This window comes from Ollibium composti (genome assembly GCF_004801285.1).
In the GTDB taxonomy this organism is placed as follows: domain Bacteria; phylum Pseudomonadota; class Alphaproteobacteria; order Rhizobiales; family Rhizobiaceae; genus Mesorhizobium; species Mesorhizobium composti.
On record NZ_SSNY01000017.1, the window covers coordinates 1 to 55817 of the forward strand.

Genomic DNA, 55817 nt, shown 5'->3' on the forward strand with positions numbered 1-55817 from the left:
GCACAGGCCGCAACGAGCAAGAAGGAGAAAGCCGCCCCTTGACCAAAACCTAAGACCCAAACCATACATGAAGGCGGGTCACTTCTCGGCGAAAATCCCGGGTCAGCTCTCAGCGGAAATCAACAGCCTCGTCTTATGGTTACGCTCCTTACCCCGCCAGCGGCTTTGCTTGCGTTTCTCGGCCTGAGGTCCAACGAAGCGGGTTATTGCATCGATAGCAGGTGCAAGAACTCCATTCATACGCTCCAGGGTCTCATGGGGAATGCCGCATTCCTGTCCGATTTCCGACCAGTCCGGCCGACTACCGCACTTCGGAGGTGACTGGCGGTCGGCGATCAGAGAATGGAGATATACCCGAAGTCGTTCGAGTTCCCGGGGAGGAAGCGTTTCGGCGACTCGCTGGCGGAGAAACTGATCGATCATGCGGGGAAACGATGCCCGCCTGGCACTCTTGGTCATTGTTATCTCGTTTGGAAACAACGACCCTGTGCCGCTGCCGGCCAGCATCCCTAGCCGGCAATGACCTTGGCGTCACCGGCTAAAATGGAGGGCGGAGGTGCCTGTGGAAAAGCTGCCCCCGAAAGGCCGCTCTCAACGCCTGGCCTGCGGCCAGGGTCCGGGGCGCTTTGCATAAACGGTAACCGCTAGCCGATCAGCGTCCTGCCACCTAGTCGCTGTCGGGGACGGCTACAGCGCTGTTGAGGGCGCGCCGCCCCCGACAGCTTCACACCCGGCACTGGCTGCGCGATATCTAGACGACAGATTCGTGTGGGGGCGAAAAGGCTTCGACACCAAGGCCATCCGCACGCTTGTCCGGCTGCGCAAACAGGACCAGGCCGAGCGGCAGGAAGAGGAGTCGATCCTCGATCTCTACAAGGCCGCGCTCGGCATGGCGTGACCGCAAGGGGTGCCCTTGCCTCGCCCTTCTGTCGATCAGGCGGCCGGCTCGAATTTCAGCGCGACACCGTTGACGCAGTAGCGGAGGCCTGTCGGCGGCGGGCCGTCCGGGAAGACGTGGCCGAGATGGCTGCCGCAGGTGGCGCAGTGGACTTCGGTGCGCACCATGCCGTGGCTGCGGTCCACCGTCGTCTCGACCGAACCCGGAACCGGGTCGTTGAAGCTTGGCCAACCGGTGCCGCTTTCGAATTTCAGCGTGGCTTCGAAAAGCGCGCTGTCGCATCCGGCGCAATGGAAGGCGCCCGGGCGGTGTTCGTGCAGCAGCGCGCAGCTTCCGGGCCGCTCGGTGCCGTGGCCGCGCATGACGGCGTACTGTTCCGGCGTCAGCAGGGCGCGCCATTCGGCGTCGGTGCGGGTGACCGGGTAGGTGTGGGTGTCCATGCTTGTCTCCTGCCTTTGCGGCTTGTTGTTGGTGTCATCCTGGAATTCGCCTCAACATAGGCATTTGTTACGGCTTTGCCCAGCGGCGAGAGCCTCAATGCCTGCGCGACAATTCCTTCGTCGCCGCTTCCAGCCCGGCCAGCGTCAGCGCATACATGCGGCCGGCGAAGAGTTCGCGCACCATGCCGATCGAATGCGTGTAGTCCCAGTGTTTTTCCGGCGTCGGGTTGAGCCAGACGGCATGCGGCCACTGGGCGAGCACGCGGCCGAGCCAGGCTGCCCCCGCCTCCTTGTTCCAGTGCTCGACCGAGCCGCCCGGCGTGGCGATCTCGTAGGGGCTCATCGAGGCGTCGCCGACGAAGACGACCTTGTAGTCCGGCCCGTATTTATGCAGCACGTCGAAGGTCGGCAGCGTCTCGGAACGGCGGCGGCGATTGTCCTTCCACACGCCTTCGTAGAGGCAATTGTGGAAATAGAAATATTCCATGTGCCGGAATTCGGCGCGGGCGGCGGAAAACAGTTCCTCGACGGCCCTGATGTGGTCGTCCATCGAGCCGCCGACGTCGAAGAACATCAGGAGCTTCACCGCGTTGCGCCGTTCCGGCCGCATCCTGACGTCGAGATAGCCGTGCTCGGCGGTGGCGTGGATGGTGCCGGGCAGGTCGAATTCCTCCTCCGCGCCCTCGCGCACCCAGCGGCGCAGGCGTTTCAGCGCCACCTTGATGTTGCGCGTGCCGAGCTCGACCGTATCGTCGAAATTCCTGAACTCGCGCTTGTCCCACACCTTCACCGCGCGGCGATGGCGGCTTTCGTGCTGGCTGATGCGCACGCCTTCGGGATTGTAGCCATAGGCGCCGAAGGGCGAGGTGCCGGCTGTGCCGATCCATTTCGAGCCACCCTGGTGGCGACCCTTCTGCTCCTCCAGGCGCTCTCTCAGCGTTTCCATCAGTTTGTCGAAGCCGCCGAGGGCCTCGACCAGTTTCTTCTCCTCGTCGGTCAGGTGTTTTTCGGCGAGCTTGCGTAGCCAGTCTTCCGGCAGGTTGGCGACATCGACGCCGGCTTCGCCCGACAGCGCCTCCAACCCCTTGAAGACATGCGAAAAAACCTGGTCGAAGCGGTCGATATGGCGCTCGTCCTTCACCAGCGCCGAGCGGGCGAGGTAGTAGAAGCCCTCGACGTCGTAGTCGACCAGCCCGGCCTCCAGCCCTTCCAGCAGCGACAGATATTCCCGGAGCGAGACGGGGATTTTCGCCGCTTTCAGTTCGAGGAAGAAGGGAAGGAACATTTTTCTCCTACAACAGATCGTATTCGATAAACCCGGTCCGCCGCGCCACGTAGTCGTAGAGCTTTCGCGCCGTGGCGTTGGTTTCGTGCGTCATCCAGTAGACGTTGGCGACGCCGATCTTCGCCGCCGCCTGCTTCACTGCCTCGATGAGGGCCGCGCCGACGCCCTTGCCGCGCGCGTCGGGGTCGGCGAACAGGTCCTGCAAATAGCAGTTGTTCACCAGCGACCAGCAGGAGCGGTGGTAGAGATAATGCGTCAGGCCGACGGCCTTGCCGTCGAGTAGCGCAATGAATCCTTTCGGTTCGAACTCACCGGCCGTGAACAGGCGCTTCCAGGTGGTCCGATAGACTTCCTCGGGAACCGTCGTCTTGTAGAATTTGAGATAGGCCGTCCACAGCCGGCGCCAGTCGGCGTGGTCGGATTCCTGCAGCGGACGAACGATGATGGCGGACATGGTTTTCCTCCCGATTGGCGACCTATTCTAGCGGCCGCGGTCGCAGGCGGCGATAGGACAGGGCAGGCTTTTCCGCTGCCACGCTGCCTTTCGGCCCTGGCCTTTGTCAAAGAGCTGACCTCTTATGCTTGAGGTCGGGAAGCGGGCGCGGGGGCCGTGCCTGCTAAGTTAAATAGTGGCGCGGCTTCCCGCGCCCGCCGGTGTCTTGCCTCCCCGAGGGTCGCTGCCGCCTTTCGGGCGGCCCGCTGGCTCGGTCGAGGCCCGGACTTGGGGGTTCATCGCCCAGCCGCCTACCGTAGACGACCAGCCCGGCGCCGTCTCCTGCCACACGCCCGGTTCGCGACCCGCGTTCCCGCACAGGAGATGACGGGCAGTATAGAGCGGGCGGAAAGGACGGGGATAGATTTCGGGAAGATTTTTCGCGGAAGGAGGCGCGGCATGGGCGTCGCCCTCTCCCCGTTTACAGTAGGGCTATCGCCTATGGCGCTCCCCCTCTCCGTCGCGCCCTGCGGGCGCGCCACCTCTCCCCCCGTTTCGGGTGGAGAGGATAGGCCGGCCGCAACTTGGTGCCCATCCTCTCCCCTCACGAAGTGGGGGAGAGGTGGCTTGCGAAGCAAGACGGAGAGGGGGAGCGCCATAGGCGATAGCCCTGCCACAAGGGGGAGGGAGACGCTGATGCCGCCGTTTTGTCTAAAACCAGCAAGGTTGGCAGGCTGTAGCAACACCGCAAGTCCCTCCCCCTTGCGGGGAGGGGACAGGGGTCTGCATCGATTGAAATGAGGAAAAATCCATATGCGATAGCCTACCGGTAACGCGAAGAGGGAAGGCGGCGCGATCACCCCTGCCTTCTCGCCATGAAGGCCAGACGTTCGAACAGGTGCACGTCCTGCTCGTTCTTGAGCAGCGCGCCATGCAGTTTGGGCAGCGCGTTCTTCGGGTCTCCGCGCAGATCGGCGGGATCGACGTCGTCGGCGACCAGAAGGCGGATCCAGTCGAGCGCTTCGGAGGTCGACGGCTTCTTCTTGAGGCCCGGCACCTCGCGGATCTCGTAGAATTGGGTCAGCGCGGCGCGCACGAGGTTCTGCTTGATGCCGGGATAGTGCACGTCGACGATTTTTTGCAGCGTCTCCATGTCCGGGAAGCGGATGTAGTGGAAGAAGCAGCGGCGCAGGAAGGCGTCCGGCAGTTCCTTCTCATTGTTGGAGGTGATGATGACGATGGGGCGATTGGCGGCGCGGATCGTCTCGCCCGTCTCGTAGACGAAGAACTCCATGCGGTCGAGTTCCTGCAACAGGTCGTTGGGAAACTCGATGTCGGCCTTGTCGATCTCGTCGATCAGGAGCACGACCTTCCTGTCGGCGGCGAAGGCGTCCCACAATTTGCCGCGCTTGATGTAGTTGCCGATGTCGTTGAAACGCTCGTCGCCCAACTGGCTGTCGCGCAGGCGCGAGACGGCATCGTATTCGTAGAGGCCCTGCTGGGCGCGGGTGGTGGATTTCACGTTCCATTCGATCAGGTCGAGGCCGAGCGCTTGCGCCACCTGCCTCGCCAGTTCGGTCTTGCCGGTGCCGGGCTCCCCCTTGACCAGCAGCGGCCGCTCCAGCGCGATCGCGGCATTGACCGCCACCATCAGGTCCTTGTCGGCGACATAGGCGGCCGTGCCTTCGAAACGCATGGACTGGCTCCCGGTTGGATGTGTCCGGTCTAGAAGCAGACGGCGGCGGATGCAACCGGGACAAGACCCCTCTCCGTCACCGCTGCGCGGCGCCACCTCCCCCCAGAGGGGGGAGGAACTGCTGTTGCGTTGCCGGCGCTTTTCCAGCTTGGGTTCCTCGCCCCTTTTGGGGAGAGGTGGCGCCGCGCAGCGGCGACGGAGAGGGAAATTCCACGGCGCTGTGCCTTCCCGCTGGCGAACGCCTTCGCCACGCTCTATATTGGACCTCGACGGTCTGCGCCTCGCGGCAGGAGAGACATTTCCCCGGGGCCTTATTGATCCCTAGGGAGCTGTCCCTGGCCAGGCCCGTGGGCTTGGACATATGGCGCCCACCTACTTTGTAGGTTCCCGGGATCGACTTCTCCACCGGTTGCGTGGATCGTCACTTTTCCAAAGCAACAATCCATATCCATAACCTGTCAGGCGTGCCGCGCGGCGTTTTCCTGTTCGTGCCGCAGCGTGGCGATGAAGCGTTTTGTCCGCTCGCGCTGCGGGTTGCCGAACACCTCGGCGGCCGGGCCTTTTTCGACGACGGTGCCCGCTTCGAGGAAGATCACCTCGTCGGCGACCTTGGAGGCGAGGCGCAAATCGTGCGTCGCCATCACCATGGTGGTGCCTTCCTCGGCCAGCCGGTCGAGCACGTCGACCACTTCCTGAGCGAGTTCGGGATCGAGCGCCGAGGTCGGCTCGTCGCACAGAAGCACGCGTGGCGACGGCGCCAGCGCGCGCGCGATCGCCACGCGCTGCTGCTGGCCGCCCGACAGCGTCGCCGGCCAGGCGTCGGCCTTGGCCGCCATGCCGACCTTCTCCAGCAGTTCCATCGCCCGTTCGCGCGCCTTGGCTTCCGGCCATTTCAGCACGACCGTCATGCCCTCCATGACGTTCTCGATCGCGGTGCGGTGCGGGAAAAGCTGAAAATTCTGGAACACCATGCCGGTCTGGCGGCGCAGGCGCTGGATGTCGCCGGTGGCGACGCGCCGGCCGGTGCCGAAGGCGAGTTCTTCCTCGCCGATCTTGACCATGCCGGCATTGGGCAGTTCTAGAAGGTTGATGCAGCGCAGCAGCGTGCTCTTCCCGCCGCCCGAAGGGCCGACGAGCGCGGTGACGCTGCGCTCGGCCATGGTGACGGAAACGTCCTTCAGGACGACGTTGTCGCCGAATCGCTTTTCGATATCCTTCAGCTCGATCATGCGCGCGCCTCCAGGAAGCCGCCGTAGCGGTTGAGCCGTTCCTCCAGCCTGACCTGCAGCGCCGACAGCACCGAACTCATGGCGAGATAGAGGAGAGCGGCTTCGATGTAGAGGATGAGCGGTTCATAGGTTGTGGCGACGATGCGCTGGGCGGCCTGGAACATCTCCGGCACGGTGATGGCGGCCGCCAGCGAGGTGTCCTTGACCAGCGAAATGAAGGTGTTGGAGAGCGGCGGCACGGCGGTGCGGGCGGCCTGCGGCAGGATGGTGCGGCGCATCGCCTGGCTCCAGCTCATGCCGATGGAATAGGCCGCCTCCCACTGGCCACGCGGCACCGAGGCGATGACGGCGCGGATGATCTCGGACGAATAGGCGCCGATGTTCAAGGTGAAGCCGATGAGGGCTGCGGTGAAGGCGTCGAGCAGGATGCCGGCGGAAGGCAGGCCGTAGAAGATCAGGAAAAGCTGCACCAGAAGCGGCGTGCCGCGAAAAATCCAGACATAGAAGCGCGCGACGGCTACCAGTGGCTTCGGGCCGAACAGGCGCGCCAGCGCGGTCAGCAGACCGACGGCGAGCCCGAGGACGAAGGACAGAAGCGTCAGCGGCGCGGTGAAGAGCAGCGCTGCCCATAGAAGCTTGGGCAGCGAATCCAGCATCAGTTGCAGCCAGTCTGGCACTCTTTTTACTCCTCGGCCGCGGGTTCGAGCGCGGCTCTCGATGAGGCCTTGCCTCGAACATTCGCTTTGCCCCTCATCCCCCTGCCGGGACCTTCTCCCCGTAAACGGGGAGAAGGAGATTGGCCGCACGGTCGCCGCTTCTGTCCTCGCCCCGTTTACGGGGAGAGGATGCCGGCAGGCAGGTGAGGGGCAGCGCCCAGCGCTCGATACTTACGACGGCCGATATCACAAGAAAAGCGGCGCCCGGGAAACCGCGCGCCGCATGAACTTTATGGGTCGCCGTACCCCTACTGGGAAACGTCCTGGCCGAAATAGGTGTCGGCGATCTTCTTGTAGGTGCCGTCGGCCTTGATGTCGGCCAGCGCCTTGTTGATGGCGGCGACCAGTTCGGCGTCGCCCTTGCGCATGATGATGCCGGAATAGTCGGCGTTCTCTTCCTGCGCGGCGATCTTCACGGCGGCGTCGGGCTTGTGCTTCTTGAAATCGTAGAAGGACAGGCTGTCGTTGATGGTGGCGTCGGCGCGGCCGGTGAGCACCAGCTGGATCGACTGGTCGAAGCCGTCGGTGCCGACCAGTTCGGCGCCGTTCTTCTCGGCCAGCTTGCCGAAGTTGGAGGTCAGCGACTGCGCCGACTTCTTGCCCTTCAGGTCGGCGAAGCCCTTGATGTCGGCATTGTCGGCCTTGACGATCAGCACCGCCTTGGAGGCGATGTAGGGATCGGAGAAGTCGTACTTCTTCTTGCGTTCCTCGGTGATGCCGACCTGGTTGATGACGGCGTCGTAGCGGTCGGCGTCGAGGCCGGCGATCAGGCCATCCCACTTGCCCTCCTGGAACTTCGCCTCGACGCCAAGGCGCTTGGCGACCTCGCGGCCGATCTCGACGTCGAAGCCGACCAGCTTGTTGTCGGCGTCGTGATAGGTGAAGGGGGCGTAGGTGCCTTCGGTGCCGATGCGGAATTCGCCGGACTTCTTGATCTTGTCGAAGTCGGCGCCGGCCTGGGCGGCGGCAACCGCGGCCAGCGACAGCGCGCCGGCGGCAAGCAGGGTGATGAGCCTTTTCATGGTCTTGAAGTCCCGTTTTTCGACCGACGTTTGCCGGTGCTGGTGAGGTGCTGCAATCTCGCAGAAGCGTGGTGCAGGCTTAAGGAATCAATTTTCAATTCAACGCGCTTTCTGAAATCTGATACCATTGATTTGCCTGTTTGTGGACTATTTGCGCGCGCCCATCCCCGCCGCCACGGCAACACAAGACACGGCGCGGGCGGAACAAATACCGGGTCTTCCGCGTTGTGACGCGTTCTAGGGCGCTGTGGCTTGTCTTCAAGGCCGGCGCGACGGGTTTTGCGGGAGCGCGGATGATGATGCAGGACCGTGCCGGACGCACGTTCATTCGTGCGGCGATGCAGGCACCCTATCTCGGCCGGGCCGAGGAGCACGAACTGGCGCTGCGCTGGAAGGAGAAGGCCGACCGCCAGGCGATGCATCGCATTGCGTTGGCGCACATGCGCCTCGTCGTCGCCATGGCGGCGAAGTTCCGCCATTTCGGCCTGCCCATCGGCGACCTCGTGCAGGAGGGCCATGTCGGCCTGCTGGAGGCCGCCGCCCGCTTCGAACCGGAGCGCGAGGTGCGCTTTTCCACCTATGCGACGTGGTGGATCCGCGCCGCCATGCAGGACTATATCCTGCGCAACTGGTCGATCGTGCGCGGCGGCACGTCGTCGGCGCAAAAGGCGCTTTTCTTCAATCTGCGCAGGCTGAGGGCGCGGCTCGCCAGCGGGGCCGGGCCGCTGACCAGCGAGGCGCTCTACCGGCATGTGTCGATCAAGCTCGGCGTGCCGGAAGCCGACGTGGCGCGGATGGATTCCAGGCTGTCGGCCCCCGATTCTTCGCTCAACGTGCCGCTGGCGGAGGAGGGCAGCGAGGAGAGGCAGGATTTCCTCGTCGACGAAGAGCCCTTGCCCGACGAGATCGCCGGCGAGGCGATCGATGTCGAGCGGCGTTCGATCTGGCTGCATGCCGCCCTTTCCTCGCTCAACGAACGCGAACTCCACATCATCGAGCGCCGCCGGCTCACCGACGAGGGCGCGACGCTGGAGGAATTGGGCACGGCGCTCGGCATCTCCAAGGAGCGCGTGCGCCAGATCGAGGCGCGCGCCATGGAAAAGCTCAAGGCGGCGCTGGTCGAGCAGAATCCGGAGTTCCTGAAGGCAGCGTGAGTGCGTCCTTCGAGGCTCGCCTTTTTGGCTTCGCGTACAATCTTCATCGTTGGCGAGGGCTCGCACCTCAGGATGACTGCCGGTGCCCGCTTCCTTCGTTGGCCCTGCAACCGGCTTGCCTCATCCTGAGGTGCGAGCCGCACGACCTGCGGATTCCGGGAAAATCAGAATGGGGCGAGCCTCGAAAGACGCCCCTATCTGTCGGTGACGATCTTCACCTTGTCGCCGGCCGAGACGTTGCCGGCGGGGCCGATGGCGTTCAGCACCTTGAACAGGTCTAGCTTGCGGTCGACGCCGGTCATCTGCGCGGCCAGCGTGCCCATCGTCTGGCCGGCCCGGACGGCGACGACGCGGATGCGCAGCGGCTTCAGCGCCGCCTTCTCCTGTGCGCTGAGGAGGCGGAAGGTGCCGCTGACGGAGCGCGCCACCGGATCGAGCGTGGTGCTGGCGGCGGGCGCGGCGGTGAGCAGCCGGTAGACCTGGCCGCCGGCGCGGATGACGGCGATGTCGAAGCGCCAGCCGTCGGCGCTGGCCTTGGCCACCACCGCCTCGTTGCCGTTGATGGTCTCGGGATGCACGCTGGCGTCGTCCAGACCGGCCACCCAGCCGCTGCGGACATAATCGGTCAGCGCGCGATTCTGGTCGAGCGAAACGCCGTCGAAACGGATCGCCATGTTGCCGGGACCGGTGGCGGTCACGGCGCTCGCCGAATTGTCGATGATGAAGCCGTCCGGTACCGAGAAGGCAACGCCGAGCTTCGGGTGCAGGAAGGTGTTGCCGCGCACATAGCCTTCCTCGGGCGTGTCGCCGTAGAGGATGCCGTCGATGCCGGCGAGATAGGAATCGCGGTCGCGGGTGCCGACGCCCGGCGGGCCGAAAGCGCGGGCGTGGCGCTGCGCCAGCTCGATGCGCTGCGGCGTGTTCGGATGCGTGGCGAGGAAATCCAGGCTGGGGTCGGTGGCGCCGCTGACCGAGCGGAAATCGGTATAGGCCGACATCGATTGCAGGAAGCGGCTCGCCGCATAGGGATCGTAGCCGGCCTCGCCGACCGACTTGATGCCGATGGCATCCGCCTCCAGCTCCTGGTTGCGCGAGAACTGCGCCAGCTTGAGCTTGTTGCGGATCAGGGCGGCGCGCGCCGTCGGGCTGTCGCCCAGCACGTCGGAGACGACCTTGGTGGCGAGGCCTTCCTCGGCTTCCAGCTTCTGCCGCGCCAACCCGTGGTTGGCGGTGACGTGGCCCATCTCGTGGGCGATGACGGCGGCAAGCTCGGCCGAATCGTTGGCCAGCGCCAAGAGGCCGCGGGTAATGTAGAGATAACCGCCCGGCAACGCGAAGGCGTTGACGTTGGGTGAATTCAGGATGGTGATGCGATAGGTCTGCGTCGGGTTGGCCGACACCGTGGTCAGGCTGCCGACCACCTTGGCAACCATGCGCTCCAGCTTCGGGTCGGAATACTCGCCGCCATAGGTGGCGAGGATGCGCGGGTGCTGCGCCCTGGCGAGTTCCGCCAGCTTGCTGTTGGCGGTGACGTTGTCGACCGTGACCGGCCTGTCGGACGGCTGGAAGCCGGATTCCTCCACCCGGTCCGGCATGATCGACTGGCAGGCGGCCAGCACGGCCGCCAGCGAGGCGAGCGCGACGGCACGCGCCAGCCGCTTCAGGCGGCCCGCGGTCTGGGTCGGGAGCGTATCGAGGCCGGTCGGCAGGTCGGCTTCCTTTCCGGTTCGTTTCGGCAAATCAGGCAGCCGGGCCCGTCTTGCGTATCGCAGTTCGGAGGCGGGCTCCAGCCCGTTCCTTAGCCGGACCGGCGCTTCGCCGCCGCTTCGCCGTCCTTGGCCCTCAATTATGTCGGCTTGCGGGCAACATCGCGTGATCGGCCGTCTTGCGTGCCGATATAGCGCTGGAACGCCTCGGGTCCAGTGCCGGCGAAGAAATCGCGCGCCGGCCCCGTTGCCGCGATCGCGCCGTCCTCGAGGAAGACGACGTGATCGGCAATGCGTTCGGCATCCTGCGGCTGGTGGGTGACGAACAGCACCGTCATGCCCTTTTCGCCGTGCAGGTCGGCGACGAGGTCGAGCATGTCGGCGCGCAGCGCCGGACCAAGCGACGCGAAAGGCTCGTCGAGCAGCAGCACCGGACGGTCGCGCACCAGGACGCGCGCCAGCGCGACGCGCTGGCGTTCGCCGCCGGATAGTTCGCGCGGCAGGCGCTTCTGTTTGCCGGCAAGCCCCGTGCGTTCGAGCGCGGCCGAGATCGCCGCACGGTCGTCCGCCGTCAGTTTCAGCGAAGGCGAGCGGCCGAGTCCGACATTCCGCTCGACGCTGAGATGGGAAAACAGGTTGTTCTCCTGGAAAACCATGGAGACCGGCCGGGCGGCCGGCGGTGCCTTCGAGACATCGACGCCGTCGATCAGCACGCGGCCCGATTGCGGCGCCTCGAAGCCGGCGACGAGGTTGAGCAAAGTGGACTTTCCCGAGCCGCTCGGCCCCATCACGGCGGTGATCGCGCCGGCGGGAAAGGCGGCGTCGAAGCGGAAGGTCGCTTCGCCGTAGCTGAAGGCGACATCGTCCAACTGCACGGCAGCGCTTTTGTGCCCGTTCGCGCTCATGCTGTCCGTTCCTTTCCGAGCCGGTCGGCGGCAAACACCAGAAGCAGGCATACCAGTCCGAGGATGAGCGCCAGGCCGGCGGCATCCGCCGTGCGATAGCTGCCCATGCGGGCAAGCAGGAGATAGGGCAGGGTCTGCATGGAATCCGAACCGAACAGGGCGATGACGCCGAGGTCGCCGAGCGACAGCGCCATGGCGAAGGCGAAGGCGGTGGCGAGCGGGCGCCGCAGGACCGGCCAGTCGATGAGGCGGAAGCGGTTCCAGCCGGCGATGCCGAGCTGGGCGGCGAGCCGCTCGTGCCGCTCGCTGGCGGCGTCATAGGCTGGCCGCACGGCGCGGATGGCGAACGGCATGGCCATCACCGCGTTCACCGCCGCGACCATGACGGGCGCCGCGCCGAAGACGGAGCCGAGATGGCGCAGCGCCAGGAACCAGCCGGCGCCGATGACGATGGGAGGCACAACAAGGACAAAACCGGCGCCGGTGTCGGTGAAGAATTCCAGCATCGAACGGGGGCCGTTGCGGCGGGCAAGCGCCAGCGCGCGGCGTGCCATGGCAAGCGCCAGCGACAGCACCGCCGCGAGCACGGCGGAGACGAAGGCGAGCAGGATGCTGGTCAGCGCCGCCTTCTGCACCGAGGCTTCGCCGACCAGCCGTGCGAGGTCGGCCTGCAGGCCGGCGGCGACCGTCGCCAGCATCGGCCCGGCGACGAAGGCGAGTGCTGCGACGATCAGCGCGGCGTCGAAAGCGGTCCCCGCCACGGACGGCGTCGTATAGCGGCGCGGCGCGACGCTGAGGCTCGATTCGCCGGTCATGTCGGCACCGAGCCGGGCAAGCAGGGTCACGACCACCGCCGTCAGCGCGATCTGGAGAGCCGTCAGCGCCACCGCCCGCGCGGGATCGAAATCGAAGCGCAGCGCCTGGTAGATGGCGACCTCCAGCGTCGAGGCGGCGGGGCCACCGCCCAGCGTCAAAACGATGGTGAAGGAGGTGATGCACAGCATGAACACCAGCCCGGCGATGCCGGGCAGGGCCTGCCGCAGCGCCGGTCCTTCGATCAGCCGGAAGGTGGCGGCCGGTCCCATGCCGAGCTGGCTGGCCAGCCGCCACTGGTCGGTGGGGACGGCCTGCAGGGCTTCGAGGAACAGTCGCGTGGCCAGCGGCAGGTTGAAGAAGACATGGGCGACGAGGATGCCGGACAGGCCGTAGATGCCCGGCCAGTCGCTGCCGGTGGCCGACGACAGGATGCCGGCGAAATAGCCGGCGCGGCCGTAGAGCGCCAGCACGCCGAGGGCTGCCACCAGCGCGGGCAGGGCCAGCGGCACGGCGAAAAGCTGGAGGATGAGCGTGCGGCCGAAAAAGCGCGGATGGCGGGACAGCGCGCGCGCAACGAACAGTGCCGGCAGCACCGACAGAAGCGTGGAGAGCGCGGCCTGCCAGAGGGTGAAGCGGGCGACGCGCAGGAGATAGGGATCGAAGGCCGAGACGGCGCCGGAGAGGTCACCGGCGCCTGCGGCGAGCAGGCCGACAAGCGCGCCACCGATGAGGGTGGCGATGAAGGCGAGGGCGAGGACGCCGAGGGTGATGCGGGAGTCGTTTCGGCGAAAACTGTGCATCGTTGTGCTGCCCCTCACCCTTACCCTCTCCCCGTAAACGGGGAGAGGGGGACGCCGACGCTGCAACTGCGCGCCTCTCCCCGTTTACGGGGAGAGGATGCCGGCAGGCAGGTGAGGGGCGGCACTTTCATTCCGCTGCTCGCTTCACTTGCTCATCACGGAAAGCCATTCATCCACCCAAGCCTTGCGGTTCTTGGCGACTTCCTCGGGGGTGAACATCAATGTCTTTGCCGGCTTCACCAGCTTGTCGAAGGCTGGATCGAGCGGCTTGTCGGTCTTGCCTGCGGGATACATCCAGTTGGTCTCCGGAACAGCGTCCTGGAAGCCGGGGCCGGTCATGAAGGTTAGGAATTTCTGCAACAGCGGGTTCTTGGCGCCGTTGGCGGTGATGCCGGCGACCTCGATCTGGAGATAATGGCCTTCCGAAAAGCTCGCCGCCTGATAGCGGTCGGTCTTCTCGGCAATCATGTGGTAGGCCGGCGAGGTGGTGTAGGACAGCACCATCGGCGCCTCGCCCTTGGTGAACAGGCCGTAGGACTCGCTCCAGCCGGGCGTCACGGTAAGCACGCGGTTCTTCAGCTTCGCCCAGGCGCTTGCTGCCTGATCGCCGTAGACCGATTTCACCCACAGGAGCAGGCCGAGGCCGGGCGTGGAGGTGCGCGGGTCCTGGATGGCAATCTTCTGGTTCGGGTCGCCTTCGACCAGCTCCTTCAGGCTCGCCGGCGGGGTCTTCAGCTTTTCGGTGTCGTAGACGACGGCGAAATAGCCGTAGTCGTAGGGCACGAAGGTGTCGTCGCTCCAGCCGCCCGGAACGGTGACGCCGGAGACTTCGCCGTGCGGGGCAAACAGGCCGGTTTCCTTGGCCTCGGCGGTCAGGTTGGTGTCGAGGCCGAGCACGATGTCGGCCTTGGTGGAGGCGCCTTCCAGCTTGAGCCGGTTGAGCAGCGCCACACCGTCCGCCACCGAGACGAAATCGACCTCGCAGGCGCATTCGGCTTCGAAGTTCTTCTTCACCACCGGGCCGGGGCCCCATTCGGAAGTGAAGCTTTCATAGGTGTAGACGGTGAGTTTTTCCGCGGCCGCCGCGGGGGCGGCAAAAGCGGCAACAGCCGCCACGGACAACAGGAGAGAAAACAGCCTGCGCATCGGCGCCTCCTTCATGGTTTCAGGGGAATGGCGCCTGGCTAGAGCGTCTAATCCCTCCGCCGGTACAAACCGGATCAGGTTCAGCGGGTTGGCGAGAAGCCTCTCAGCCGGATCGCAAGGACCGGCACCCCGTTAGAGCGGGATGAGACATAGGGCGGACGCACGGCGGAGGCAAGCGAAAGGTTTTGCGGAGGCACAACCGTCGAGGCGTGGATTCCCGACCCTCGCCGCTCCCTTCGGTCACTCACGAGGTCGGGAATGACGACTGTGTTTGGTGCCGCGGCTAATCTCCTACGTTGGCGATTAACGGAAGCAGTCAAAGAAGCCCGTCATTCCCAACCTCGTGAGGGAGCGGAGCGACCGGCGAGTGTCGGGAATCCATGCCTCGACCGCAGCGCCAGGCAAGCCACGGCAAGACGAAAGCGAGGAACAGGGGATTGCCGTCACCGCGCTTCCGTTTCGGCGAACGCCCTGCTATGGCGCTGGCCCGATGAGCACTTTCACCATCCTTCTCGGCGGCGAGTTGAAGCGCACGCCGCGGCTTGAGCGGCAGATCGCCGGCAGCCGCATCATCGCCGCCGACGCGGGCATCGGCCATGCGACGGCGCTCGGCGTCGTGCCGGAGCTGTGGGTCGGCGATTTCGATTCGGTGCCGGTCGACCTGCCGGACGCCCTGGAGGCGGTGCCGCGCATGACCTTTCCGGCCGAGAAGGACAAGACCGACGGCGAACTGGCGGTGGAGGCGGCGTTCGCGCGCGGCGCCACTGCGGTGGTTCTGGCCGGCGCCTTCGGCGGGCCACGTGCCGATCATGCCTTCCTGCACATGGTGCTGGCGATGCGGCTGACTGAAGCCGGCATCGACGTGACGCTGACCAGCGGCAGCCAGGAAGGCGTGCCGCTGCCCAGCGGCCGCGCCCGCTTCGACTACGAGGATGACACGCTGTTCTCGGTTCTCGGCTTTTCCGATCTCACGGGCCTCAGCCTCGCCGGCGCGAAATGGCCGCTCGACAATGTGCAGGTGCCGTTCGGTTCCTCGCTCACCATCTCGAACGAAGTGCGCGGCGGACTGGAAGTCGCGCTCGGCGGCGGGCAGGCGATGCTTTTGGCGCATCCCTATCCATAGGACATCCTTTGCATCTGAACTGCACCGTCGCTACCCCCACCTCTGCCCTCTTTCCCCAGGGGGGAGGGCTATCGCATATGGCGTGGTACCCCCACCCCTGTCCCCTCCCCGCAATGGGGAGGGAGACGCCGACACCCCAGTTTCGTCGAAAATCTGGAAGATTGGTGGGTTGTAGCGGCGCCGCAAAATCCCCCTCCCCCTTGCGGGGAGGGGTTAGGGATGGGGGTCCTCAGTGATGGCTCCGCCGCTTCTCAACCTTGCCGGGATAAAACTCACCTTCGGCGGCACGCCGCTGCTCGACGGCGCAGACCTTGCCGCCTCCGCCGGCGACAAGATCGCGCTGGTGGGGCGCAACGGATCGGGCAAGTCGACGCTGCTGAAGATCGCCGCCGGGCTGGTCGAGCCGCAGGACGGCGAGGTGTTCCGCCAGCCGACCGCCACCGTGCGCTACCTGCCGCAGATGCCGGACATGGACGGGTTCGCCAGCGTGCGCGCCTATGTCGAGGCTGGCCTGGGTCCGGCCGACGATCCGCACCGCGCCACCTACCTGATGGAGCATCTGGGACTGACCGGCGAGGAAAATCCCGCCAGCCTTTCGGGCGGCGAGGCGCGGCGGGCAGCGCTTGCCCGCGTCATGGCGCCGGAGCCGGACATTCTTTTGCTCGACGAGCCGACCAATCATCTCGACCTGTCGGTTATCGAATGGCTGGAGGAGGAGCTTTCCCGCACCTCGTCGGCGCTGATCCTGATCTCGCACGACCGGCGGTTTCTCGAGCGCGTCAGCCGCGCCACCGTCTGGCTCGACCGCGGGCAGACGCGTCGCCTCGATCGCGGCTTCGCGCATTTCGAGGAATGGCGCGACCAGATCCTCGAGGAAGAGGAACGCGAGCAGCACAAGCTCGGCCGCCAGATCGTGCGCGAGGAGCACTGGCTGCGTTACGGCGTGACCGCCCGGCGCAAGCGCAACATGCGCCGGCTCGGCGAGTTGCAGCAGATGCGCCAGCGCTTCCGCACGCATCGCGGCGCCGAAGGCACGGCGACGCTGACCGCCAGCGATGCGGCCGAATCCGGGAAGCTGGTGATCGAGGCGAAGAACATCGCCAAGAGTTTCGGCGATCTCGCCGTGGTGAAGGATTTCTCCACGCGCATCCAGCGCGGCGATCGCGTCGGTTTGGTCGGCCCGAACGGCGCCGGCAAGACGACGGTCCTCAAGATGCTGACCGGCGAACTCAAGCCCGATGCAGGCACCGTGCGGCTCGGCGTCAACCTGGAGATCGCCACGCTCGACCAGAAGCGCGATGCCGCCGACCCGGACGAGACGCTGGCGCACTACCTCACCGACGGGCGCGGCGAGAACCTCGTCGTCAACGGCGAGCAGCGCCACGTCGTCTCCTACATGAAGGATTTCCTGTTCAAGCCGGAGCAGGCGCGCACGCCGGTGCGCGAGCTTTCCGGCGGCGAGCGGGCGCGGCTGCTGCTGGCGCGGGTGCTGGCGCGGCCGGCCAACCTTCTGGTGCTGGACGAGCCGACCAACGACCTCGACATGGAGACGCTGGAGCTGTTGCAGGAACTGGTTGCGGGCTTCGCCGGCACGGTGCTGCTGGTCAGCCACGACCGCGATTTCCTCGACCGCACCGTCACCAGCGTCATCGCGCCCGAGGGCGACGGGCGCTGGGTGGACTATGCCGGCGGCTATTCCGACATGCTGGCGCAGCGCGGCGGCAAGCGGCTGGACGACCGCAAGACGGCAAAAAAGGCTGATGCCGCGCCGGCGGCGACAAGGGCTGAGCCGGCGGCACCGAAGGCACCGACGAAAAAGCTGTCCTACAAGCAGCAGTTCGCGTTGGAGAACCTGCCGAAGAAAATCGAGGCCGTGGGCGCCGCCATCTCGCGGCTGGAGGACGCCATCGCCGATCCGGCCTATTACGAGCGCGATCCGACGGGCTTCCAGAAGACCATCGCCGCGCTCGACAAGGAGCGCACGACGCTGGCGGCGCTCGAGGAAGAGTGGCTGGAGCTGGAGATGCTCAGGGAAGAATTGGAGGGCTGAACACCTCCAATCCCTGCTGTTCTACTTGCGGTGGTTGCCGGCGAATGCCGCAGTGACGCCGAGGCCGATGAACACGACCCCGCTGACATAGCGCTCGAAGCGCAGATAGGCGCGGCTGTGGCGCAGCCGGTCGCCCAGCGTGCCGGCGGCGAAGGCATAGCAGCCGTCGCTGATCAGGCCGAGCAACGTGAAGACGATGCCGAGGAAGGCGATCTGCATGGCGACGTGCCCACGCCCGACCTCGACGAACTGCGGCAGGAAGGCGAGGAAGAACAGCGCCGTCTTGGGATTGAGCAGGTTGACGACGAAGCCCTCGCGGAACAGCCGTGCGTGGCTGCGCGGCTTGAGGGCGACGTCGACGTCCGGATTGTCCTCGCGGCTGAAGATCTTGCGCAGGCCGATCCAGATCAGATAGGCCGCACCGGCATATTTGACGATCGAGAAGGCGATGGCCGAGGACGCCAGCAGCGCCGAAAGGCCGAGCGAGGCCGCGGCGACATGCACCAGCGTCGCCGAATGGATGCCGAGGTCCGAAACGAAGCCCGCCCTGCGCCCCTGCGCCACCGAACGGGCGACGATATAGAGCACCGCCGGGCCGGGAACGACCAGCAGAGCCAAGGCGGCGACGACGAACAGGCCGAGACTGCCGGCGCTCGGGATGACGATGTCCATGGGAGAGGCTCCTCTTCGACCGGTATATCTAAGGCCATGGCCCGGTCGAAGGGAAGTGGCTTGCGCGCGGTATAACCCTGCGTCGTTGTCTTCATGGAGAGATGCGCATAGACTATGCGCAGATTTGGAGGCAGCCATGCCAAGAGCGTCCACCAATGCGACCCGTCAGGCGGCGAACCTGTCCATCGATGCCAACCTCATGAAGGAAGCCAAGGGGCTGGACGTCAACATGTCGCGCGCGGCGGAAGCTGGCATTGCCGAGGCTGTCGCCGCCGAAAAGGCGCGGTTGTGGAAGATCGAGAACCGGGCGGCGATCGAGTCCTGGAACGCGTATGTCGAGGAGCATGGACTTCCGTTGGCGGAATTCCGTCAGTTCTGATGGCGCACTACGAGGTTTTTTCCGGTCCGATCGAAGGCAGTTATCTGCTCGATGTACAAACCGACCTGATCGACCGCATGACGACGCGAATGGTTGTACCGCTGCTGCCCGTCGAAGCGACGCCGCCGCCGGTAAAAAAATTGCATCCGGTCTTCGAGATCGGCGGGCACAGGCTGGTCATGGCCACTCATCTCATGGCCGCGGTGCCGACGGCGGAATTGAAGGAAAGCCGCTTCAGCCTGTCAAAGCATCACGACGAGATCGTCGCGGCGCTGGACATGCTGTTCCACGGGTTCTAAACGGCACTCACCCCGACGATTTGGCCTGCCAGGCCTTGAGCGCTTCGTCGAACACCTTTTCGCCGGGGATGCCCTTTTCCATCGTCAGCAAAGCGCGGCGGCCGGATTTGTAGACGACGGGAATGTCGATCCAGTCCTGGTTGCGCAGCAGCGTCAGGTTGGCGTTCTCGTCGGCCTTGGTGTCGTTGAGCGCGACGAGGAAGAAGCCGTCGGCGATCTTGGCCGGGATGCCGATCAGCGGGCTGCCGGCTTCCTGTTCCGTGCCCTTCATGGCGATGCGCAGCACGTTGTCGATGCCGCCGCCCTCGAAACCGTCGGGGGTGAGGAAGATCATCTCGACGATGTGGCTGGCCGGCAGCGTCTGGTCGGCGTTGCGGCGGATGGTCATGCGGAGCTGCACGTTCTTTCCGGGGATGGTCGCCTCGGCGCGGATGGCCGGCTCGGGCGGGGCGTCGCCGCCGGGCGATTCCTGAACCAGCGACCAGACGATGTTGCCGGGTTCGGCCGAACCTTCGGCGGAAGCGGTGCGCTCCTCGTAGAAGATCGCCTTCTGGCCGACCGGCAGGGCGGTTTCGGATGAAGCGGTGGCCGGCGGCGGTGTCGTCTCGGCGGCCGGCGGGTTGGCCGCAGCCGTCGGCGGGGCGTCCGGCGCCGGCTCACCGGCCGCCGGCGTGGCCGGGGTCGCGGCGGAAGGCGCGGTGACGGGCGGCGTGGTCAGCGCGACCACCGACGTGCCTTCGCCGATGCTGCTGGCGCCGCCGGCCGGACCGGGATCGGTCTCCTTGCCTTCGGGCGTCAGGCGCTGGGTGAATTTCTGCGGTTCGCTTGTTTCGCCGCCGTTCGCCGGCGGCGTCTCGGCGGGCTTGGCGGCCGCTGTCTCCGCCGGCTTGGCTGGCGGCGTCTCGGCCGGCTTGTCGCTCGCCGCGACCTCGGTCTTGCCGAGGCCGAGCATGTCCTTGAAGGCATCCTTGTTCAGCCAGACGCCATAGCCGCCGCCAGCGATCAGTAGGAGCGCCACGACGGCGGCGATCAGTCCTCCATAGCCGCGCCGGCGCTCGCCGTCGTCGCCGGCCAGCATGTCGGCGGTCGTATCGGCGACGGCGGGAAAGGTTTCATCGGCCCTGTTTGCGGACGGGTCGTCGAACGGAGGAAGAGGGTCGACCGCGGACGGCTTGTGGGCAGCAGAGCCGGTCCCGCCGTTGGGCGTGGTCTGGGCCTGCTTGGCCACCGAGACCTCGGTGGCGGCGGATTTGCGCCAATCCGCCTCGGTCGGCGTCGTCTTCGGCCGCGCTGTCTCGGAAGCAGGTTGCGGCGGCTGCCAGGCCGGCTCGGTGCGGGTGGTGGCCGGTGCCGTCGTCGGCTGCGGCCTGACATGGTTGGGCTGGTTCTTGTTGCGGTCGATGGAGGAGAAGATGTTCTCCAGTTCCGCCAGCGGGTCGCTGGCCGGCGGAGCGGGCTTGGCGTAGCCGCTCTCGACGGTCGCGATGGCGTCCTCCAGCGTCCGCTTCTGGCGTTCAGCCACCGCGGCCGGCGGCGGCGGGTTGATGGCGGCCAGCTTGGCGGCGATGGTGGAACGGGCCTTGTCGTAGACCTTGGCGCGCACCTCCGGCGTCGTCTCGCCGAGCCCGTCGAGCGTCTTCCTCAGAACCGCAACGAAATCTGCCATGCTTCAAACGAACCTGTCTTGCTCCGGGCCGAATCCCCGCAAATCAGCCGCCTTGCCCGGAAAGGGGGTCATAATTAGTCTTGAAACGGATCGGTCACAAGTATGGTGTCGTCCCGTTCCGGACTGGTGGAGAGCAGCGCGACGGGCGCGCCGATGAGTTCCTCGATGTGGCGGACGTACTTAACCGCCTGCGCCGGCAGGTCGTTCCACGAGCGTGCGCCGGCGGTCGTTCCCGACCAGCCCTCCAGCGTCTCGTAGATCGGTTCGACCCTGGCCTGAGCGCCCTGGCTGGCCGGCAGGTAGTCGATCACCTCGCCGTCGAGCCGGTAGGCGGTGCACACCTTGATCTCGGGCAGGCCGTCGAGCACGTCGAGCTTGGTCAGCGCGATGCCCTTGATGCCGTTGACGGCGACGGCCTGGCGCACCAGCACGGCGTCGAACCAGCCGCAGCGGCGCTTACGGCCCGTGACCACGCCGAACTCGTGGCCCTTGGTGCCGAGGAATTCGCCGATTTCGTTGGTCTGCTCGGTGGGGAAGGGGCCTTCGCCGACGCGCGTCGTGTAGGCCTTGGTGATGCCCAGCACATAGCCGACGCCGCCCGGCCCCATGCCCGAGCCCGCGGCGGCCTGGCCGGCCACGGTGTTGGAGGAGGTGACGAAGGGATAGGTGCCGTGGTCGATGTCGAGCAGCGTCCCCTGCGCGCCCTCGAACAGGATGCGCTCGCCCGCCTTGCGGCGGTCGTCCAGCACTTTCCAGACGCGGTCCATGTAGGGCAGGATCCTGTCGGCCACCGAGGTCAGCTCGGCCATGATCGCCTCATGCGTCGCCTCCGGGTGGCCGAGGCCGCGTCTCAGAGCATTGTGGTGTGTCAGCAACCTGTCCACCTTCAAGGGCAGCGTTTCCAAGTCCGCCAGATCCATCACCCGAACCGCGCGGCGGCCCACCTTGTCTTCGTAGGCAGGGCCGATGCCGCGGCGCGTGGTGCCGATCTTCGTTCCGGAATTGGAGGCGGCGTCCTCGCGGAATCCATCCAGTTCCCGGTGCAGCGACAGGATAAGCGCCGTGTTTTCGGCGATTTTCAGGCGGTCTGGCGTGACCTCGACGCCCTGGTCCTTCAGTTTGCCGACTTCCGTGACGAAAGCATGCGGATCGAAGACGACGCCGTTGCCGATGATGGAGAGCTTGCCTTCCCGCACCACTCCCGATGGCAGCAGGGAGAGCTTGTAGACCTTGCCGTCGACGACCAGCGTGTGGCCGGCATTGTGGCCGCCCTGGAAGCGTACCACCACATCGGCGCGCTCCGACAGCCAGTCGACGATCTTGCCCTTGCCTTCGTCGCCCCACTGCGAGCCGACGACCACCACATTGGCCATAGTTGTTTCCTTCGCACACGAGAATGCCGGAGCCGACGCCGGCGGAACGATGAAATTTCAAGCCTCTATAACCGCAACGGCGGCGCCATGCGACCCTTCTTTGGCGCGACGGCGACGGGCAGGTACAACAAATTCCGGGCCGCGCATCATTTACTTGGGCGGGCGGGCGCCATAGCCACGTCGCTGACGCGAATCCATGCGAGCAGCCCGATGCACCGCAAGGCCTACATCCTGCTTCTGGCGACGATGCTGTTCTGGGCCGGCAACGCGGTCGCCGGCAAGCTGGCGGTCGGCCACATCTCGCCGATGCTTCTGTCCGGCCTACGCTGGATGCTGGTCATCCCGCTGCTGGCGGCGCTCGGCCATCGCCACCTGGCGGCGGACTGGCCGGTGCTCAGGCCGCGCCTGTGGCTCCTGATGTTCCTCGGCTTTCTCGGTTTCACCGTCTTCAGCGTGGCGATGTACGGAGCACTCCTCTACACCACCGCCACCAATGTCAGCATTGAGCAGGGCGGCATGCCGGTGTTCGTGTTCGCCGCCTCCTTCGTGCTGTTCGGCACCCGCACGCGGCCGGCGCAATTCGTCGGCTTCGTGCTGTCCTTCGCCGGCGTCGCCGTCACCGCCATCCATGGCGACATCCACCGATTGATCCATCTCGACGTCAACTTCGGCGACGCCCTGATGCTGCTCGCCGTCGTCGCCTACGGCATCTACACCGCCGCCATCAAGGCGCGGCCGCAGGTCCACTGGATGAGCCTGATGACGGTGCTGTGCCTGGGCGCTTCGCTCGGCGCCGTGCCCTTCATCGCGGCGGAAGCGGCGGCCGGCGCGACGATCCTGCCCGACGCGACTGGCCTTGCCATCATCGTCTATGTCGTCGTCTTCCCGTCACTGGCCGGGCAGGCGCTCTACATCCGCGCCGTCGAGCTGATCGGCGCCAACCGCGCCGGCCTGTTCATCAATTTCCTGCCGCTGTGGGGCGTGGTGCTGTCGGTGCTGATCCTCGGCGAAGCCTTCGAGCCCTATCACGCGCTGGCCTTGCTTCTGGTGCTGGCCGGCGTGGTCCTGGCCGAATACAGCGGCCGCAAGGCGGCGGCGCTGGCGACGTGAACCGCTTCGCCTGAGCCGCTCCGGTTTTCCCAACCGGGTGTTCCGTGCCTGCGCCGCCTCAAATCTCGCCGACGTCGAACTGCAACCGTTTCGCCGAATCGATCGACGCGTTGGCGCGCACCTCGGCCAGCAGCTTCTCGGGGAAGGGGGCGTCGAGGTAGAGGAGCGCGATGGCGTCGCCGCCCGGGCGGTCGCGGCCGAGCTGGAAGTTGGCGATGTTGACGCCGTTCTGGCCGCACAGCGTGCCGAGCATGCCGATGATGCCGGGCGCATCCGCATTGGTGGTGTAGAGCATGTGGCGGCCGACCTCGGCGTCGAGGTTGATGCCCTTGATCTGGATGAAGCGCGGCTTGCCGTCGGAGAAGCAGGTGCCGGCGATGGCACGCGTCATGTGCTCGGTCTTCACCGTCAGCTTGATGTAGCCGTCGAACACGCCTGATTTGTCGCGCTTGACCTCGGCGACGATGATGCCGCGTTCCTTCACCATGATCGGCGCCGATACCATGTTGACGTCGGACACCTGCGGCCGGATCAGGCCGGCAAGGGCGGCCGAGATGAGCGCGCGCGTGTTCATCTGCGCGGTCGAGCCGTCGAACAGGATCTCGACCTCCTTGATCGGGTCTTCCGTCACCTGGCCGACGAAGGCGCCGAGCACTTCGGCCAGCTTGACGAACGGCTTCAGGCGGGGCGCTTCCTCGGCGGTGATGGAGGGCATGTTGATGGCGTTGGAGACGGCGCCCTTGATGAGATAGTCCGCCATCTGCTCGGCGATCTGCAGGGCGACGTTTTCCTGCGCCTCCGAGGTCGAGGCACCGAGATGCGGCGTGGCCACGACGTTTTCCAGCCCGAACAGGGCGTTCTCGGTCGCGGGCTCCGTCTCGAACACGTCGATGCCGGCGCCGGCCACCTTGCCGCTCTTCAATGCCGCGACCAGGTCGGCCTCGACGATCAGCCCGCCGCGCGCGCAGTTGATGATGCGCACCCCGTCCTTCATCCTGGAGATAGCCTCGGCATTGATGATGCCTCTCGTCTTGTCGGTCATCGGCGTGTGCAGGGTGATGAAGTCGGAGCGGGCGAAAAGCTCGTCCAGTTCGACCTTCTCGACGCCGAGTTCCTCGGCGCGCTTGTCCGACAGGAAGGGGTCGAAGGCGATGACGTGCATCTTCAGGCCGATGCCGCGCGTTGCGACGATGGAGCCGATGTTGCCGCAGCCGACGACGCCGAGCGTCTTGCCGGTGATCTCGACGCCCATGAAGCGGTTCTTTTCCCATTTGCCGGCCTGGGTCGATGCGTTCGCCTCGGGGATCTGGCGCGCGAGCGCGAAGATCATGGCGACCGCGTGTTCGGCGGTGGTGATGGAATTGCCGAAGGGCGTGTTCATGACGATGATGCCGCGCCGCGAGGCGGCCGGGATGTCGACATTGTCGACGCCAATGCCGGCACGGCCGATCACCTTCAGCTTCGTCGCGGCGGCGATCAGCTTTTCGGTGACCTTGGTGGCGGAGCGGATGGCGAGACCGTCATAGTCGGCGATCTTCGCCAGCAGGGCGTCCTTATCCTTGCCGAGATCGGGCAAATAGTCGACCTCGACGCCGCGATCCTTGAAGATCTGCACGGCAGTGGGGGAGAGTTTGTCGGAAACGAGTACGCGGGGCATGGGTGTGATCCTTGGAAAAGGTCGTGGATTGTCTTGAAGCGTTGGCGCTGCCCCTCATCCGCCATTCTTCCTTCTCCCCGTGAACGGGGAGAAGGAAGAATGGCGGCCTTGCGACTGTCTTTCCTCGCCCCGTTTACGGGGAGAGGATGCCGGCAGGCAGGTGAGGGGCGGCGCCGACATTGCTGATCGTGTCAGGCAGCAGCCTTCAGCGTCGCCTTCTGGGCGGCAAACGCCCAGTCGAGCCATGGCAGCAGCGCTTCGATATCCGCCGTCTCGACGGTGGCGCCGCACCAGATGCGCAGGCCGGGCGGGGCGTCGCGATAATGACCGATATCGTAGGCGACGCCTTCCTTGTCGAGTGCTGAAACCAGACCCTTGGCAAAGGCCGCCTGGCCGTCGGCGTCGAAGGCGGTCACGTCCGGATCGACGATGGACAGGCAGACCGAGGTGTTGGAGCGCGTCGCCGGGTCGGCGGCCAGATGGCCGAGCCAGGGCGATTTTTCGACGAAGCGGACGATGGCGGCGGCGTTGGCGTCGGCGCGGGCGACCAGCGCATCCAGCCCGCCGATGCCCTTCGCCCAGGTAAGCGCGTCGAGATAGTCCTCAACGCAGAGCATCGACGGCGTGTTGATCGTCTCGCCCTTGAAGATGCCCTCGATCAGCTTGCCGTTCGAGGTCAGGCGGAAGATCTTCGGCAGCGGCCAGGCCGGCTTGTAGCTCTCCAGCCGCGCGACGGCGCGCGGCGACAGGATCAGCATGCCGTGTGCGCCTTCGCCGCCCAGAACCTTCTGCCAGGAGAAGGTGACGACATCGAGTTTCTGGAAATCCAGCCGCTGCGCGAAAGCGGCCGAGGTGGCATCGCAGATGGTTAGGCCGGCGCGATCACTTGGAATGAAATCGCCATTGGGTACGCGCACACCGGAGGTGGTACCGTTCCAGGTGAAGACCACGTCGCGGTCGAAATCGATCTGCTTCAGGTCCGGCAATTCGCCGTAGGGCGCTTCGATCCGGCGCACGTCCGGCAGCTTCAGTTGCTTGACCACGTCGGTGATCCAGCCGGCGCCGAACGATTCCCAGGCGACCATGTCGACGCCGCGTTCGCCCAGAAGCGACCACAGCGCCATCTCGACGGCGCCGGTGTCGGAGGCCGGCACGATGCCGATGCGGTAATCCGCCGGCACCTGAAGCACCTCGCGGGTCAGGCTGATCGCCTGCTCCAATTTGGCCTTGCCGATTTTGGCGCGATGGGAACGGCCGAGCGCGGCATCCTTCAGCGCCTCGACCGACCAGCCGGGGCGTTTCGCGCAGGGACCTGAGGAAAAATTGGGGTTCGCCGGACGGAGTCCGGGCTTGGGAAGCGTCGTCATCGTGGTCTATCCTTCCAGATAGTAAGCCCCTCGTTGGGGAGGGGTGGCCCACGGACGGCGATATGCCTGGCGACCTACGGCGTCAAGAGGAAAGTTTCTGTCGCAGGCGGAATGGTTTTCTAAAATGCAGAAACGCAAACGGCGGGCCTGAGCCCGCCGTTGAAATCAACCGAAGCGTTTGCCTACCAGAGGTCGTAGCGCAGGCCGACCTTGAATTCGTGGGTGTCGAAACCGCCGTCACGGCCCTGAATGCCGGTGGCGCCGGCCGCGGCGCTTCCGGCGTCCCAGCCGAACATATTGCCGCCCTGGATATGCTTGTACTTGTAGCCGACGTCGAGCTTGAGATTTTTGCTGATATCGTAGGCGACGCCGGCCATCAGCGCGTAGGTGAAGCGCCAGTCCTTCTCGCCGCCGTTCTGCGAGCTTGCAACGGAAGCCGCGGTCGTACAGTCGGCGCCGACGCAGTAGAGATTGCTGTCGAGCCCCTTCCAGTGGACCAGCGAATAGCCGAGGCCGCCGCCGACATAGGGGGTGAAGCCGGAATAGGTGCCGAGATCGACATAGCCGTTGGCCATGATGCCGATGGTGGTGAATTTCGACGAATCTTCCGAGCGGCAGGTGGTCGTTGCCGGCTGGGCTCCAGTACACGGTCCGTCGCTCACGGTGGTTCCGTTGAATTTGGCGTCGAAGCCCTCCACCGTCGCGTCGGCGCGCAGCCAGTCGGTGAAGTGGTAGCCGATGCCGCCGCCGAAGGCGACGTCGGTCTTCATGCTGCGGGTCGCGAAATTGTTGTCGGAGTAGCTGCCGGGCGGGCCTGGATCGAAGGTGCGGTAATCGATGTTACCGGCGCGGCTATTGAAGACGTAGCCGACGTCGCCGCGCAGATACCATCCCGAACCGACCTCGACGGGCACGTATTCCGGCGCCTCGTCGACATAGATCGGCGGATCGTAGTCGGCCGCCAGCGCGCCGGACAGCGGCAGCGCCGATGCCGCTGCGGCAAGCGCAAGAACAATGCGCAGTTTGGTTGTCATTCACCCACTCCCGAAGTCGCCGGCGTCCGTGACACGCCGCCGGTTGCCCGTATCGAGAGCATTGTTAACCATACAGGTTAAGTGCGGGTTAAGGATAACGAAGGGTTACAAATGGGCTGTTGTGGTGCGTCCTTCGAGGCTCGCTTCGCTCGCACCTCAGGATGAGGACTGTTTTTTGCTGTAGCTACGAGAGCGAAGCCAAGCAAACCACTTCCCTCATCCTGAGGTGTGAGCGAAGCGAGCCTCGAAGGACGCGCTGTCAACGCTCGGTGAGCTTCAGCTCGATCCGGCGGTTCTTCGAGCGCGCCTCGTCGGTGTCGGCGGGATCGAGCGGCTGGAACTCGCCGAAGCCGGCGGCAACCAGGCGCTCCGGCGGCACGCCGTTGGCGATCAGGAACTTCACCACAGAGGTGGCGCGTGCGGTGGAAAGCTCCCAGTTGTCCTTGTAGCGGCCGGTGCCGGAAAGCGGGATGTTGTCGGTGTGGCCGTCGACGCGCAGTACCCAGTTGATCTCCGGCGGGATTTCCTTCTGCAGTTCGATAATGGCGCCGGCGAGCTTCTTCATCTCGACCTGGCCGGCATCGTTGATCTGGTCGGAGCCGGTGGGAAAGAGCACCTCCGACTGGAAGACGAAGCGGTCGCCGACGATGCGGATGTTCTCGCGGTCGGACAGGATCTCGCGCAGCCGTCCGAAGAAGTCGGAGCGGTAGCGGTTCAGTTCCTGCACGCGCTGGGCGAGCGCGACGTTGAGGCGGCGGCCGAGGTCGGCGATCTTGGTGTTGGACTCCTTGTCCTTCTCTTCCGAGACCTGCAACGCGTCCTCAAGGGCGGCGATCTGCTTTCGCAATGCGGCGATCTGCTGGTTGAGGATCTCGACCTGGCTGAGCGCGCGCTGGCTGATCTGCTTTTCGGTGTCGAGTTCGCCCGACAGCGCGTCGGCGCGCGCATTGGCGGCCTCGCCGGCGCCGGCGCCTTTCGCCAGAAGCTGTTCCAGGCGGCTCTTTTCGGCTTCGGCGGCGCTCAGCGACGCCTGCAGGTTGGCCAGCGAATCCTGCGCGTCCTGGGTGTTGCTCTTCTCCAGCGCCAGCAGTTGCGTCAGTTCGTTGATCTGCGAGTTCAGGCGGTTCAGCACTTCGTCCTTGCCGGAAATCTCGCGGCTCAGCAGGAACTGCGCCAGCACGAAGACCGAGAGCAGGAACATGAAGGTGAGCAGCAGCGTCGACAGCGCGTCGACGAAGCCCGGCCAGTAGTCGATGCGGCGGTCGGCGCGGCGCGCGCGGGCGAGGGCCAAGTCAGTGGACCCCTTGCTTCTTCAAGGCGTCGGCGATCTTTTCGAGCGTCGTGCGCATGGCCTTCTGCTCGTCCGACTGCGCCTCCACCCAGTCGCGCATGATCTGCTGCTCGGAGCGCATGTTCTTGACCAGGCCGGAAATGCCGTCGGCGAGATTGGCCATGGCGCTGGCGACGCGCGGGTTTGAGGAGCCGTTCTCCTGCATGGAGCGCAGGCGCTCCGACAAAAGCCGGATCTCGTCGGCAGACTCGGCCCGCATCGCCTCCGGCACGGCGATGTCGGAGGACAGGTCCGTCACCGAGGACAGCCAGTTCTCCAGCTCGGTGTAGAAGCGTGTCTGGGCGCGGCCGGCCTGGAGGTCGAGGAAGCCCAGCACCAGCGAGCCGGCAAGGCCGAACAGCGAGGACGAAAAGGCCGTGCCCATGCCCGACAGGGGGGCAGCCAAGCCCTGCTTGAGGGCATCGAGGACGGCGGCGGCGTCGCCCGAGCCGGGATCGAGCGCCTGGATGGTGTCGCTGATCGAGCCGATCGTCTTCAACAGACCCCAGAAAGTGCCGAGCAGGCCGAGGAAGACGAGCAGGCCGACGAGATAGCGCGAGGTGTCGCGGCTCTCGTCGAGGCGCGTCGCGATGGAATCCAGCATCGTGCGCATCGAGGAGGCGGAAAAGGCGACGGCCGAGGAACGGCCGATCATCGCCTTCATCGGCGCCAGAAGCACCGGCTCGGTCGTCTCGGAGCCGGCGCGGAAGGAATTGACCCAGCGCACTTCGCGGAACAGCCGCCCGACCTGCACGAAGGCAAGCAGGATGCCGACTGCCAGCACACCGAGGATCAACCCGTTGAGGCCCGGATTGGTGACGAAGGCCGTCGAGATCTGGCGGGTGAGGATGACGCCGATAAAGGCGACGATGGCGAGGAAGATGACCATCGTCAGCACGAACACCTGCGGGCTGGACAGCCTGTGGGGGTCGTAGCTGAGGACGTCGGAACGCCCACCTATGCCGAACGATCTGAGAAGGGCCATGCGTCTTCCGTTCCGATTCCGCAGCGAGTTCGGCGGCAACTCTACTCGGAATTCCGGCGAAATTGAAAGCCGTTCGGGCCGTATGCGGCGATCGTTCTATTCGATGCCATCATATCGCCCCTATAGGTCGATTGCATGAACAACTGATTCCCGGCGGAAGCGTGGCAGAGAGAACCAATGACGAGATCGTACATTTATACAGATGGACAAAGTAAGCAAGAGACGCGACGCGCATTTTGATGCCCTTCGTGGGGCTGGTATATTATTAGTCGTCTTCGGACATCTCATCGAGAAGCCGTCGTCAGGATCGCCGATCCTGCAAGCGGCCTATATTGGAATCTACAGCTTCCACATGCCGCTTTTCGTTTTTCTGGCCGGAGCGTTCGCCCGCGAGACGCTGGGCCGGCGCGACTACCGCAAGATCGTGTGGACGCTGGTGTTGCCGCTCGTGCTGTTCCAGCCCCTTTATATCGGCATGGGACGGTTGACGGGCTGGTACGAATACTCTGCGCTCACGCCCTACTGGCTGTTGTGGTTCATCGCCAGCATGATCTGCTGGCGCCTGCTGTTGCCGCTGTTCGCCTCGCCGGCCGGACTGGTCGCGGCCTTCGCCCTGTCGGTCGCGGCGGGCTACGACGACGGCATCGGCTATTCGCTCAGCGTCTCGCGGACGCTGTATTTCCTGCCCTTCTTCGTGCTCGGCCATCTCTTTGGCGCGGACCTCGTCGCGCTGGCGCGCCGGCATGGCGGCGTCTTCGCGCTCGTGTTCGCCCTTGCCATGGCATTGGTGATGGTGTGGTGGACGCAGGGGCTCGAACCGTCGGCGCTGACCGGCAGCCACGACTACGCCAATGGCGGCGCCCAGTCCGCCCATCCGGCGCTGGCCCGCATGGGCATACTGGCGCTCAGCGCCGCCGCCGTGCTCGGCTTCTCGGCCATCGTGCCGGGCAGGGCGATGCTGCTGCGCTGGTTCGGCGAGCGTTCGCTATCGATCTACCTGCTGCACGGCCTCGTGGTGATGGCCTTCGTCGCCGCCGGCGGCCCGGCGCTTATCCCGCAGCCGCTTCTGTTGCCGGCGCTCGGCCTTCTCGCCGTATTGATCGGGCTCGGCACGGCGGTGGCGGACGGTCCGATGCGGCGCCTGTTCAGCCCGTCGTGGCAGGCCGGCGAGCGCGTTACAGCCGGCTGAAGACCAGTGCGTCGAACATCGCCACCAGGTGCAAGGTGGCGCCGGTGACGACGAAGCCGTGCCACAGCGCGTTGTGGAAGCGCAGGCCTTTCCAGACGAAGAAGACGACGCCGCAGGAATAGACGATGCCGCCGGCGACGATGAGCGCCAGCGCGGCGGGCGGCAGCGTTTCGACCAAGGGACCCGCCAGAACCAGCCCGCTCCAGCCGATGGCGAGATAGAAGACGATGGCCAGCCGGTCGAAGCGGCCGGGCAGAAACACCTTGATGGCGATGCCGGCGGCCGCAGCCGCCCAAACCAGGGCGATCATCCAGCCGGCCAGCGGCGAATTGCCGATCTGGGCGAGGAAGGGCGTGTAGGTCGCGGCGATCAACAGGTAGATGGCCGAATGGTCGAAGCGCCTGAGCACCCATTTGGCCGGCGAGTCGAGCGGCCACAGATTGTAGGCGAGGGAGACGGACAGCACCGTCAGGAGCGACACGACGTAGAAGACGGCGGCGATGTATTCGCCGGGTCCCGCATGGGAGGCGGCAAGCACGAGCATGGCGGAGCCGGCGGCGATCGCCAGGACGATACCCACCGCATGGACGATGCCGTCGGCGATCATCTCGGCGCGCGAATAGTGCCAGCGTCCCATGAAGGGAATATGCGGTGCTTTGTGTGTCTCTTTTGCGGTCATGTCGAGCCTGCCCGTCCCTCATGTGGTGGACAAGCATCGACCATGCCAGTTGTGCATTGCAAAATTGCGACGGCGCCTGCGGCGGGTTGCCGCCGGCGCCCGTGCGGGCCCTAAGCCTTCAGCGGCTTGGTGACCGTCTTCAACAGCGCGCGGTGGATCGCCTCGTTGCCGGCGACAAGGGCGCCCTTCTCCAGCATCGTCTGGCCGCCGTTCAGGTCGGAGACGAAGCCGCCCGCCTCGCGGATCAGGAGCAGACCGGCGGCGATGTCCCATGCCGACAGGCCGTCCTCCCAGAAGCCGTCCATGCGGCCGGCGGCGACATAGGCGAGGTCGAGCGCGGCGGAGCCGAGGCGGCGGATGCCGGACACCTCGGCCATGACGTTGCGCAGCTCGATGAGGAAATTGCCGTGGCGGCCGCGGCCGAGATGCGGCACGCCGCAGCCGATCACTGCGTCGGAAAGCTTCGTGCGCGCGGCGACGCGCAGGCGGCGGTCGTTGAGGAAGGCACCGCCGCCACGCTCGGCGGTGTAGAGCTCGTCCATGGCCGGGTTGTAGACGACGCCGGCGACGACCTGGCCCTGCCGCTCCAGCGCGATGGAGACCGAGAAGATCGGGATGCCATGCAGGAAATTGGTGGTGCCGTCGAGCGGGTCGACGATCCAGCGGTGCTGGTCGTCGTCGCCGGTGACGGCGCCGCGCTCCTCCATCAGGAAGCCGTAGCCCGGCCGCGCGCGCGACAGTTCGGCGAAGATGATGTCCTCGGCCTTGCGGTCGGCCTGGCTGACATAGTCGCCGGGGCCTTTCATCGACACCTGGAGGTTCTGCACCTCGCCGAAATCGCGCGACAGCGAGCGGCCGGCCTTCATCGCCGCCTGGACCATGACGTTGAGGAGGGCTGAACGGGCCATGGGAAGGGTCTTTCGTTGGGTAAGGCTAGGGGAATAGGGGAGTAGGGGAACAAGGCAATAGGGGAGCAAGGCGGTACGGCGGTTTTGTTCCCTACTCCCTTACTCCCCTATTCCCCTATTGCCTTCATCTCAATCCGCCCTGCGCAGATACGTGATCTCGTTGGTATCAACCAGGATGCGTTCGCCCGCCTCGATGAAGGGCGGCACCAGGACGCGGATGCCGTTTTCCAGGATGGCCGGCTTGTAGGAGGACGCGGCGGTCTGTCCCTTCACCACGGGATCGGCCTCGGTGATCGACAGCACGACCTGGTCGGGCAGGGAAACGCCGATCGGCGTCTCGCCGTAGAGGCGCACGGTCACCATCATGCCGTCCTGCAGGAAGGCGGCGCGCTCGCCGACGAAATCCTTCTGCAGTTCGAGCTGTTCGTAGCTTTCGGTGTCCATGAAGACCAGCGCTTCGCCCTGCTCGTAGAGGAAGGAGAAGTCCTTGTATTCGAGGTCCACCTGCTCGACCGTCTCGGCGGAGCGGAAGCGCTCGTTGAGCTTGGTGCCGTTGATGAGGTTCTTCAGTTCGACCTGGTTGTAGGCGCCGCCCTTGCCGGGCTTCACCGTGTTGGTCTTGACCGCCACCCACAGGCCGCCGTCGTGCTCGACGACGGTGCCGGGACGGATTTCATTGCCGCTGATCTTGGCCATGGATGCCTGCTGCAAAAGGTTGAGAAAAAGGAGATTGCGCCGGAAACGGCGATTTCGGCGCCTCCAAGACCACAAATCGCCCGCACTGGCAAGAGAGCGGTGGAATGCAGCGGCCCGACGCCTCAGCGCAGCCGGTTGGCCTTTTGCAGCGCCAGCCGGGTTTCCTCCTCGGTCAGGCCGCCAAGGAAATCCTCCATCTGGTCGTCGATCAGCCCGGCGCGGCGGGCGACGATGTACCAGGCGGCGGCGAGGTTCGAATCCGGCTCGACGCCGATGCCGGCCATGTAGAGCTTGGCCAGCCGGTTCTGCGCGGCGACGTTGCCGCCGTCGGCCGCCCGCTTCATCCACTGGAAGCCGGCCTTGAGGTCGCGCTTGCCGCCGCGCCCATCGATCAGCCATTGCGCGAGGTCGATCTGGGCAGTGTCGTAGTTCTGGCGCGCGGCCTGGACCAGCAGCGTGCGGGCCTTGACGTCGTCCTCTTTCTTGCCGCCGACGCCGTTGGCATAGAATTGCGCCATCGCGTATTGCGCGTCGGGTAGACCCGCCTCGGCGGCGCGCTCGTAATAGGGGGCTGCGCGGGCGAGGCCGGCATCGCCGCTGTCTTCCTCGACCAGCAGCTGGGCGAAGTTGAACTGCGCCAGCGTGTTGCCGGCCTCGGCGGCGGCCTGCATCAGCGCGTGCGCCTCCTTGCGGTCCTTCTTCACGTAGGTGCCGTCGATCAGCATCAGCGCGTACTGGAACTGCGCTTCGGGAACGCCGCGCTCGGCGGCGCGCTGATACCATTTCGCCGCCTCGGCGGCGTTCAGCGGCACGCCCAGCCCGCGCGAAAGGATCTCGGCGACCAGCGTCTGGGCGGCCGGGTCGCCGTTCTTCGCCCGCACCAGGGCAAGGTTGTAGGCGGTCTTGTAGAGGCCGCGCTGGAAGGCGCCGTAGGCGGCGTCCGGCTGGCGGGCGCCGAAGCGCGACGGATCGACGGTGTCGGCCGGCGGCTCGTCGGTCGTCGCCGGCTGCGGCAGCGGATTGGCGATCGGCTTGATGATGGTGATGCGCGGTTCGCCGAAGCGGGACGCGTCCGGCTGCTCACCAGGGGATGGCGGCGCGGTTGTGGGCGGCGCGACGTCGGGTATGAAGGGTTCGGGCGCAGCAGCGGCCGGCATTGTCTGGGTCGGCGCCTGAACGGCTGGAGGCACCGGTTCTTTTGCCGGTTCGGTCGCCCCCGCCTGGGCGGCTGCAAGCAGGAGAGGAACGGCGAGGACCAGCCGCATCGTCAATCCTCGAAGCGTGGCGCCTGCGCGTCGAGCAGCGCGTTGGCACGCGCCACCGCCTCGCGCGGATCGATGCCGTCGCCGTAGACGGCGGCGGAAAGGGCGACGAACTCGGCACCGGTTTCGGCGACGGCGGCGGCCGAGGCGAGGTCCGAACCTGCCATGACGATGCAGGGGATCTCGATCATTTCGGCCCACCAGCGGCCGAGGTTGAGGTTGCGCGGATGCGGCTCGGCCTGGGTGTCGTAGCCGAAGCGGCCGAAGAAGATGTAGTCGGGCCGCTCCTCGCCGAGCTCCAGCGCCTCGTCGCGCGTCTTGGCGCCGCCGGTGCCGACCGCCATCTTGTCCTGGAAACGCTCGACAGCCTCGGCGAGATCGGCCTTGCCGGATTCGATGTGGATGCCGTCGGCCCGCACGCGCCCGGCGATGCGGGTGTCGCCCTCGACGATGACTGCGGCACCGGCCGCCTGCGCCGCCGGCATGACCTTTTCGGCCAGCGTTTGGAAAGCGGCATCGTCCAGCCCGTTGCGCGGCAGGATCAGCGAGGCCACGTCGCCGCCGGCGAAGGCGGTGGCGAGGCGTTCGGCGCCGACGCCCGGCGGGGCGATCAGCACGATGCGGCAGCGGTTGGGAGGCGTTGTCTCGGTCATGTGGCGGCTCGATATGGCTTCCGCCTATGCGAGGCGAAGATGGTTGCATTGCGGCATAGAGCAAAGTGCCGCGCTTGAACAGGCGGGCTCAGAGCGTGAGCTTGTAGCCGATATGACTCGCTTCGAAGCCGAGCCGGTCGTAGAAGCGATGCGCGTCGGCGCGGCTTTTATCGGTGGTCAGTTGCACCGTGCGGCAACCTCTGGCACGGCACTCGGCGATGGCCCATTCGAACAGGCGCTGGCCAAGACCCTCGCTACGGTGGCCGGCGGCGACCCGCACCGCCTCGATCTGGCCGCGCAGCGCACCCTTGCGCGACAAGCCCGCAATGAAGGTGAGTTGCAGCGTGCCGACGACGGCGCCGTCCAGGGTCATCACAGCGAGGAACTGGTTGGGGTCTGCGTCGATGGCGCTGAAGGCATCCTGATAGGCCGGCGCGCCGGGCGTCGAGAGGTCTTCGCGGGTCGCGCCCAGCGGATCGTCGGCCAGCATGGCGACGATGGCCGGTATGTCGGCCCGCATGGCCCGGCGAAAGGCGATGTCTGCCATGCTGATGCTCCTTCGATGAACCGTTGCGTGCTGCATAGAGGTGCAATGCAGGCGCGGCAACGGGCAGCCGCATATTGCTATCGCGGCACGGGCGGAATCCGGTTATGAGGGCGACCGACTTCTCACGCCGGAAGCCTTCTACTTCTTTACTTGCACGACGACGGGCATCGTCGCCGTCAGGCTTTTGCGGGACGGCATCGCCGGGCTTTTCTAGGGCATGCCATCCTGAGTATAGGATGATGACAACAGCCGGCTTCAGCTGGAAGCGACACGTTTCTCAGGAGAACGGGATGGCCAGTCCCTACGATATCGATCTCGACAAGAACGCGGCGAACTATCAGCCGCTGACGCCGATCACCTATCTGGAACGGGCGGCGAAGGTGTTCCCCGCGCACATCGCCATCATCCACGGCAGCCAGCGCATCGACTACCGCACCTTCTGGCGACGCTCTCTGAAGCTCGCCTCGGCGCTGGCGAAGACGGGCATCGGCAAGGGCGATACGGTCACGGTGATGCTCTCCAACACGCCGCCGATGCTGGAGGCGCATTTCGGCGTGCCGATGGTCAAGGCAGTGCTGCACTGCCTCAACACCCGTCTCGACGCGGCCGTCATCGCCTTCCAGCTCGACCATGCCGAGACGAAGGTGCTGATCGTCGACCGCGAATTTTCCGGCGTGGTCAGGGAGGCGCTGGCCTCGGCCAAGGCGAAGCCGCTGGTGATCGATTACGACGATCCCGATTATGCCGAGGACGCGCCCTATGCGAAGGGCGAACGCATCGGCAGCCTCGACTATGAGGATTTCGTCGCTTCCGGCGACGAGGATTTTTCCTGGTCGATGCCGGACGACGAGTGGGACGCGATCTCGCTCAACTATACCTCCGGCACGACCGGCAACCCCAAGGGTGTCGTCTATCATCATCGCGGCGCCGCGCTGATGGCCTACACCAACACGATCCATGCCGGGATGCAGAAACACTGCGTCTACTTGTGGACGCTGCCGATGTTCCACTGCAACGGCTGGTGCTTCCCGTGGACGCTTGCCGTGCAGGCGGGAACGCATGTGTGCCTGCGCTGGGTGCGGGCGAAGCCGATGTACGACGCGATCGCCGACCATGGCGTGACGCATCTGTGCGGCGCGCCGGTCGTCATGTCGCTGCTCATCAATGCGCGCGAGGAGGACCGGCGCGCGTTTCCGCAGACCGTCACCTTCAACACCGCCGCCGCCCCGCCGCCGGAAGCGGTGCTGTCGGGCATGGCCGACGCCGGCTTCGCCGTCACCCATCTCTACGGGCTGACCGAGACCTACGGGCCGGCCGTCGTCAACGAATGGCACGGCGAATGGGACGGTCTCGACAAGGCGGCTCGTACGCAGAAGAAGGCGCGCCAGGGCGTGCGCTATGCCGCGCTCGAAGGGCTCACCGTCATGGACCCCGAGACGATGCGGGAGACGCCGCGCGACGGCGAGACCATCGGCGAGGTGATGTTCCGAGGCAACATCGTCATGAAGGGTTATCTCAAGAACCGCAAGGCGAGCGACGAGGCTTTCGCCGGCGGCTGGTTCCATTCCGGCGACCTCGGCGTCATGCACCCGGACGGCTATCTCCAGATCAAGGACCGCTCCAAGGACATCATCATCTCCGGCGGCGAGAACATCTCATCCATCGAGGTGGAGGACGTGCTCTACAAGCATCCGGCGGTGGCGGCCTGCGGCGTCGTGGCAAGGCAGGACGACAAATGGGGCGAAGTGCCCGTCGCCTATGTCGAACTGAAGCCGGGCAAGCCTGCAACCGAAGCCGAGATTCTCGACCATTGCCGCTCGCTGCTTGCCCGCTTCAAGGTGCCGAAGGCGGTGATCTTCGCCGAAATCCCCAAGACCTCGACCGGCAAGATCCAGAAGTTCCTGCTGCGCGACATGGTTCGCGACGAGGGCAAGGGCAAATAGCGGAACACGGCCGGCGGCGAACCGCCGGCCTTTCTCAGGCGGCTGGTGCCGGGGTCAAACTGCGCGTTCCGGCTGTCGCCGCGAGCGCGGTGCCGGCCGCCAGCACCGCCGCCATCCCCAGAAGAATGCCCAGGTCCTTCGCGGTCGGCTTCAGTACCATATCGGCGACGATGACCAGCATGACGCTGTAATCGATGCGGGCGAAGCGCAGCATGCGCTGGCCGAGGGCGAGCGCCCGCGGCGTCATGCCTTCCTGCGCGATCAGGGCCGCCATCTTCGCGGCCGTCGGGGCGAAGACGGTCATGCCGATGGTGAAGGTGGTGAAGTAGCCGCCGAGGCCGATGAGGACCCACAGGTCGGAGAAGCCGACCCAGAACCAGCACAGGACGAGACCGAAGGCGAGGGTGAGCAGCGACATCGGCGCAAACAGCCGATTGCCGAGTTCGCCGGTGGCGCGCATCGCCAACAGCATCGCCTCGACATTGCTGGCGCGCTCGGCCCGGAGCGCCAGCAGCGCCAGCGCGAAGCCGCCGCCGACCCACACCACGGCCGCGACGACGTGCAGGAATTTTACCAGGGAATACCAGTCCATTTCGTTCATCCTTGTTGTTGTGGCGGATGATCGGTGGCGGCCGATACCGTCGAGGGCCGGGCGTCTAGCACCGGCCGTGTATCCGAACGATGCCGGCCGGCTCGACCGGACGTTTCCGCAACGCGGAGGCAAAAAGGCGGAGGACGTGGCGGATGCCGTTACGTCAGCATCAGATTGTGCTAATGTAACGGGGTCGGAAGCGCAGGGGGAAGCGGCACGGCATTCCTCGGAAACACGGCCGGCTTACAGGCTGCAAGGCCGCATCCATTGCGGCGCGGACGACAGGCTCATTGCCCATCGGACAGACAACGGAGAACGAACATGCAAGGGGTGGCAAGGAACTTCTTCACGCTGGCGATCATCTACGCCTTGTGCGGCATGGCGCTCGGCATCCACATGGCGATCAGCCAAGACCATGGCCAGATGCCAACGCATGCGCACATCATGGTGGCGGGCTGGCTCATGTCCACGGTTTTCGCCTTCTTCTACCACCTGTTTCCCGCAGCGGCCGGCAGGACACTGGCGATGGTTCATTTCTGGCTGACGGCGGTCAGCGGCGTCGCGCTCGTGGTCGGCCTCTATCTGCTTTTGGCTGGCAACGAGGCGATGGAGGCCGTCACCGGCATCGGATCGATGGGGTTTTATGCGGCGATGTTCCTGTTCGCTTTCATCGCGCTGCCGACGGTCTACAGTCGCGCCTGAGAGCGAGGTGAACTGTGCCGGATCGGCACGGCATGGCCCGGCTTGGTAAAAAAATCTTCAAGCCGTTAAGGCTTCATTTACCTTCACAGGTGCTTACTGGGGCCATCCAGTGATCTGGATTCTTACCGAGTGGTTGGAGCCACTTTGTTTGACGCCTCCCTGTTAAACTCCTGAGAGCCGCCTCATCCGCGGCTCTTTTTTTATGCCGCTGCCCGCCGCCGTTCCGTCGCTGCCTCGAGGCGCGTTAACCCTCTGTTAAACATACGCTTGCCTTCGCGGCGTGTGCGGCGCATTTTCGAGGTGCGGTCGTATAAAGTGCAGGTCGCGGCGGGCGGTCGAATCAGCTCGCCCGATACAGGTTCAGGTGGCTTGAACATGAGTGAAGTTTCGAAGGACGGTGCCAAGACGGTCAAGCTGGCGGAGCGCCGGGTCTTCTCGCAGTCCTTCAAGCCACTCTACAACGAAGGCATGGGGCTGGTTGAGCAGGCGGCCGAGTATCTCGACGGCCAGGGTCGCGCCGAGGCCAAGAGGCTTTCACGGCTGGGGGCGACTCTTTACGCCGCCGAATCCATGCGGCTGACCACCCGGCTGATGCAGATCGCCTCCTGGCTCCTGTTGCAGCGCGCCGCCAATTCGGGCGAGATGACGCGCGACCAGGTTGCTTCGGAAAAGTCGAAGGTGAGGCTGGACACCGCCTCGGCGCATGAGGATGTGGCCGGCTGGACCGAATTGCCGGCCGATTTCGTCGATCTCGTCACGCGCTCGCTACGTTTGCAGGCGCTGGTCCGGCGCATGGATGAGGAGGTCTACGGGGCAGGGGCCAGGGCCGTGCTGCCGTCGATCGCGGGCCGCAGCAACCCCGTTTCCGACCAGATCACGCTGCTCAACACCGCCTTCGCGCGCGGCTGACCGCCTGCCGCCCGTTCAGGGCCTCCGTTTCCGATTTGTTCACATTCCGCTGGCATGACCCCGCCGGAGAGGTAGAGTCGGCGGCATGAACGAAGCGATTCGCATCATTGGCATCGATCCGGGCCTGCGGCGCACCGGTTGGGGCGTCGTCGAGAGTGCCGGCAACGCGTTGCGTTTCGTCGCGGCCGGCACGGTGCGGTCCGACGACAAGGCGGCGCTGGCCGCGCGGCTGTGCCAGCTGCACGACGGGCTGGCCGAGGTGCTCGAGCGGACGGCGCCGCAGGAGGCTGCGGTCGAGCAGACCTTCGTCAACAAGGACGCCACCGCCACGCTGAAGCTCGGCCAGGCGCGCGGCATCGCCATGCTGGTGCCGGCGCGCGCCGGGCTCGTCGTTGCCGAATATGCACCGAACGCGGTCAAGAAGGCCGTCATCGGCGTCGGCCACGGCGACAAGCAGCAGATCCAGTTGATGGTGAAGGTGCTTTTGCCGAAAGCCTCCTTCGACAGCGCCGATTCCGCCGACGCGTTGGCCATCGCCATCTGCCACGCACATCACCGGCAGAGTACGGCTTACCGAATCGCGCTGGCGGGGTAGGGCGCGACTTGTTCTTGACTTGTTCTCATGGCCGCGATAAGTAATACCGTGGAGGTATTACTATGCGCGTCACCGAGAAGGGCCAGGTCACGATCCCGAAGAACGTTCGTCGGAAACTCGGCATCGTGGCGGGCAGCGAGATTGAGTTCGACCTGCGCGAGGACGGCGCTCTGCTGCGCCACGCGGTGGCGCCGCGGCCCGGCCGCGAGGTGGCCGATTTCATGGATCATATCCGCCGCCACAAGGGAACGATGGATCTCGGCGGCATGACCGGCGATGAATTCTTCAGGCTGCTCAGGGACTGATGCCGACGCTGGTCGATACCAATATCCTGATCGATCTGTTCGATACGGGTAGCCCGTGGGAGGACTGGTCGAGCCGAACCATCGAACGGCTGCGGTCGGAAGGACCGATCGTGATCAACCAGATCATCTATGCGGAGATGGCGGCGGGGTTTCCGATCGAGGCCGACCTGGAATCGGCCCTGTCGCCGTCGCGTTTTACCCGCGAATACCTGCCCTGGGAGGCCGCCTTTGCCGCTGGCCACGCCTTCGTCGCCTACCGCCGCGACGGCGGCCCGAAGCGCTCGCCGCTGCCGGATTTTTATATCGGCGCCCATGCCGCGATCCGCGGCTACCGATTGCTGACGCGGGATACGGGCCGCTACCGCGCTTATTTTCCGCTGTTGCGCATCGTTTCCCCCGATACCCATCCGTGAGGCCTGAGGCATGATCGGCAAGCTCAAGGGAACGGTGGAAGAGATCGAGGAGGATCACTGCGTCGTCGACGTGCATGGCGTCGGCTATGTCGCCTATTGCTCGACGCGCACGCTTGCCGCGCTTGCCGGCGCGGGCGAAGCCGTCGTCCTGTTCATCGAAACCTATGTGCGCGAGGACATGATCCGGCTCTACGGCTTCCAGACCGCGCTCGAGCGGGAATGGTTCCGGCTGTTGATGAACAACGTGCAGGGCGTCGGCGCCAAGGTGGCGCTGGCCGTGCTGTCGACGCTGGCGCCCGCCGACCTCGCCAATGCGATCGCGCTGCGCGACATCGCCATGGTGTCCAGAGCGCCCGGCGTCGGCAAGAAGGTGGCCGAGCGCATCGTCACCGAACTGAAGAACAAGGCACCGGCCTTCGCGGGTGCAGCCGCCGGCACCATCGGCCTCAAGCAGGAACTCGGCGAGGGCGTCGCGCCGGCGCCGGTGGCGGACGCCGTCTCGGCGCTCACCAATCTCGGCTATTCGCGCGACACCGCCGCCAACGCCATCGCCGCCGCCTTGAAGACGGCGGGCGAAGGGGCGGATTCGGCCAGGCTGATCCGCTTCGGCCTGAAGGAACTGGCGCGGTAGGATCGGATTTGCCATGCATAGCGCGACTTACTAAGTTAAGAAGGTAAGAAAGGACGCAAAGGTAAGGCGATGGGTATTCTCGCGACGATGTCCTCGAAAGGGCAGTTGACCATCCCGAAGGAAATCCGGGATCAGTTGAACCTGTCCGAAGGAACCCGATTTTTCGTGTCGGTGCGCGACGGAGAGGTGGTGGCGCGCCCGAAAAACAGAAGCGTGGCCGATCTGGCCGGAATCCTTGGCAAGCCGTCGATCGGTGTCGGTGCGACCCTCGAAGATTTCGATGAGGCAATCGGTCAGGCCGTGGCTGAAGACGACGAGCGTATCGTGCGTGAATGGAACGAACTCCACGGCAAAAAGCGATGAAGGCCGTCGATACGAATATCCTGCTTCGCTACGTGCTTCGGGATGACGAGGATCAGTTTGCCAGAGCGGCGGCGTTTTTCGGAACCCGCACGGCGCAGGACCCGGCCTTTGTGAGTCTCGTCGTGCTGGCCGAATTCGCCTGGGCTTTGCGGCAGCGCTATCGCTTTCATCGAACGGCCATTCGTTCCCTTGTCGAAACGCTTATGGAAGCGGCCGAGATTGTCCTTGAAGATGAAACGATATTGGCTACCGTCGTGGCGGAAGCGGAACGCGGCGACCTTGCGGATCATTTGATTGCGTATTCCGCGCGGCGTGCAGGCTGCTCGGCGACCGTGACCTTCGACGCGGAAGCCGCCCGTCGCGTCCCGTCCTTGGAACTGCTGTCTTGACGCTCGCCCCCCGCCTCATCTCGTCGGAAAAGCGCGGCGAGGATGCCGACCAGAGCCTGCGGCCGCAGGCGCTCGACGAGTTCGTCGGCCAGGCGCAGGCGCGTGCCAACCTGAAAGTGTTCATCGAGGCGGCGAAGGCGCGCGGCGAGGCGCTCGACCATGTGCTGTTCGTCGGCCCGCCGGGGCTCGGCAAGACGACGCTGGCGCAGATCATGGCGCGCGAGATGGGCGTGAATTTCCGCTCCACCTCCGGCCCCGTCATCGCCAAGGCCGGTGACCTCGCCGCACTTCTCACCAATCTCGAAGACCGCGACGTGCTGTTCATCGACGAGATCCATCGGCTCAATCCGGCGGTGGAGGAAATTCTCTATCCGGCGATGGAGGATTTCCAGCTCGACCTCATCATCGGCGAGGGGCCGGCGGCGCGCTCGGTCAAGATCGACCTCGCCCGCTTCACGCTGGTGGCGGCGACGACCCGCGCCGGCCTCATCACCAATCCGCTGCGCGACCGCTTCGGCATCCCGGTCCGGCTGAACTTCTACACCGTCGAGGAACTCGACCTGATCGTGCGGCGCGGCGCCCGCATCCTGTCGATGCCGCTTGGTGACGACGGCGCGCTGGAGATCGCGCGGCGGGCGCGCGGCACGCCGCGCATCGCCGGCCGGCTGCTCAGGCGCGTGCGCGATTTTGCCTCTGTCGCCGGCGCCGATGTCGTCTCGCGCAAGGTCGCCGACGAGGCGCTTTCCCGGCTGGAGGTCGATGCGCTGGGGCTCGATGCACTCGATCGCCGCTATCTTTCGATGATTGCCGGCAATTTTGGCGGCGGGCCGGTCGGCATCGAGACGATCGCTGCCGGCCTGTCGGAGCCGCGCGACGCCATCGAGGACATCATCGAACCCTACCTGATCCAGCAGGGCTTCATCCAGCGCACGCCGCGCGGCCGCGTGCTGACGGCAAACGCCTGGCGTCATCTCGGACTGGAGGCGCCGAAGGACCTCGCCCAACAGCAGATCAGCCTGTTCCAGGAAGAATCGTGAGCACCGTTCCCGAACCGACCGAGGAAGAGCTGACCGGCGGGCTGAACGGCGCGCTGACCTCTACCGGCCACCGGCTGATGGCGCGGGTCTACTATGCCGACACCGATTTCTCCGGCGTCGTCTACCATGCCCGCTATCTCGAATTCCTCGAGCGCGGCCGGTCCGATTTCCTCAGGCTGGCGGGTGTCCATCACACGGAACTCCTTGCCGGCAAGCACGGCGAGAGCATCGCCTGGGTGGTGCGGCGCATGGAGATCGACTTCGTCCAGCCGGCGCGCATCGACGACATCGTCACCGTCGATACCCGCACCGAAAGGATTTCCGGCGCGCGAATCTTCATGGCGCAGGAACTGAGCCGTGCCGGCGAGGTGCTTGTGCGGGCGAAGGTCGAGGCGGCCATCGTCGGCGAAGGCGGGCGTCCGAAACGCTTCCCGAAGGAATGGATCAAGGCGTTCATGCCGCCGGCCTCCGCTCCCCACCCTTGAGGGCGATGCGCCCTATACGATTGCGCGGACCGCTTCTCGCCATAACTCATCCTTAACCATAACGGTTCATGAAGGGATCGGTGAAAATGGAAGGCATCGACGCCTTCCTTTCACCAATATTTGCCCTAAAAAACGCCGCGAACGGCGCATTTGGGACGTTTCCGGAAGCTTTGGGCGAACGGGACCACACAAGGTAGAGCGCCATGGGCCAGCCGCGAGCCATGCCCGGAAAATCTTAGGGATCTTAAGGAATGGAAAACATCGCACTCGCCGAACCGACGGCGTCGCTGTCGATCTGGGCGCTGTTCATGCAAGCCGGCTGGGTGGTCAAGCTGGTCATGCTGGGATTGCTCGGTGCCTCGATCTGGACCTGGGCTATCATCGTCGACAAGCTGATCGCCTATGCCCGCATGCGCATCTCGCTCAACCGCTTCGAGCAGGTGTTCTGGTCGGGTCAGTCGCTGGAGGAGCTCTACCGCACGCTGGCCGACCGCAAGACGACCGGCATGGGCGCCATCTTCGTCGCGGCCATGCGCGAATGGAAGAAAAGCTTCGAGAAGGGCGCCAAGTCGCCGCTCGGCCTGCAGACGCGCATCGACAAGGCGATGGACCTGGCGCTGACGCGCGAGATGGAAAAGCTGGAGGGACGCCTCGGCTTCCTCGCCACCATCGGCTCGGCCGCGCCCTTCATCGGCCTGTTCGGCACGGTGGTCGGCATCATGACCTCGTTCCAGGCCATCGCGGCATCGAAGAACACCAGCCTTTCGGTGGTGGCGCCGGGCATCGCGGAAGCCCTGCTGGCGACGGCCATCGGCCTGCTCGCCGCCATCCCCGCCGTCATCGCCTACAACAAGCTGTCGTCCGACGCCAGCAAGCTGGCGGTGCGCATGGAGGGCTTCTCCGACGAGTTCTCCGCCATACTCTCGCGCCAAATCGATGAGAAAGTCGTGGCCAGGGCAGCCTGAGGAACGATCATGGGAATGTCAGTCAGCGCGGGCGGCTCGGGACGTGGCGGGCGCGGCCACAGGCGGCGCGGCCGCCATCACAGCCTGATGTCGGAAATCAACGTGACGCCGATGGTGGACGTCATGCTGGTGCTGCTCATCATCTTCATGGTGGCGGCACCGCTGCTGACCGTCGGCGTGCCGATCGACCTGCCCGACACGCAGGCCAAGGCGATGAACTCGGATACCCAGCCGATCACAGTTTCGATCAATCCGGAAGGCAAGGTCTATGTGCAGGAGACCGAGATTCCGATCGAGGAGGTGGTGCCGAAGCTGCAGGCCATCGCCAAGACGGGCTACGAGGAGCGCATCTATGTGCGCGGCGACAAGATTGCCGACTACGGCACGGTGATGAAGGTGATGGCGCGCATCTCGGCTGCCGGCTTCAAGAACATCGGCCTGGTGACGCTACAGGAACAGGATCAGTAAGACGGAAATGCGCGCGGGTCTCACCACATCGGTGATCTTGCATGCGGTGGCGCTGGGTTTCGGCCTGCTGTCGCTGAAGGCGCCGTCGGCCTTCGACGTCGCCGACGTGGAGTCGCTGCCCGTCGACATCGTGCCCGTCAGCGCGCTGACCCAGATCCAGGAAGGCGACAAGAAGGCGACGATGCGCGACAAGCCGGCACCGACGCCGACCAAGCGCCCCGACATCGTGGCCGACGCGCAGAAGACCGGCGACAACAGCGTCGACACCGACAAGCCGCCGACGCCGGAAGCCAAGGCCAAGCCGGTGCAGAGCAGCTCGGCGCCGCCGCCGGCGCCCACCCCGGTGGAAAAGCCGAGGGAAGAAGACGTGCCGAAGCCGAAGGAGGCGCCGAAGCCGCCGCCGGCCACCGAAGTCGCGCCGCAGCCACAGCCGAACGAACAGGTCAAGCCCGACCCGGCCAAGCAGGCCGAAGCCAAGCCTGAGCCGGTCAAGCAGCCCGAGCCGACGCCCCAGAAGCCCGATGCGGTGGCCGAGGCGATCGCCGCCGAGCAGCCGCAGCAGGACGTCCAGCTGCCGGACCAGGCGCCGGCGCCTGACGCCAGGCCCAAACCCGCGCCGGCCGAGACGGCCAAGGCGCCGGAGCGCAAGGATTCCGACAAGCCGGTGAAGGAAGCCTCCTCAAAGCAGGCGTCGCAGGACAAGTCGCTCGACGACAAGATCTCGGCGCTGCTCAACAAGGAGAAGGCCTCCGGCGGCGGCGCCAAGCGCTCGAGCCAGCAGGCCTCGCTCGGCGGAGAAAAGAACACCGGCGGCGACAAGCTGTCGCAAAACGAGATGGACGCGCTGCGTCAGAAGCTCGGCGGCTGCTGGAGCATCCCGGCCGGGGTCGACGACGCCGAGACGCTGAAAGTGTCGGTGAAATTCCACCTCGACCCGTCCGGCCAGTTGCAGGACCGCCCGCAGGTCGTCAAGGGCGGGGCCGCATCCGGTCCCGGCCGTACCGCCGCCGAATCGGCCGTTCGCGCCGTGCAGAAGTGCGCGCCGTTCAACCTGCCGTCCGACAAATACGACACATGGTCCGAGATCGTGGTCAATTTCGACCCGAGCGACATGTTCTGACCAATCAGCCAGCCCGCCCGTCCGCCCGCCAGAAAACGAGGCCCAAGCCATGAAGAAATTCCTCACCACGCTCATGATGATCGGTGCGCTCGCCTCGGGCATGAGTGCGCTCGTCACGCTGCCGGCGCATGCCCTGGTCGAGATCGACGTCAACAAGGGCACGATCGAGCCGCTGCCGATCGCCATCACCGATTTCGAGGGAGCCGGCCTCGGCGCCGAGATCTCCGGCATCGTTTCCGCCGACCTCAAGCGTTCGGGCCTGTTCGCGCCCATCGACAATGCGGCCTTCATCGAGAAGATCTCCAATCCCGACGCAGCGCCCCGCTTCGACGACTGGAAGGTCATCAACGCGCAGGCGCTGGTGACCGGCCGTGTCAGCCAGGAGGCGGACGGCCGCATCCGCGCAGAATACCGGCTGTGGGACACCTTCGCCGGCCAGCAGCTTGCTGGTGAGCAGTTCTTCGCCAACAGCGCCAACAAGCGCCGCATCGGCCACATCATCGCCGACGCCATCTACGAGCGGCTGACCGGCGAGAAGGGCTATTTCGACACCCGCGTCGTCTTCATCGACGAGTCGGGCGCCAAGAACGCGCGCAAGAAGCGGCTGGCCATCATGGACCAGGACGGTGCCAACGTGCGCTATCTTTCCAACGGCGGGGCCATCGTGCTGACGCCGCGCTTCTCGCCGAGCCGCCAGGAAATCACCTACATGTCCTACGAGGGCGGCCAGCCGCAGGTCTACCTGCTGCAACTGGAAACCGGCCAGCGCGAACTGGTCGGCAAGTTCCCCGGCATGACGTTCGCGCCGCGCTTCTCGCCGGACGGCCAGAAGGTCATCATGAGCCTGATGCGCGACGACGGCAATTCCAACATCTTCGCCATGGACCTGAGGAGCCGCAACACCACGCGGCTGACCGACTCCACGGCCATCGACACCTCGCCCTCCTATTCGCCGGACGGCTCGCAGATCGTCTTCACCTCCGACCGCGGCGGCGGCAGCGGGCGCTCGCAGATTTACGTCATGGGTGCCGATGGCTCCAATCCGCACCGAATCTCCTTCGGCGACGGCGTCTATTCAACGCCGGTGTGGTCGCCGCGCGGCGACCTGATCGCCTTCACCAAGCAGTCGGGCGGCCAGTTCCAGATCGGTGTCATGAAGACGGACGGCTCGGGCGAGCGGATCCTGTCTACCGGCTTCCAGCAGGAAGGCCCGACCTGGGCGCCGAACGGGCGCGTCTTGATGTTCTTCCGCGACCAGGCCGGCGGACCGAAGCTGGTCACCATCGACCTGACCGGCCGCAACGAACAGTCGATTCCGACGGCCAACTACGCCTCCGACCCGGCATGGTCGCCGCTGCTCGAATAGCGTGTGGGAATACGGAGAAAACGGGGCCGAAATGCCCCGTTTTTCTTGGGGTGGTCGCGTTTTGGCCGCATTTAAGCCTAGGGTCCGCGCCAAATGTGACGTTCGGTGCTCCCATGGCAGAAACATCGGGGCAAAGCATCGGGCAGCGACCGCGGACGGCGGCCGATACCGAATTTTAACCGTGTTTCTTGAGCACCGGTTAACCCAAACGTGGTTACTGGCTTGTCAACGAAACAACTCGAATTGCGAAGGAGAGGCGGCATGCGCCGTATCGCAAAACTTGCAGCAAACCCCGTCATGATCGCCCTGGTCGCCTCGCTGGCGCTCGCCGGCTGCGCCTCCAAGAAGACGCCGAACAGCGCCGCCGACCTCGGTCTCGGCGCGGGTGCTGCGACCCCCGGCTCGGCGCAGGACTTCACCGTCAATGTCGGTGATCGCATCTTCTTCGATACCGATTCCTCGTCGATCCGCGCCGACGCGCAGCAGACGCTGGCCCGCCAGGCCCAATGGCTGAACAAGTACAGCCAGTACCGCATCGTCGTCGAAGGTCATGCCGACGAGCGCGGCACGCGCGAATACAACCTGGCGCTCGGCGCCCGCCGCGCCGCCGCCACCCGCGATTACCTGATCTCGCAAGGCGTCGCCGGCAACCGGCTCAAGACCATCTCCTACGGCAAGGAACGCCCTGTGGCCGTGTGCGACGACATCTCGTGCTGGTCGCAGAACCGCCGCGCGGTCACGACGCTGTCGGGCGCCGGAAGCTGATCCGGGCCGCGAGCCCGCTATCGGTAAAAATGCCACATCGGACGGACAAAGGCGGCGGCAACGCCGCCTTTTGCCGTTGGGCGACGGCCCGAAACAAAATTTGGCCGAAGTCTCGCGCCCTGCTAGAAGCGAAAACGTCCGGGCCGGCGCGTCGCGGCTGCCGTCTGACGCAGGCGTTCCGCTTCCGGACAAACCGACGAATCGTTGATTTCAGGGCGAGACATATGCACTTCAGATCCATCCTAAGCGGCACGCTTGCGGTGCTGTTGGCTTCCGCCGTCGCGGCGCCGGCGAGCGGCGTTTCCGGCGCCGAGCGGACCGACAGCGGTTTTTCGTTCCATATGCCTTCCTTCGGGCTGCCCGGCGTGTTCGGCAGCGGCGGGCAGGACAAGGTCCAGATGGCGCAGTCCAACGCCGCCGGCGTGACCGGGCTGGAAGACCAGATCCGCCAGCTGAACGGCAAGGTCGAGGAACTGAACTTCCAGATCCTGCAGATGCAGGAGCAGATCCGCAAGCAGCAGGAAGACAACGAGTTCCGCTTCCAGCAGCTTGAAGGCGGCGGCGGCCAGGCGCCGCAGAAGAAGTCCGACGCCTCCGGCGGCGGCAATACGGCCGTTGCCGCAGCACCGGCAACCCAGCCTGGAGCCGATACGTCGGCTTCAGGCGACGGTCCGTCGGACCCGGTCGGCGACATCATCGTCGATTCCGGCAACGGCGAACCCGGCAAGCTCATTACCGGCGCGCCGGCCAAGACCTTCGGCACGATCACCGTCGACAAGGACGGCAATGTCGTCGACGCCGGCGGCACGCAGTCGACGGCGGCGGGAGCATCGCCGCCGGCCGGCGGCGATGCCGGGTCCGGGTCGGGAACGCAGGTCGCCTCGTTGCCGGCCACCGACAATCCCGACGAACTCTATCGCAATTCCTACCAGTTCATCCTGTCCGGCGACTACAAGACCGCCGAGCAGGGGTTCCGCGACTATGTCTCGCGCTTCCCCAAGGATTCCAAGGCGTCGGACGCCCATTACTGGCTGGGCGAAGCGTTGCTCGGCCAGCAGAAATACCGCGACGCCGCCGAGACCTTCCTGGCGGCGAGTAAGGCCTATCCCAAGGCGAAGAAGGCTCCCGACATGCTCCTGAAGCTCGGCGTGTCGCTGGTCGGCCTCAACCAGCGCGACGTCGCCTGTGCGACCTTCAACGAAGTCGGCAAGCGCTATCCCAACATTTCCGCCGCCATGAAAGAGCGCGTCAAGCAGGAACGGACCCACGCGGCGTGCTGAACCCGGCTGCGTCCGGCCCAGGCGTATCTCCCGAAAACGGGAACCGGTTTCGGGGCAAGGACGTGCTCAAGATTGAAACCCCGGAGACGGACCGGCTCTTTTCGTCCATCGACCTTTCCGGCGGCGCGATCGTCGCTGTGTCCGGCGGCAGCGATTCCACGGCGCTGCTTCTCCTTCTCAAACATCATATCGAGCGAAATTCCCCGACCGTGCGGCTGCTTGCCGTCACCGTCGACCATGCGCTTCGCGCCGGCTCGGCCGCAGAAGCAGAGGCTGTCGCCCGGCTCTGCGCCAAGCGCGGCATTCCGCACAAAACCGTCCGCTGGGACGGACCCAAGCCCGCCACCGGGTTGCCAGCGGCGGCGCGCGATGCGCGCTACCGGCTGCTCGGCCGCGCGGCGCGCGAGGCCGGTATCGGACTGGTGCTGACGGGCCATACGGCCGACGACCAGGCCGAGACGGTGCTGATGCGCCAGGCGCGCGCGGCCAGCGCGGAAGCGGGGCCGGATGCGGATGGGCGCGGTCTTGCCGGCATGGCGCCGGCGACACTCTATGACGGTGAAATCTGGATCGTGCGGCCGCTGCTCGGCACGCGCCGCGCCGCTTTGCGCGGCTGGCTGACGGGACAAGGCGCCGGCTGGATCGACGATCCGACGAACGACAACCGGACGTTCGAGCGCCCGCGCATCCGGGCGCGGCTTGGGGACGGCGAGGCGGCGCAGTTCGGGCCAGCCATCGCCACGGCCGACCGCGCCGCCGGCGCACGCATCGACCTCGGCATGCGCGCGGCAGCGCTGATGCGCGCGCATGCCGGCCGGCCCGCTCCGGGGCTGCTGCGGCTGGCGCCGGCTTTTGTGACTGCGGCCGACAGGCCGGCGGCGGTCTATGCGCTGCGGATCCTTGTCGCGGTCGCCGGCGGATCGTCCTTCCTGCCCGACCTTGCTCGCGCGGAGGCGCTGTTTTTCCGGATTTGCGGGTGGCGCGGGCCCGATCCGCTGCGCGCCACGTTGTCGCATGCGGTCGTCGACCGGCGCTCCGCCGGCCTGTTCCTGCACCGCGAGGGACGCGACCTGCCGCCCGCCGGACCCGTCCGCGACGGCACGGTCTGGGACGGCCGCTACCGGATCACGCTCGGCGACGGCGGCGGGGAATTCTTGATCGCGGCCAAAGGTGAGTCCGCCGTGGCCGGCGCTTTGCCGGTTACAGCCTGCGCGCCGGCGAGCCTCGTGCATGCCGCGCTCGCCGCCGAACCGGTGTTTTCGATGGAAAAACAAGGGTTCATGGGCGGATTCCTTCCGGCTTCGGCCCAGCCGGTCGCGGCACCGTTCGCGCACTTCCTGTCCGGCTTCGATCTCGCACCGGCGCGGGCGGTGGCCGAACTCATCGGCGCCGCCGCCATCGCCGCGCCGCCGTTGGGCTCTATCGGCCTAAAACCATGATCGAAGGCTTAACCCAACCCGATGGTCGTGCTTGGCAAGGGGGGGGCGGCTGCCTATGTTAGGTCCAACTTCTCTCTTACGGCGTGCCGCTGGCGCGCCTCAACGGGACGCTAAATGAATCCGAACTACCGTAACCTCGCGCTCTGGGCCATCATCGCCGTCCTGCTGATCGCACTGTTCAACCTGTTCCAGACGCCGCAGACGCGTGGTGCATCGACGGATGTTCCGTATTCCCAGTTCCTTCAGGATGTCGGCGCGGGCCGGGTCAAGACGGTGACCATCGCCGGCGATCGCATCAGCGGCACCTACACCGACACCTCCGGCGGCTTCCAGACCTATTCGCCCGGCGACCCGTCGCTGGTGTCCAGGCTCGAAGACAAGAACGTCACCATCAACGCCCGCCCCGAGACGGACGGCTCCAACACGCTGTTCGGCTACCTGATCTCGTGGCTGCCGATGATCCTCATCCTCGGCGTGTGGATCTTCTTCATGCGCCAGATGCAGTCCGGTTCCGGCCGGGCCATGGGCTTCGGCAAGTCGAAGGCCAAGTTGCTCACCGAAGCGCACGGGCGCGTGACGTTCCAGGACGTCGCCGGCGTCGACGAGGCCAAGGAGGACCTGGAGGAGATCGTCGAGTTCCTGCGCGATCCGCAGAAGTTCCAGCGCCTCGGCGGCAAGATCCCGCGCGGCGTGCTGCTGGTCGGCCCGCCCGGTACCGGCAAGACCTTGCTCGCCCGCTCGGTCGCCGGCGAGGCGAACGTGCCGTTCTTCACCATTTCCGGCTCGGACTTCGTGGAAATGTTCGTCGGCGTCGGCGCATCCCGCGTGCGCGACATGTTCGACCAGGCCAAGAAGAACGCGCCCTGCATCATCTTCATCGACGAGATCGACGCGGTCGGCCGCCATCGCGGCGCCGGCCTCGGCGGCGGCAACGACGAGCGCGAGCAGACGCTGAACCAGTTGCTGGTCGAGATGGACGGCTTCGAATCCAACGAGTCGATCATCCTGATCGCCGCGACCAACCGGCCCGACGTGCTCGACCCGGCGCTGCTGCGTCCCGGCCGCTTCGACCGCCAGGTGGTGGTGCCGAACCCCGACATCATCGGCCGCGAGAAGATCCTCAAGGTGCATGTGCGCAACGTGCCGCTGGCGCCGAACGTCGATTTGAAGACCATCGCGCGCGGCACGCCGGGCTTCTCCGGCGCCGACCTGATGAACCTCGTCAACGAGGCCGCGCTGATGGCGGCGCGGCGCAACAAGCGCCTCGTCACCATGGCCGAGTTCGAAGACGCCAAGGACAAGATCATGATGGGCGCCGAGCGGCGTTCGTCGGCGATGACGCAGGCGGAGAAGGAACTGACCGCCTATCACGAGTCCGGCCACGCCATCCTGGCGCTCAACGTGCCGACGGCCGACCCGCTGCACAAGGCGACCATCATCCCGCGCGGCCGCGCCCTCGGCATGGTCATGCAGCTGCCGGAAGGCGACCGCTACTCGATGAGCTACAAGTACATGATCTCGCGCCTCGCCATCATGATGGGCGGGCGCGTGGCCGAAGAGTTCAAGTTCGGCAAGGAGAACATCACGTCCGGCGCTTCCTCCGACATCGAGCAGGCGACCAAGCTGGCGCGCGCCATGGTGACGCGCTGGGGCTTCTCCGACAAGCTCGGCCATGTCGCCTATGGCGACAACCAGGAAGAAGTCTTCCTCGGTCACTCGGTGGCGCGCCAGCAGAACATCTCGGAAGAGACCGCGCAGATCATCGACGCCGAGGTGCGCCGCCTCATCGACGACGCCTATTCGACGGCCAAGACCATCCTGACCAAGAAGAAGAAGGACTGGATCGCGCTCGCCGAAGGGCTGCTCGAATACGAGACGCTGTCGGGCGAGGAGATCAAGCAGCTGCTCGCCGGCAACAAGCCCTCGCGCGACCTCGGCGACGACACGCCGACCAGCCGCGGCTCGGCCGTGCCGAAGGCCGGCGGCACCGCGCGCGGCAAGAAGAAAGGTCCCGAGCCGGAAGGCGGCATGGAGCCGCAGCCCTCGAACTGATCGCCCGCAGGCCGGTCAAGGAAACGCCACGGCAGGTCCGTGGCGTTTTGCTTTGCGGCGGGCTCGAAATGCGCTTGTGGTCAAGGGACTGGAAAAGCCGGTCGCGGCCAGTTGCTTTTTGAATCCGGCCAGCCTATATGGCCGGTCTTGGCTGCGCCCTTCGTCTAGCGGTCAGGACGGCGCCCTCTCACGGCGCAAACAGGGGTTCGATTCCCCTAGGGCGTACCAACCTCGAACAAAAGAGAGAACTGCCGGCGGATTGTTGCCTACTCCGCTCGATGCAGCACGCGCCAGAGCGGCTTTCGAGCCCCTGATACGGATTTCCTTACCTTTTACGGTAACCTGCCGGACGACAAGGCGAGCATAGGCCTGTTTCAGTTCGGGTGAGCCGTTGTACAGTTTGTCCCGCAGCAGGTTCGACAACCTGTCAATCTTCTCCGGAGTTATCGATGTCTGGTCGCTGCTGGCGCGCTTGGTCAGATCAGCAATCTCGACCGTCAATTCGTCACGCTGGAGTTTCAGACCAACCAAGCGCTCCCGCAGGTTCGGGTCGTCCGGGTCCATCAGACCTTTCTCCACCAACGCGAGCAGGCGCGTGATCGCAGCTTCGGCTTCCTTGTGGGCATGGCGTAGTTGCGTCAGCCGGTCCTTGATCTGCCCTGCCTGCTCACTGCTCGACTTCGTGTAGGTTTTGAGCAGTCCGCCCAGCCGGTCGGGCGCCAGGACGCGCGCTGCGATTTCATTGACCACGATTTCATCGAGCCGGTCCATACGAATGCGCATGCCTGGGCAAGCAATCGCGCCCTCGCGCATTTTGCGTGAGCAGCAATAATACCGATAGACCCCGCCCTTGCCTGTGTTGAGGACGAGGCCAGCCCCGCAATAGCCGCAGCGGGCAATACCGGCGAGCAGCGTCGGGCCGTTGACGATCCTGGGCGCTACGCGCTTAGGGTTGCGACTTTGAAGCAAAGCCTGCACCGTGTTGAAGGTCTGCTCATCGATGATCGCCGGCACCTCAAACTCGATCCATTCGGATGGCGGACGTGGCTTGCCGTTACGGGTGTCGGTGCGATTGAAATGATGTTTGCCGTAGTAGGTCGTCGAGGTGAGTAGGCCATACACGCCGCCAGTCGAGAAGCGACGACCGCGTCGGGTAATGCCTCGCTCGTTGAGATAGGTGGCAATCGCCTTGACGCCCAGCGGCCGGCTGTCCGCTCCGATAGCCAGCTTGAACAGGAGCCTGATCGTTCTGGCTTCCTCCTCATTGACGACCAGGACTTTCTTCTCGCGCGGCCCGCGCCGTTCCTTGATCTCCGTGGCGTAGCCGAAGGGCGGGCGCGAACCGTTCCAGAAGCCTTGCCGGGCGTTTTCCAGCATCGACCGGTGGACGTGTTTCGCCGTCTCCCTGGATTGGTGTTCGTCGAAAACGTTGAGGACCTTGCGAATAAATTCGCCGCTCGCATCCTGGCCGAGGTCCTGGGTGATCGAGACGAGTTCGACGCCCACCTTGCGCAACTGCCGGACATAGAACTCCGAATGCAGTGCGTCGCGAGAAAAGCGGCTGAGCGAATGCACGACCAGATGATCGAAGGGATGGTCAGGCTTCCTGGCCCTGTCGATCATCTTCTGAAAAACCGGCCGGTCTTCGTCCAATGCCGAAGCGCCCGGTTCGGTAAACACCTCAATCACCTCCCAGCCGCGCTGCTCACAATAGCGGCGGCACTGCGCGACCTGATCGGGCAACGACAGATCGGCATCGGCCTGCCGGGCGGTGGAAACGCGCACGTAGATGGCGGCGTTGACAGTCATGGCAGATCAGCCTGCTTCGTTGTCGCCATGGATGATGGCGCTGATTTCGGCGGAGAGGAAGGCGCGAAGCAGAGTGATCTCCTCGTGAGTGATGGGCAGGTTCTCGGACATGTCGGCAAGAACATCATAGCCGTCTGGCGTGTGGCGGCAATGATATGGGGCGGCGTGAAGGCGCGGCTCGGCGTGGGAGATTTCCTCCTGCGCCTGCGGCCTTCCGGCATCCTGTCCAAAACCATGCTCCATCTCCGATGGTCTACGGCCGGAAGGCGATGACAACCAGAGGGATGCCGCCCCACTGGTATGCCTGCGCATCCACGACGGTGTTGGATGCGCGTCGTATCGGCTCCATCGCGACGGCGATATGTTCGTAAAGACAGAAGGTTAGAGGGCTCTGGTCGGCCTGGGGCCTTGCGGAGATCGTGCAGCCCATTGCACTTGGAGACATTGGCCATCGGCAGCCACGTCAGTTGCCTGCCGGGCAGGATGGGAAGTCGATTGTTAAAATTTGCAATTAATTGCACCGTGGATTTCAATCTTCCATTAACCCTTCGAGGACCGCGTCCAACCGCATGACGGCGCTGAAACTGGTGGCTTGGTTGTAGGATTTCTGGCTGCTGGAAAGTGAGGCATGGCCCAGAACGGATTTCGTGATACCGACATGCCCAGGATCGAGCAGCGCGATGTCGGTCGCCGCAATGTCGCGAAACAGATGAGGTGACACTGGCTTACCAAGATGTTGCTTCGTGGTTTTGGTCACGATGCCGGTGACGCTGTGAGGCCGAAGAGGTTCGCCTTTCTGCCCGATCCAAAGCCAGCCCTCGTCGTTCACCGAAGACCTGGTTTGCAGCAGGGGGCGTATGTCATTGACATAGACATCAAATGGCCGGGTCAACCAGCCCGGATAATGGAAATCGATGTCTCGGCCTTTCTTCGTTTCGTCCTTCAAAAAACGAACCCGGACACC

Annotated in this window: 54 protein-coding genes, 1 tRNA gene, 1 other RNA gene, 2 pseudogenes and 1 riboswitch (1 of these 59 running past the window's edge); of the genes and pseudogenes, 29 read left to right on the top strand and 29 right to left on the bottom strand. The window is 65.4% G+C overall.

All coding sequences use genetic code 11. The features are described from left to right. Positions 1-102: 102 nt before the first annotated feature. A complete protein-coding gene (locus tag E6C48_RS21040) occupies positions 103-459 on the bottom strand; it encodes a hypothetical protein (protein ID WP_136360160.1) in 357 nt (118 codons plus the stop codon). Positions 460-781: 322 nt separating this feature from the next. On the opposite strand from E6C48_RS21040, the pseudogene E6C48_RS21045 reads away from it, so the two are divergent. Further along, positions 782-898, top strand: a pseudogene (locus E6C48_RS21045) (DUF2312 domain-containing protein); the annotation flags it as partial. Between the two features lie 35 nt (positions 899-933). On the opposite strand, the gene msrB reads toward E6C48_RS21045, so the two are convergent. From msrB to E6C48_RS21065, 4 genes are all read right to left on the bottom strand, one after another. Further along, complete coding sequence (gene msrB / locus E6C48_RS21050) at positions 934-1338, bottom strand: peptide-methionine (R)-S-oxide reductase MsrB (protein WP_136360162.1); 405 nt, start codon at positions 1336-1338, stop codon at positions 934-936. A 94-nt stretch (positions 1339-1432) separates the two neighbouring features. Next, positions 1433-2623, bottom strand: coding sequence for a vWA domain-containing protein (locus E6C48_RS21055; RefSeq protein ID WP_136360163.1), 1191 nt, complete (start codon positions 2621-2623; stop codon positions 1433-1435). Positions 2624-2630: 7 nt separating this feature from the next. Continuing rightward, positions 2631-3077, bottom strand: coding sequence for a GNAT family N-acetyltransferase (locus tag E6C48_RS21060; RefSeq protein WP_136360164.1), 447 nt, complete (start codon positions 3075-3077; stop codon positions 2631-2633). An 835-nt stretch (positions 3078-3912) separates the two neighbouring features. Then, positions 3913-4752 (bottom strand): AAA family ATPase, encoded by an 840-nt coding sequence (locus tag E6C48_RS21065; protein WP_136360165.1) that lies wholly within the window; start codon positions 4750-4752, stop codon positions 3913-3915. Positions 4753-5020: 268 nt separating this feature from the next. Between E6C48_RS21065 and ssrS the strand changes: the two genes are divergently transcribed. Continuing rightward, positions 5021-5176, top strand: a non-coding RNA gene (gene ssrS, locus E6C48_RS21070) — 6S RNA. Between the two features lie 34 nt (positions 5177-5210). On the opposite strand, the gene E6C48_RS21075 is transcribed toward ssrS, so the two are convergent. The 3 genes from E6C48_RS21075 to E6C48_RS21085 all read right to left on the bottom strand — a co-directional run bounded on the left by E6C48_RS21075 (position 5211) and on the right by E6C48_RS21085 (position 7719). Then, positions 5211-5981, bottom strand: coding sequence for an amino acid ABC transporter ATP-binding protein (locus E6C48_RS21075; protein WP_136360166.1), 771 nt, complete (start codon positions 5979-5981; stop codon positions 5211-5213). Next, entirely contained in the window at positions 5978-6658 is a 681-nt protein-coding gene (locus E6C48_RS21080) for an amino acid ABC transporter permease (protein WP_136360167.1), read from the bottom strand. The genes E6C48_RS21075 and E6C48_RS21080 overlap by 4 nt, the downstream gene beginning before the upstream one ends. Positions 6659-6945: 287 nt before the next feature. Continuing rightward, entirely contained in the window at positions 6946-7719 is a 774-nt protein-coding gene (locus E6C48_RS21085) for an amino acid ABC transporter substrate-binding protein (protein WP_136360168.1), read from the bottom strand. 296 nt (positions 7720-8015) lie between these two features. Between E6C48_RS21085 and E6C48_RS21090 the strand changes: the two genes are divergently transcribed. After that, on the top strand, positions 8016-8873 hold the full coding sequence (locus tag E6C48_RS21090) for an RNA polymerase factor sigma-32 (RefSeq protein WP_136360214.1): 858 nt from the start codon (positions 8016-8018) through the stop codon (positions 8871-8873). Between the two features lie 194 nt (positions 8874-9067). On the opposite strand, the gene E6C48_RS21095 is transcribed toward E6C48_RS21090, so the two are convergent. The 4 genes from E6C48_RS21095 to thiB form a co-directional block, all read right to left on the bottom strand. Then, positions 9068-10537, bottom strand: a complete 1470-nt coding sequence (locus E6C48_RS21095; protein ID WP_168734617.1) for a M48 family metalloprotease — start codon at positions 10535-10537, stop codon at positions 9068-9070. Between the two features lie 182 nt (positions 10538-10719). Beyond that, complete coding sequence (thiQ, locus tag E6C48_RS21100; protein WP_136360170.1) at positions 10720-11484, bottom strand: thiamine ABC transporter ATP-binding protein; 765 nt, start codon at positions 11482-11484, stop codon at positions 10720-10722. After that, the gene (gene thiP / locus E6C48_RS21105) at positions 11481-13100 is read right to left on the bottom strand and encodes a thiamine/thiamine pyrophosphate ABC transporter permease (protein ID WP_136360171.1); all 1620 of its coding nucleotides are present in this window, start codon (positions 13098-13100) and stop codon (positions 11481-11483) included. Before thiP ends, thiQ begins: the two co-directional genes overlap by 4 nt. Positions 13101-13244: 144 nt before the next feature. After that, positions 13245-14246, bottom strand: coding sequence for a thiamine ABC transporter substrate binding subunit (gene thiB, locus E6C48_RS21110; protein ID WP_136360172.1), 1002 nt, complete (start codon positions 14244-14246; stop codon positions 13245-13247). A 34-nt stretch (positions 14247-14280) separates the two neighbouring features. After that, positions 14281-14388, bottom strand: a riboswitch (TPP riboswitch). A 348-nt stretch (positions 14389-14736) separates the two neighbouring features. Between thiB and E6C48_RS21115 the strand changes: the two genes are divergently transcribed. Together E6C48_RS21115 and E6C48_RS21120 are read left to right on the top strand one after the other, a co-directional pair. Continuing rightward, positions 14737-15369 carry a thiamine diphosphokinase gene (locus E6C48_RS21115; protein WP_136360173.1) on the top strand — a complete coding sequence of 211 codons (633 nt, stop codon included), beginning with the start codon at positions 14737-14739 and terminating at the stop codon, positions 15367-15369. 235 nt (positions 15370-15604) lie between these two features. Next, positions 15605-17419 carry an ABC-F family ATP-binding cassette domain-containing protein gene (locus E6C48_RS21120; protein ID WP_136360174.1) on the top strand — a complete coding sequence of 605 codons (1815 nt, stop codon included), beginning with the start codon at positions 15605-15607 and terminating at the stop codon, positions 17417-17419. Between the two features lie 21 nt (positions 17420-17440). On the opposite strand, the gene E6C48_RS21125 is transcribed toward E6C48_RS21120, so the two are convergent. Beyond that, positions 17441-18091: a LysE family translocator gene (locus tag E6C48_RS21125; protein WP_136360175.1), complete on the bottom strand. Its 651-nt coding sequence runs from the start codon at positions 18089-18091 to the stop codon at positions 17441-17443. Positions 18092-18227: 136 nt separating this feature from the next. Between E6C48_RS21125 and E6C48_RS21130 the strand changes: the two genes are divergently transcribed. Then, complete coding sequence (locus E6C48_RS21130; protein WP_136360176.1) at positions 18228-18470, top strand: type II toxin-antitoxin system CcdA family antitoxin; 243 nt, start codon at positions 18228-18230, stop codon at positions 18468-18470. Further along, positions 18470-18769 carry a CcdB family protein gene (locus tag E6C48_RS21135; RefSeq protein WP_136360177.1) on the top strand — a complete coding sequence of 100 codons (300 nt, stop codon included), beginning with the start codon at positions 18470-18472 and terminating at the stop codon, positions 18767-18769. Before E6C48_RS21130 ends, E6C48_RS21135 begins: the two co-directional genes overlap by 1 nt. A gap of 7 nt (positions 18770-18776) precedes the next feature. Here E6C48_RS21135 and E6C48_RS21140 read toward each other — a convergent pair whose 3' ends face one another. Both E6C48_RS21140 and E6C48_RS21145 read right to left on the bottom strand, forming a co-directional pair. Continuing rightward, positions 18777-20435 (bottom strand): hypothetical protein, encoded by a 1659-nt coding sequence (locus E6C48_RS21140; protein WP_136360178.1) that lies wholly within the window; start codon positions 20433-20435, stop codon positions 18777-18779. Between the two features lie 74 nt (positions 20436-20509). Next, on the bottom strand, positions 20510-21808 hold the full coding sequence (locus E6C48_RS21145) for an adenylosuccinate synthase (protein WP_136360179.1): 1299 nt from the start codon (positions 21806-21808) through the stop codon (positions 20510-20512). A 210-nt stretch (positions 21809-22018) separates the two neighbouring features. Between E6C48_RS21145 and E6C48_RS21150 the strand changes: the two genes are divergently transcribed. Continuing rightward, entirely contained in the window at positions 22019-22918 is a 900-nt protein-coding gene (locus tag E6C48_RS21150) for a DMT family transporter (protein ID WP_136360180.1), read from the top strand. Between the two features lie 58 nt (positions 22919-22976). Here E6C48_RS21150 and serA read toward each other — a convergent pair whose 3' ends face one another. From serA to E6C48_RS21175, 5 genes are all read right to left on the bottom strand, one after another. After that, positions 22977-24575 (bottom strand): phosphoglycerate dehydrogenase, encoded by a 1599-nt coding sequence (serA, locus tag E6C48_RS21155; protein ID WP_136360181.1) that lies wholly within the window; start codon positions 24573-24575, stop codon positions 22977-22979. A 191-nt stretch (positions 24576-24766) separates the two neighbouring features. Then, a complete protein-coding gene (locus E6C48_RS21160; protein ID WP_136360182.1) occupies positions 24767-25942 on the bottom strand; it encodes a phosphoserine transaminase in 1176 nt (391 codons plus the stop codon). Positions 25943-26124: 182 nt separating this feature from the next. Then, complete coding sequence (locus E6C48_RS21165) at positions 26125-26976, bottom strand: outer membrane protein (RefSeq protein WP_136360183.1); 852 nt, start codon at positions 26974-26976, stop codon at positions 26125-26127. 259 nt (positions 26977-27235) lie between these two features. Further along, complete coding sequence (locus E6C48_RS21170) at positions 27236-28267, bottom strand: peptidoglycan -binding protein (RefSeq protein ID WP_136360184.1); 1032 nt, start codon at positions 28265-28267, stop codon at positions 27236-27238. A 1-nt stretch (position 28268) separates the two neighbouring features. Next, complete coding sequence (locus tag E6C48_RS21175; RefSeq protein ID WP_136360185.1) at positions 28269-29291, bottom strand: MotA/TolQ/ExbB proton channel family protein; 1023 nt, start codon at positions 29289-29291, stop codon at positions 28269-28271. 202 nt (positions 29292-29493) lie between these two features. On the opposite strand from E6C48_RS21175, the gene E6C48_RS21180 reads away from it, so the two are divergent. Next, the gene (locus tag E6C48_RS21180; RefSeq protein ID WP_136360186.1) at positions 29494-30480 is read left to right on the top strand and encodes an acyltransferase family protein; all 987 of its coding nucleotides are present in this window, start codon (positions 29494-29496) and stop codon (positions 30478-30480) included. Here E6C48_RS21180 and trhA read toward each other — a convergent pair. The 6 genes from trhA to E6C48_RS21210 form a co-directional block, all read right to left on the bottom strand. Further along, positions 30467-31159 carry a PAQR family membrane homeostasis protein TrhA gene (gene trhA / locus E6C48_RS21185; RefSeq protein ID WP_136360187.1) on the bottom strand — a complete coding sequence of 231 codons (693 nt, stop codon included), beginning with the start codon at positions 31157-31159 and terminating at the stop codon, positions 30467-30469. The genes E6C48_RS21180 and trhA overlap by 14 nt on opposite strands. 110 nt (positions 31160-31269) lie before the next feature. After that, a complete protein-coding gene (locus E6C48_RS21190; RefSeq protein WP_136360188.1) occupies positions 31270-32067 on the bottom strand; it encodes an inositol monophosphatase family protein in 798 nt (265 codons plus the stop codon). Between the two features lie 129 nt (positions 32068-32196). Next, entirely contained in the window at positions 32197-32763 is a 567-nt protein-coding gene (efp, locus tag E6C48_RS21195) for an elongation factor P (RefSeq protein WP_136360189.1), read from the bottom strand. Positions 32764-32885: 122 nt separating this feature from the next. Further along, on the bottom strand, positions 32886-33920 hold the full coding sequence (locus tag E6C48_RS21200; RefSeq protein ID WP_136360215.1) for an SEL1-like repeat protein: 1035 nt from the start codon (positions 33918-33920) through the stop codon (positions 32886-32888). A 110-nt stretch (positions 33921-34030) separates the two neighbouring features. Continuing rightward, the gene (locus E6C48_RS21205; protein ID WP_136360190.1) at positions 34031-34678 is read right to left on the bottom strand and encodes a thiamine phosphate synthase; all 648 of its coding nucleotides are present in this window, start codon (positions 34676-34678) and stop codon (positions 34031-34033) included. Positions 34679-34766: 88 nt separating this feature from the next. Next, positions 34767-35225: a GNAT family N-acetyltransferase gene (locus E6C48_RS21210; protein WP_136360191.1), complete on the bottom strand. Its 459-nt coding sequence runs from the start codon at positions 35223-35225 to the stop codon at positions 34767-34769. A 290-nt stretch (positions 35226-35515) separates the two neighbouring features. On the opposite strand from E6C48_RS21210, the gene E6C48_RS21215 reads away from it, so the two are divergent. Then, positions 35516-37168 (top strand): acyl-CoA synthetase, encoded by a 1653-nt coding sequence (locus E6C48_RS21215; RefSeq protein WP_136360192.1) that lies wholly within the window; start codon positions 35516-35518, stop codon positions 37166-37168. Positions 37169-37202: 34 nt separating this feature from the next. Here the strand turns inward: E6C48_RS21215 and E6C48_RS21220 are convergent, their stop codons facing one another. Further along, entirely contained in the window at positions 37203-37760 is a 558-nt protein-coding gene (locus E6C48_RS21220; protein ID WP_136360193.1) for a DUF2269 family protein, read from the bottom strand. Positions 37761-38081: 321 nt separating this feature from the next. Between E6C48_RS21220 and E6C48_RS21225 the strand changes: the two genes are divergently transcribed. From E6C48_RS21225 to E6C48_RS21315, 19 genes are all read left to right on the top strand, one after another. Then, positions 38082-38462, top strand: a complete 381-nt coding sequence (locus tag E6C48_RS21225) for a hypothetical protein (protein WP_136360194.1) — start codon at positions 38082-38084, stop codon at positions 38460-38462. 375 nt (positions 38463-38837) lie between these two features. Then, the gene (rcdA, locus tag E6C48_RS21230; RefSeq protein WP_136360195.1) at positions 38838-39371 is read left to right on the top strand and encodes a protease adaptor protein RcdA; all 534 of its coding nucleotides are present in this window, start codon (positions 38838-38840) and stop codon (positions 39369-39371) included. A gap of 85 nt (positions 39372-39456) precedes the next feature. Further along, positions 39457-39966 (top strand): crossover junction endodeoxyribonuclease RuvC, encoded by a 510-nt coding sequence (gene ruvC / locus E6C48_RS21235; RefSeq protein WP_136360196.1) that lies wholly within the window; start codon positions 39457-39459, stop codon positions 39964-39966. Between the two features lie 62 nt (positions 39967-40028). After that, positions 40029-40271 (top strand): AbrB/MazE/SpoVT family DNA-binding domain-containing protein, encoded by a 243-nt coding sequence (locus E6C48_RS21240; RefSeq protein WP_136360197.1) that lies wholly within the window; start codon positions 40029-40031, stop codon positions 40269-40271. After that, positions 40271-40684: a type II toxin-antitoxin system VapC family toxin gene (locus E6C48_RS21245; RefSeq protein ID WP_136360198.1), complete on the top strand. Its 414-nt coding sequence runs from the start codon at positions 40271-40273 to the stop codon at positions 40682-40684. Before E6C48_RS21240 ends, E6C48_RS21245 begins: the two co-directional genes overlap by 1 nt. Before the next feature lie 10 nt (positions 40685-40694). Beyond that, positions 40695-41315 (top strand): Holliday junction branch migration protein RuvA, encoded by a 621-nt coding sequence (ruvA, locus tag E6C48_RS21250; protein WP_136360199.1) that lies wholly within the window; start codon positions 40695-40697, stop codon positions 41313-41315. 69 nt (positions 41316-41384) lie between these two features. Continuing rightward, on the top strand, positions 41385-41678 hold the full coding sequence (locus E6C48_RS21255) for an AbrB/MazE/SpoVT family DNA-binding domain-containing protein (protein ID WP_136360200.1): 294 nt from the start codon (positions 41385-41387) through the stop codon (positions 41676-41678). Beyond that, a complete protein-coding gene (locus E6C48_RS21260) occupies positions 41675-42067 on the top strand; it encodes a PIN domain-containing protein (protein ID WP_168734614.1) in 393 nt (130 codons plus the stop codon). The genes E6C48_RS21255 and E6C48_RS21260 overlap by 4 nt, the downstream gene beginning before the upstream one ends. Next, on the top strand, positions 42064-43104 hold the full coding sequence (ruvB, locus tag E6C48_RS21265; RefSeq protein ID WP_136360202.1) for a Holliday junction branch migration DNA helicase RuvB: 1041 nt from the start codon (positions 42064-42066) through the stop codon (positions 43102-43104). Before E6C48_RS21260 ends, ruvB begins: the two co-directional genes overlap by 4 nt. Then, positions 43101-43589, top strand: a complete 489-nt coding sequence (gene ybgC / locus E6C48_RS21270) for a tol-pal system-associated acyl-CoA thioesterase (protein WP_281405232.1) — start codon at positions 43101-43103, stop codon at positions 43587-43589. Before ruvB ends, ybgC begins: the two co-directional genes overlap by 4 nt. 251 nt (positions 43590-43840) lie before the next feature. Further along, positions 43841-44554 (top strand): protein TolQ, encoded by a 714-nt coding sequence (gene tolQ / locus E6C48_RS21275; protein ID WP_136360203.1) that lies wholly within the window; start codon positions 43841-43843, stop codon positions 44552-44554. Positions 44555-44563: 9 nt separating this feature from the next. Continuing rightward, positions 44564-45022 carry a protein TolR gene (tolR, locus tag E6C48_RS21280; RefSeq protein ID WP_168734615.1) on the top strand — a complete coding sequence of 153 codons (459 nt, stop codon included), beginning with the start codon at positions 44564-44566 and terminating at the stop codon, positions 45020-45022. Positions 45023-45029: 7 nt separating this feature from the next. Next, positions 45030-46142, top strand: coding sequence for a hypothetical protein (locus tag E6C48_RS21285; RefSeq protein WP_136360205.1), 1113 nt, complete (start codon positions 45030-45032; stop codon positions 46140-46142). Between the two features lie 49 nt (positions 46143-46191). After that, positions 46192-47508 (top strand): Tol-Pal system beta propeller repeat protein TolB, encoded by a 1317-nt coding sequence (gene tolB / locus E6C48_RS21290; RefSeq protein WP_136360206.1) that lies wholly within the window; start codon positions 46192-46194, stop codon positions 47506-47508. A gap of 261 nt (positions 47509-47769) precedes the next feature. Continuing rightward, the gene (gene pal / locus E6C48_RS21295) at positions 47770-48273 is read left to right on the top strand and encodes a peptidoglycan-associated lipoprotein Pal (RefSeq protein WP_136360207.1); all 504 of its coding nucleotides are present in this window, start codon (positions 47770-47772) and stop codon (positions 48271-48273) included. 224 nt (positions 48274-48497) lie between these two features. After that, positions 48498-49553: a tol-pal system protein YbgF gene (gene ybgF, locus E6C48_RS21300; RefSeq protein ID WP_136360208.1), complete on the top strand. Its 1056-nt coding sequence runs from the start codon at positions 48498-48500 to the stop codon at positions 49551-49553. A 62-nt stretch (positions 49554-49615) separates the two neighbouring features. Then, the gene (tilS, locus tag E6C48_RS21305) at positions 49616-50992 is read left to right on the top strand and encodes a tRNA lysidine(34) synthetase TilS (RefSeq protein WP_136360209.1); all 1377 of its coding nucleotides are present in this window, start codon (positions 49616-49618) and stop codon (positions 50990-50992) included. A gap of 114 nt (positions 50993-51106) precedes the next feature. Continuing rightward, positions 51107-53044, top strand: coding sequence for an ATP-dependent zinc metalloprotease FtsH (gene ftsH, locus E6C48_RS21310; RefSeq protein WP_136360210.1), 1938 nt, complete (start codon positions 51107-51109; stop codon positions 53042-53044). 153 nt (positions 53045-53197) lie between these two features. Continuing rightward, positions 53198-53272 (top strand) — tRNA-Glu (locus E6C48_RS21315). Between the two features lie 519 nt (positions 53273-53791). Here E6C48_RS21315 and E6C48_RS23210 read toward each other — a convergent pair. Together E6C48_RS23210 and E6C48_RS21330 are read right to left on the bottom strand one after the other, a co-directional pair. Then, a pseudogene (locus E6C48_RS23210) lies at positions 53792-54853 on the bottom strand (recombinase family protein); the annotation flags it as partial. A 529-nt stretch (positions 54854-55382) separates the two neighbouring features. Further along, positions 55383-55817, bottom strand: the 3' portion of a protein-coding gene (locus E6C48_RS21330) for a site-specific integrase (RefSeq protein ID WP_136360211.1). It continues 624 nt past the right edge of the window; 435 of the gene's 1059 nt are visible here — the last part of the coding sequence; its start codon lies off the right edge, out of view; its stop codon occupies positions 55383-55385.

Coding starts and splice junctions, on each gene's coding strand:
- E6C48_RS21040 (WP_136360160.1), bottom strand. CDS start 459: ATGACCAAGAGTGCCAGGCGGGCATCGTTTCCCCGCATGATCGATCAG.
- msrB (WP_136360162.1), bottom strand. CDS start 1,338: ATGGACACCCACACCTACCCGGTCACCCGCACCGACGCCGAATGGCGC.
- E6C48_RS21055 (WP_136360163.1), bottom strand. CDS start 2,623: ATGTTCCTTCCCTTCTTCCTCGAACTGAAAGCGGCGAAAATCCCCGTC.
- E6C48_RS21060 (WP_136360164.1), bottom strand. CDS start 3,077: ATGTCCGCCATCATCGTTCGTCCGCTGCAGGAATCCGACCACGCCGAC.
- E6C48_RS21065 (WP_136360165.1), bottom strand. CDS start 4,752: ATGCGTTTCGAAGGCACGGCCGCCTATGTCGCCGACAAGGACCTGATG.
- E6C48_RS21075 (WP_136360166.1), bottom strand. CDS start 5,981: ATGATCGAGCTGAAGGATATCGAAAAGCGATTCGGCGACAACGTCGTC.
- E6C48_RS21085 (WP_136360168.1), bottom strand. CDS start 7,719: ATGAAAAGGCTCATCACCCTGCTTGCCGCCGGCGCGCTGTCGCTGGCC.
- E6C48_RS21090 (WP_136360214.1), top strand. CDS start 8,016: ATGATGCAGGACCGTGCCGGACGCACGTTCATTCGTGCGGCGATGCAG.
- thiQ (WP_136360170.1), bottom strand. CDS start 11,484: ATGAGCGCGAACGGGCACAAAAGCGCTGCCGTGCAGTTGGACGATGTC.
- thiP (WP_136360171.1), bottom strand. CDS start 13,100: ATGCACAGTTTTCGCCGAAACGACTCCCGCATCACCCTCGGCGTCCTC.
- thiB (WP_136360172.1), bottom strand. CDS start 14,246: ATGCGCAGGCTGTTTTCTCTCCTGTTGTCCGTGGCGGCTGTTGCCGCT.
- E6C48_RS21115 (WP_136360173.1), top strand. CDS start 14,737: ATGAGCACTTTCACCATCCTTCTCGGCGGCGAGTTGAAGCGCACGCCG.
- E6C48_RS21120 (WP_136360174.1), top strand. CDS start 15,605: ATGGCTCCGCCGCTTCTCAACCTTGCCGGGATAAAACTCACCTTCGGC.
- E6C48_RS21125 (WP_136360175.1), bottom strand. CDS start 18,091: ATGGACATCGTCATCCCGAGCGCCGGCAGTCTCGGCCTGTTCGTCGTC.
- E6C48_RS21130 (WP_136360176.1), top strand. CDS start 18,228: ATGCCAAGAGCGTCCACCAATGCGACCCGTCAGGCGGCGAACCTGTCC.
- E6C48_RS21135 (WP_136360177.1), top strand. CDS start 18,470: ATGGCGCACTACGAGGTTTTTTCCGGTCCGATCGAAGGCAGTTATCTG.
- E6C48_RS21140 (WP_136360178.1), bottom strand. CDS start 20,435: ATGGCAGATTTCGTTGCGGTTCTGAGGAAGACGCTCGACGGGCTCGGC.
- E6C48_RS21145 (WP_136360179.1), bottom strand. CDS start 21,808: ATGGCCAATGTGGTGGTCGTCGGCTCGCAGTGGGGCGACGAAGGCAAG.
- E6C48_RS21150 (WP_136360180.1), top strand. CDS start 22,019: ATGCACCGCAAGGCCTACATCCTGCTTCTGGCGACGATGCTGTTCTGG.
- serA (WP_136360181.1), bottom strand. CDS start 24,575: ATGCCCCGCGTACTCGTTTCCGACAAACTCTCCCCCACTGCCGTGCAG.
- E6C48_RS21160 (WP_136360182.1), bottom strand. CDS start 25,942: ATGACGACGCTTCCCAAGCCCGGACTCCGTCCGGCGAACCCCAATTTT.
- E6C48_RS21165 (WP_136360183.1), bottom strand. CDS start 26,976: ATGACAACCAAACTGCGCATTGTTCTTGCGCTTGCCGCAGCGGCATCG.
- E6C48_RS21175 (WP_136360185.1), bottom strand. CDS start 29,291: ATGGCCCTTCTCAGATCGTTCGGCATAGGTGGGCGTTCCGACGTCCTC.
- E6C48_RS21180 (WP_136360186.1), top strand. CDS start 29,494: ATGGACAAAGTAAGCAAGAGACGCGACGCGCATTTTGATGCCCTTCGT.
- trhA (WP_136360187.1), bottom strand. CDS start 31,159: ATGACCGCAAAAGAGACACACAAAGCACCGCATATTCCCTTCATGGGA.
- E6C48_RS21190 (WP_136360188.1), bottom strand. CDS start 32,067: ATGGCCCGTTCAGCCCTCCTCAACGTCATGGTCCAGGCGGCGATGAAG.
- efp (WP_136360189.1), bottom strand. CDS start 32,763: ATGGCCAAGATCAGCGGCAATGAAATCCGTCCCGGCACCGTCGTCGAG.
- E6C48_RS21200 (WP_136360215.1), bottom strand. CDS start 33,920: ATGCCGGCCGCTGCTGCGCCCGAACCCTTCATACCCGACGTCGCGCCG.
- E6C48_RS21205 (WP_136360190.1), bottom strand. CDS start 34,678: ATGACCGAGACAACGCCTCCCAACCGCTGCCGCATCGTGCTGATCGCC.
- E6C48_RS21210 (WP_136360191.1), bottom strand. CDS start 35,225: ATGGCAGACATCGCCTTTCGCCGGGCCATGCGGGCCGACATACCGGCC.
- E6C48_RS21215 (WP_136360192.1), top strand. CDS start 35,516: ATGGCCAGTCCCTACGATATCGATCTCGACAAGAACGCGGCGAACTAT.
- E6C48_RS21220 (WP_136360193.1), bottom strand. CDS start 37,760: ATGGACTGGTATTCCCTGGTAAAATTCCTGCACGTCGTCGCGGCCGTG.
- E6C48_RS21225 (WP_136360194.1), top strand. CDS start 38,082: ATGCAAGGGGTGGCAAGGAACTTCTTCACGCTGGCGATCATCTACGCC.
- rcdA (WP_136360195.1), top strand. CDS start 38,838: ATGAGTGAAGTTTCGAAGGACGGTGCCAAGACGGTCAAGCTGGCGGAG.
- ruvC (WP_136360196.1), top strand. CDS start 39,457: ATGAACGAAGCGATTCGCATCATTGGCATCGATCCGGGCCTGCGGCGC.
- E6C48_RS21240 (WP_136360197.1), top strand. CDS start 40,029: ATGCGCGTCACCGAGAAGGGCCAGGTCACGATCCCGAAGAACGTTCGT.
- E6C48_RS21245 (WP_136360198.1), top strand. CDS start 40,271: ATGCCGACGCTGGTCGATACCAATATCCTGATCGATCTGTTCGATACG.
- ruvA (WP_136360199.1), top strand. CDS start 40,695: ATGATCGGCAAGCTCAAGGGAACGGTGGAAGAGATCGAGGAGGATCAC.
- E6C48_RS21255 (WP_136360200.1), top strand. CDS start 41,385: ATGGGTATTCTCGCGACGATGTCCTCGAAAGGGCAGTTGACCATCCCG.
- E6C48_RS21260 (WP_168734614.1), top strand. CDS start 41,675: ATGAAGGCCGTCGATACGAATATCCTGCTTCGCTACGTGCTTCGGGAT.
- tolQ (WP_136360203.1), top strand. CDS start 43,841: ATGGAAAACATCGCACTCGCCGAACCGACGGCGTCGCTGTCGATCTGG.
- tolR (WP_168734615.1), top strand. CDS start 44,564: ATGGGAATGTCAGTCAGCGCGGGCGGCTCGGGACGTGGCGGGCGCGGC.
- E6C48_RS21285 (WP_136360205.1), top strand. CDS start 45,030: ATGCGCGCGGGTCTCACCACATCGGTGATCTTGCATGCGGTGGCGCTG.
- tolB (WP_136360206.1), top strand. CDS start 46,192: ATGAAGAAATTCCTCACCACGCTCATGATGATCGGTGCGCTCGCCTCG.
- pal (WP_136360207.1), top strand. CDS start 47,770: ATGCGCCGTATCGCAAAACTTGCAGCAAACCCCGTCATGATCGCCCTG.
- ybgF (WP_136360208.1), top strand. CDS start 48,498: ATGCACTTCAGATCCATCCTAAGCGGCACGCTTGCGGTGCTGTTGGCT.
- ftsH (WP_136360210.1), top strand. CDS start 51,107: ATGAATCCGAACTACCGTAACCTCGCGCTCTGGGCCATCATCGCCGTC.